At 70.4% G+C, this 57,671-nt stretch carries 46 protein-coding genes and 1 pseudogene (1 of these 47 only partly in view); 24 read left to right on the top strand and 23 right to left on the bottom strand.

Annotated features, from left to right (window positions below; translation table 11 throughout):
* Positions 1–108 precede the first annotated feature (108 nt).
* Positions 109–1,977 (bottom strand): chromosomal replication initiator protein DnaA, encoded by a 1,869-nt coding sequence (gene dnaA, locus WHN02_RS04755; protein WP_434742227.1) that lies wholly within the window; start codon positions 1,975–1,977, stop codon positions 109–111.
* Between the two features lie 750 nt (positions 1,978–2,727).
* On the opposite strand from dnaA, the gene rpmH reads away from it, so the two are divergent.
* The 9 genes and pseudogenes from rpmH to WHN02_RS04710 form a co-directional block, all read left to right on the top strand.
* Complete coding sequence (gene rpmH / locus WHN02_RS04750; RefSeq protein WP_350897744.1) at positions 2,728–2,865, top strand: 50S ribosomal protein L34; 138 nt, start codon at positions 2,728–2,730, stop codon at positions 2,863–2,865.
* A 29-nt stretch (positions 2,866–2,894) separates the two neighbouring features.
* The gene (gene rnpA / locus WHN02_RS04745) at positions 2,895–3,293 is read left to right on the top strand and encodes a ribonuclease P protein component (RefSeq protein WP_434742226.1); all 399 of its coding nucleotides are present in this window, start codon (positions 2,895–2,897) and stop codon (positions 3,291–3,293) included.
* A gap of 44 nt (positions 3,294–3,337) precedes the next feature.
* Complete coding sequence (yidD, locus tag WHN02_RS04740) at positions 3,338–3,577, top strand: membrane protein insertion efficiency factor YidD (protein WP_350897748.1); 240 nt, start codon at positions 3,338–3,340, stop codon at positions 3,575–3,577.
* Between the two features lie 3 nt (positions 3,578–3,580).
* The gene (yidC, locus tag WHN02_RS04735) at positions 3,581–4,567 is read left to right on the top strand and encodes a membrane protein insertase YidC (protein WP_434742225.1); all 987 of its coding nucleotides are present in this window, start codon (positions 3,581–3,583) and stop codon (positions 4,565–4,567) included.
* A 208-nt stretch (positions 4,568–4,775) separates the two neighbouring features.
* Positions 4,776–5,369 carry a protein jag gene (locus tag WHN02_RS04730; RefSeq protein WP_434742224.1) on the top strand — a complete coding sequence of 198 codons (594 nt, stop codon included), beginning with the start codon at positions 4,776–4,778 and terminating at the stop codon, positions 5,367–5,369.
* A gap of 115 nt (positions 5,370–5,484) precedes the next feature.
* The gene (gene rsmG / locus WHN02_RS04725) at positions 5,485–6,222 is read left to right on the top strand and encodes a 16S rRNA (guanine(527)-N(7))-methyltransferase RsmG (RefSeq protein WP_434743820.1); all 738 of its coding nucleotides are present in this window, start codon (positions 5,485–5,487) and stop codon (positions 6,220–6,222) included.
* A 560-nt stretch (positions 6,223–6,782) separates the two neighbouring features.
* Entirely contained in the window at positions 6,783–8,033 is a 1,251-nt protein-coding gene (locus tag WHN02_RS04720) for an AAA family ATPase (protein ID WP_434742223.1), read from the top strand.
* 40 nt (positions 8,034–8,073) lie between these two features.
* On the top strand, positions 8,074–9,162 hold the full coding sequence (locus tag WHN02_RS04715; protein WP_434742222.1) for a ParB/RepB/Spo0J family partition protein: 1,089 nt from the start codon (positions 8,074–8,076) through the stop codon (positions 9,160–9,162).
* A gap of 1,425 nt (positions 9,163–10,587) precedes the next feature.
* A pseudogene (locus WHN02_RS04710) lies at positions 10,588–11,292 on the top strand (hypothetical protein); the annotation flags it as partial.
* A 94-nt stretch (positions 11,293–11,386) separates the two neighbouring features.
* On the opposite strand, the gene WHN02_RS04705 reads toward WHN02_RS04710, so the two are convergent.
* Both WHN02_RS04705 and WHN02_RS04700 read right to left on the bottom strand, forming a co-directional pair.
* Positions 11,387–12,367: a D-alanine--D-alanine ligase family protein gene (locus WHN02_RS04705; RefSeq protein ID WP_434742221.1), complete on the bottom strand. Its 981-nt coding sequence runs from the start codon at positions 12,365–12,367 to the stop codon at positions 11,387–11,389.
* Between the two features lie 38 nt (positions 12,368–12,405).
* Positions 12,406–13,719 carry a PLP-dependent aminotransferase family protein gene (locus tag WHN02_RS04700; RefSeq protein ID WP_434742220.1) on the bottom strand — a complete coding sequence of 438 codons (1,314 nt, stop codon included), beginning with the start codon at positions 13,717–13,719 and terminating at the stop codon, positions 12,406–12,408.
* A gap of 395 nt (positions 13,720–14,114) precedes the next feature.
* Between WHN02_RS04700 and WHN02_RS04695 the strand changes: the two genes are divergently transcribed.
* Positions 14,115–14,780: a GNAT family N-acetyltransferase gene (locus tag WHN02_RS04695; RefSeq protein WP_434742219.1), complete on the top strand. Its 666-nt coding sequence runs from the start codon at positions 14,115–14,117 to the stop codon at positions 14,778–14,780.
* A gap of 23 nt (positions 14,781–14,803) precedes the next feature.
* Here WHN02_RS04695 and WHN02_RS04690 read toward each other — a convergent pair whose 3' ends face one another.
* From WHN02_RS04690 to murJ, 7 genes are all read right to left on the bottom strand, one after another.
* Positions 14,804–15,976, bottom strand: coding sequence for an N-acetylmuramoyl-L-alanine amidase (locus WHN02_RS04690; protein ID WP_434742218.1), 1,173 nt, complete (start codon positions 15,974–15,976; stop codon positions 14,804–14,806).
* A 278-nt stretch (positions 15,977–16,254) separates the two neighbouring features.
* Positions 16,255–16,578: a thioredoxin gene (gene trxA / locus WHN02_RS04685; protein ID WP_350899246.1), complete on the bottom strand. Its 324-nt coding sequence runs from the start codon at positions 16,576–16,578 to the stop codon at positions 16,255–16,257.
* 34 nt (positions 16,579–16,612) lie between these two features.
* Positions 16,613–17,563: a thioredoxin-disulfide reductase gene (gene trxB, locus WHN02_RS04680; RefSeq protein WP_434742217.1), complete on the bottom strand. Its 951-nt coding sequence runs from the start codon at positions 17,561–17,563 to the stop codon at positions 16,613–16,615.
* A gap of 194 nt (positions 17,564–17,757) precedes the next feature.
* Complete coding sequence (locus WHN02_RS04675; RefSeq protein WP_434742216.1) at positions 17,758–18,828, bottom strand: hypothetical protein; 1,071 nt, start codon at positions 18,826–18,828, stop codon at positions 17,758–17,760.
* On the bottom strand, positions 18,825–19,610 hold the full coding sequence (gene sigM, locus WHN02_RS04670; protein WP_434742215.1) for an RNA polymerase sigma factor SigM: 786 nt from the start codon (positions 19,608–19,610) through the stop codon (positions 18,825–18,827). Before sigM ends, WHN02_RS04675 begins: the two co-directional genes overlap by 4 nt.
* A 21-nt stretch (positions 19,611–19,631) precedes the next feature.
* Entirely contained in the window at positions 19,632–21,251 is a 1,620-nt protein-coding gene (locus WHN02_RS04665; RefSeq protein ID WP_434742214.1) for a protein kinase family protein, read from the bottom strand.
* 435 nt (positions 21,252–21,686) lie between these two features.
* Positions 21,687–23,423: a murein biosynthesis integral membrane protein MurJ gene (gene murJ / locus WHN02_RS04660; protein ID WP_434742213.1), complete on the bottom strand. Its 1,737-nt coding sequence runs from the start codon at positions 23,421–23,423 to the stop codon at positions 21,687–21,689.
* Between the two features lie 126 nt (positions 23,424–23,549).
* Between murJ and WHN02_RS04655 the strand changes: the two genes are divergently transcribed.
* Together WHN02_RS04655 and WHN02_RS04650 are read left to right on the top strand one after the other, a co-directional pair.
* Positions 23,550–25,010: a CCA tRNA nucleotidyltransferase gene (locus tag WHN02_RS04655; protein WP_434742212.1), complete on the top strand. Its 1,461-nt coding sequence runs from the start codon at positions 23,550–23,552 to the stop codon at positions 25,008–25,010.
* A gap of 286 nt (positions 25,011–25,296) precedes the next feature.
* Positions 25,297–27,351, top strand: a complete 2,055-nt coding sequence (locus tag WHN02_RS04650) for a S8 family serine peptidase (RefSeq protein ID WP_434742211.1) — start codon at positions 25,297–25,299, stop codon at positions 27,349–27,351.
* A gap of 222 nt (positions 27,352–27,573) precedes the next feature.
* On the opposite strand, the gene WHN02_RS04645 is transcribed toward WHN02_RS04650, so the two are convergent.
* Positions 27,574–29,106: a flotillin family protein gene (locus WHN02_RS04645; RefSeq protein ID WP_434742210.1), complete on the bottom strand. Its 1,533-nt coding sequence runs from the start codon at positions 29,104–29,106 to the stop codon at positions 27,574–27,576.
* Positions 29,107–29,121: 15 nt separating this feature from the next.
* Positions 29,122–29,643: a hypothetical protein gene (locus WHN02_RS04640; protein ID WP_434743819.1), complete on the bottom strand. Its 522-nt coding sequence runs from the start codon at positions 29,641–29,643 to the stop codon at positions 29,122–29,124.
* Between the two features lie 191 nt (positions 29,644–29,834).
* On the opposite strand from WHN02_RS04640, the gene WHN02_RS04635 reads away from it, so the two are divergent.
* Entirely contained in the window at positions 29,835–30,314 is a 480-nt protein-coding gene (locus WHN02_RS04635; RefSeq protein ID WP_434742209.1) for a methylated-DNA--[protein]-cysteine S-methyltransferase, read from the top strand.
* A gap of 199 nt (positions 30,315–30,513) precedes the next feature.
* On the opposite strand, the gene WHN02_RS04630 is transcribed toward WHN02_RS04635, so the two are convergent.
* Positions 30,514–30,750, bottom strand: coding sequence for a DUF397 domain-containing protein (locus tag WHN02_RS04630; RefSeq protein WP_434742208.1), 237 nt, complete (start codon positions 30,748–30,750; stop codon positions 30,514–30,516).
* Between the two features lie 4 nt (positions 30,751–30,754).
* Positions 30,755–31,609: a helix-turn-helix domain-containing protein gene (locus tag WHN02_RS04625; protein WP_434742207.1), complete on the bottom strand. Its 855-nt coding sequence runs from the start codon at positions 31,607–31,609 to the stop codon at positions 30,755–30,757.
* A gap of 855 nt (positions 31,610–32,464) precedes the next feature.
* Between WHN02_RS04625 and WHN02_RS04620 the strand changes: the two genes are divergently transcribed.
* The 3 genes from WHN02_RS04620 (at position 32,465) to WHN02_RS04610 (ending at position 33,530) form a co-directional block, all read left to right on the top strand.
* Positions 32,465–32,788, top strand: a complete 324-nt coding sequence (locus WHN02_RS04620) for a hypothetical protein (RefSeq protein WP_434742206.1) — start codon at positions 32,465–32,467, stop codon at positions 32,786–32,788.
* Positions 32,789–32,940: 152 nt separating this feature from the next.
* Positions 32,941–33,147 carry a ribbon-helix-helix protein, CopG family gene (locus WHN02_RS04615; RefSeq protein WP_350900050.1) on the top strand — a complete coding sequence of 69 codons (207 nt, stop codon included), beginning with the start codon at positions 32,941–32,943 and terminating at the stop codon, positions 33,145–33,147.
* Positions 33,144–33,530, top strand: coding sequence for a hypothetical protein (locus tag WHN02_RS04610; RefSeq protein WP_434742205.1), 387 nt, complete (start codon positions 33,144–33,146; stop codon positions 33,528–33,530). The genes WHN02_RS04615 and WHN02_RS04610 overlap by 4 nt, the downstream gene beginning before the upstream one ends.
* Before the next feature lie 73 nt (positions 33,531–33,603).
* Here WHN02_RS04610 and WHN02_RS04605 read toward each other — a convergent pair whose 3' ends face one another.
* Both WHN02_RS04605 and WHN02_RS04600 read right to left on the bottom strand, forming a co-directional pair.
* Positions 33,604–34,683 carry an inositol-3-phosphate synthase gene (locus WHN02_RS04605; RefSeq protein ID WP_350900046.1) on the bottom strand — a complete coding sequence of 360 codons (1,080 nt, stop codon included), beginning with the start codon at positions 34,681–34,683 and terminating at the stop codon, positions 33,604–33,606.
* A 23-nt stretch (positions 34,684–34,706) separates the two neighbouring features.
* A complete protein-coding gene (locus WHN02_RS04600; protein ID WP_434742204.1) occupies positions 34,707–35,345 on the bottom strand; it encodes a PadR family transcriptional regulator in 639 nt (212 codons plus the stop codon).
* Positions 35,346–35,520: 175 nt separating this feature from the next.
* Between WHN02_RS04600 and WHN02_RS04595 the strand changes: the two genes are divergently transcribed.
* From WHN02_RS04595 to WHN02_RS04585, 3 genes are all read left to right on the top strand, one after another.
* Complete coding sequence (locus WHN02_RS04595; RefSeq protein ID WP_434742203.1) at positions 35,521–35,931, top strand: DUF5318 domain-containing protein; 411 nt, start codon at positions 35,521–35,523, stop codon at positions 35,929–35,931.
* 115 nt (positions 35,932–36,046) lie between these two features.
* Positions 36,047–39,085: a transglycosylase domain-containing protein gene (locus WHN02_RS04590; RefSeq protein ID WP_434742202.1), complete on the top strand. Its 3,039-nt coding sequence runs from the start codon at positions 36,047–36,049 to the stop codon at positions 39,083–39,085.
* A 1,266-nt stretch (positions 39,086–40,351) separates the two neighbouring features.
* On the top strand, positions 40,352–41,884 hold the full coding sequence (locus WHN02_RS04585) for a glycosyltransferase family 87 protein (protein WP_434742201.1): 1,533 nt from the start codon (positions 40,352–40,354) through the stop codon (positions 41,882–41,884).
* Between the two features lie 114 nt (positions 41,885–41,998).
* On the opposite strand, the gene WHN02_RS04580 is transcribed toward WHN02_RS04585, so the two are convergent.
* On the bottom strand, positions 41,999–44,284 hold the full coding sequence (locus WHN02_RS04580) for a hypothetical protein (RefSeq protein WP_434742200.1): 2,286 nt from the start codon (positions 44,282–44,284) through the stop codon (positions 41,999–42,001).
* On the bottom strand, positions 44,281–45,072 hold the full coding sequence (locus WHN02_RS04575) for a deoxyribonuclease IV (RefSeq protein WP_434742199.1): 792 nt from the start codon (positions 45,070–45,072) through the stop codon (positions 44,281–44,283). Before WHN02_RS04575 ends, WHN02_RS04580 begins: the two co-directional genes overlap by 4 nt.
* Before the next feature lie 573 nt (positions 45,073–45,645).
* Between WHN02_RS04575 and rpsF the strand changes: the two genes are divergently transcribed.
* The 4 genes from rpsF to rplI all read left to right on the top strand — a co-directional run bounded on the left by rpsF (position 45,646) and on the right by rplI (position 47,291).
* Positions 45,646–45,936: a 30S ribosomal protein S6 gene (gene rpsF, locus WHN02_RS04570; protein ID WP_350895403.1), complete on the top strand. Its 291-nt coding sequence runs from the start codon at positions 45,646–45,648 to the stop codon at positions 45,934–45,936.
* A 79-nt stretch (positions 45,937–46,015) separates the two neighbouring features.
* Positions 46,016–46,549 (top strand): single-stranded DNA-binding protein, encoded by a 534-nt coding sequence (locus tag WHN02_RS04565; RefSeq protein WP_350895402.1) that lies wholly within the window; start codon positions 46,016–46,018, stop codon positions 46,547–46,549.
* A gap of 41 nt (positions 46,550–46,590) precedes the next feature.
* Complete coding sequence (gene rpsR / locus WHN02_RS04560) at positions 46,591–46,830, top strand: 30S ribosomal protein S18 (protein WP_013289355.1); 240 nt, start codon at positions 46,591–46,593, stop codon at positions 46,828–46,830.
* A 14-nt stretch (positions 46,831–46,844) separates the two neighbouring features.
* On the top strand, positions 46,845–47,291 hold the full coding sequence (gene rplI, locus WHN02_RS04555; protein WP_434742198.1) for a 50S ribosomal protein L9: 447 nt from the start codon (positions 46,845–46,847) through the stop codon (positions 47,289–47,291).
* A 104-nt stretch (positions 47,292–47,395) separates the two neighbouring features.
* Here rplI and WHN02_RS04550 read toward each other — a convergent pair whose 3' ends face one another.
* Entirely contained in the window at positions 47,396–49,444 is a 2,049-nt protein-coding gene (locus WHN02_RS04550; RefSeq protein WP_434742197.1) for a hypothetical protein, read from the bottom strand.
* A 203-nt stretch (positions 49,445–49,647) separates the two neighbouring features.
* Here WHN02_RS04550 and WHN02_RS04545 point away from each other — a divergent pair, with 203 nt between their 5' ends.
* The gene (locus tag WHN02_RS04545; RefSeq protein WP_434742196.1) at positions 49,648–53,325 is read left to right on the top strand and encodes a replicative DNA helicase; all 3,678 of its coding nucleotides are present in this window, start codon (positions 49,648–49,650) and stop codon (positions 53,323–53,325) included.
* 37 nt (positions 53,326–53,362) lie between these two features.
* Here WHN02_RS04545 and WHN02_RS04540 read toward each other — a convergent pair whose 3' ends face one another.
* The 4 genes in view from WHN02_RS04540 to WHN02_RS04525 are tightly spaced (at most 29 nt apart) and all read right to left on the bottom strand, a layout consistent with a single transcriptional unit that may run on beyond the window.
* Positions 53,363–53,755, bottom strand: a complete 393-nt coding sequence (locus tag WHN02_RS04540; RefSeq protein ID WP_350895398.1) for a zf-TFIIB domain-containing protein — start codon at positions 53,753–53,755, stop codon at positions 53,363–53,365.
* Positions 53,756–53,777: 22 nt separating this feature from the next.
* A complete protein-coding gene (locus tag WHN02_RS04535) occupies positions 53,778–54,410 on the bottom strand; it encodes a phosphoribosyltransferase (protein WP_434742195.1) in 633 nt (210 codons plus the stop codon).
* Complete coding sequence (locus WHN02_RS04530; protein WP_434743818.1) at positions 54,407–55,729, bottom strand: glycosyltransferase 87 family protein; 1,323 nt, start codon at positions 55,727–55,729, stop codon at positions 54,407–54,409. Before WHN02_RS04530 ends, WHN02_RS04535 begins: the two co-directional genes overlap by 4 nt.
* Before the next feature lie 29 nt (positions 55,730–55,758).
* Positions 55,759–57,671 carry the 3' portion of a putative bifunctional diguanylate cyclase/phosphodiesterase gene (locus tag WHN02_RS04525; protein WP_434742194.1) on the bottom strand. It continues 613 nt past the right edge of the window, so the window shows 1,913 of its 2,526 coding nt (coding positions 614–2,526); its start codon lies off the right edge, out of view; its stop codon occupies positions 55,759–55,761.

Raw genomic sequence — 57,671 nt, 5'->3', positions numbered from 1 at the left:
GGCCGGGGTGGGGCCGGGCGTCGATCGGGCGCGCGGGACGCGCAGGCGTACCCCTGACGGGGTTTCGAGGGGTGTCTGCGGGGACGTCCTGCCGGTCCCCTCAGGGGATCAGGTCATCTGCTTGATGCGGTTGGTCAGCTCTGCGATCTGGTTGTAGAGCGACCGGCGTTCGGCCATCTGCTGGCGGATCTTGCGGTCGGCGTGCATGACTGTGGTGTGGTCGCGTCCGCCGAAGGCCTGCCCGATCCGGGGCAGCGACAGGTCGGTCAGCTCCCGGCACAGGTACATGGCGACCTGACGGGCGTTCACCAGCACCCGGGACCGGGAGTGCCCGCGCAGGTCCTCCAGGCTCACCCCGAAGTAGTCGGCGGTGGCGACCATGATCTGGTCCGCGGTGATCTCCGGCCCGGCGCCGTCGGGGATGAAGTCCCGCAGCACCTCCTCGGCCAGCGACAACTCGACGGTCGAGCGGGTCAGGCTGGCGAACGCGGTGACCCGGATCAGCGCCCCCTCCAACTCCCGGATCGAGTTCGACACCCGGGAGGCGATGAACTCCAACACGTCCGGCGGGGCGTACAGACGCTCCTGGGCGGCCTTCTTCTGCAGGATCGCGATCCGGGTCTCCAGGTCCGGCGGCTGGATGTCGGCGAGCAGCCCCCACTCGAACCGGGTGCGGAGCCGGTCCTCCAGGGTCGCCAGCTGCTTCGGGGACCGGTCGGAGGTGATCACGATCTGCTTGTTGGCGTTGTGCAGGGTGTTGAAGGTGTGGAAGAACTCCTCCTGGGTCCGCTCGCGGTTCTCCAGGAACTGGATGTCGTCGATGAGCAGGATGTCGACGTCGCGGTAGCGGCGCTGGAAGGCGCTGGTCTTGTCGTCACGCAACGAGTTGATGAAGTCGTTGGTGAACTCCTCGGTCGAGACGTACCGGACCGAGCGGGCGTTGCCGAGCGTCGTGGCGTAGTGCCCGATGGCGTGCAGCAGGTGGGTCTTGCCCAGCCCGGAGCTGCCGTAGATGAACAGCGGGTTGTACGCCTTCGCCGGTGACTCGGCGACCGCCACGGAGGCGGCGTGCGCGAACCGGTTCGACGACCCGATCACGAACGTCTCGAACATGTACTTCGGGTTCAGGCGGTTTCCGCCGCCCTCCGCGCCGCCGGGACGCCGGTCGTCCCGCATCCCCGGCCGGTGGTCCGGGGCACCCCGGCCGGGACCGTTGTCGGTGTTGCGGCCCGGTCCGTTGTCGGTGGCCCGCCCCGGCCCGTTGTCCGGTCCCCCGTCGAGCCCGCGCAGGTGGCCGGGGCCGGGACCGGGGTCCTGCCGGTACCGGGGCTCGAACGGGCGGTCGCCGCGGTCGGTGAAGCCGTTCGGATCCGGGCCGCCCCGGTCGTGCCGGAGTCCACCACCGAAGCCGGACCCGAAGAGGGTCTCCTGACCGTCCCGGCTGTTGGGGATCGCGCCGGGTCGGTGACCGTCCGGGTACGCGCGCCCGTCGGCGTCGGAATCCGGGGCGTCGGTCCGGTCGGGCTGGTCTCCGGTGCCCTGACCCGGCTCGGGGCGCTCGGCCCCCGGCTCGCCTCGTGACCCGGGACTCGGGAAGAGCCCGCCGTCCGGGGCGGGTCCCCTGTCGTCGGTGCCGTACCGATCCTGGGGTGGGGTCTCGAACTCGCCGGTGTCGGCGCTGCGGTAGACGGTGCCGGCCGGTCGCCCGGAGTTGTCCTCGGGAAGCCGTACGGTGACCGCCACCTGGATGGACCGGCCGAGCCGACGCGACAGGGCCTCGGTGATGGCCGGTCGGAGGCGGGACTCGATCACGTCCCGGGTGAAGGCGTCCGGGACGGAGAGCAGGACGGTGTCCTCGACGATCGCACGGAGCCGGGTGAGTCGCAGGTACGCCCGCTGCTGGGCAGAGATGATCTCGTCAGCGAGATCGTCCGTGGTCGCCGTCCACACCGCGGCAAGGTCGGTCGTACCGGCCACCGTTGTGCCACCCCCTCGCCTTGACCTGACGACCGCCGATGCTGTCCTGCCACCTCCGGCCTTGCACCGCCGTGAGCAGGCGGAACGTCAACCGACGGGAGCGTCGTCCACAGGTTATCCACACCCTGTGTACCGACTGATTGTGGCTGTCCGTCGGATACGGCTCGGACCTGCCCCCCGGTGCGGACGGGTGCTGAAACGGATCCACCGTGCCGAACGATCCACTGCCTTGTCCGGTCTTGCCCTTCGGCTTGTCCGGTGTTGCCGCCGGCGAGGAGCCGGCCTCTTCCGTCCCCGGCTCCTCGTGCCCCGGCTCGCCGCGCCCCCGGCGGCGGTGAGTCGGGCCTGAGCACAGTGACCGCAAACGGGCACGCTAACAGCGTTGTCCACAGGCCTTCAACATCGGGGGCGGGGGCATCGTTGTCGGTATCAGCGAAAACCGCCGCATCGGTCCCCCCTGCCGGGCCTGTCCGACCTGCTCACGGAAGTGCCGGCGGGGCGGGTCGGCGGGTTCGGCCGGGCGAAGTGGATCTTCTTTGACCGGCGTTGCCTGGCTGCGTAGGCTTGAGCGGCTGCTCTGTTGCCCTCTGCTAGGGTGATGGGTGTTTGCTGTCCGCAGTCGTCACCTCGCACTGCCGGGGATCGCGCCGCCGGGCAGCACCGAATCAGGGGTCACCGCCGAGGTGGCCTGGACCACCCCACGTCCCCGTGGCGACCACGCACGGGGCGTACGAAAACGGAGAGCCTGACGTGAGCAAGCGCACCTACCAGCCGAACAACCGTCGGCGCGCGAAGACCCACGGCTTCCGGCTGCGGATGCGCACCCGGGCCGGCCGTTCCATCATCTCGACCCGTCGCACCAAGGGCCGCGCCCGCCTGTCGGCCTGAGGCCGACGGTTGGCAGGACGTGGGCAGTCGTGCTGGCAGCCGCGCAACGACTGCGGCGCAGCACTGACTTCGCCGTGGCGGTTCGTGCTGGCCGCAGAGTCGGCCGTGGCTCCCTCGTCGTCCACCTGACCCTGCCGACGAGCACCTCGCCGAAGCCGGCGCGGGAGAGCGGTACCGAGGAACTCTCGGCACCGACCCGCGCCGGCTTCGTGGTGTCCAAGGCCGTCGGGCCGGCGGTGGTCCGCAACCGGGTCCGCCGTCGGCTGCGCCACCTGGTCCGCGACCGGCTCGGCGAACTGCCGACCGGCAGCAACCTCGTGGTACGAGCGTTGCCGTCGGCCGCCGAGGCCTCGTACTCCCGGCTCGGTGCTGATCTGGACGCCGCGCTGGAGGCGGCGCGTACGGCTCGGGCCCGGCGATCCCGGTGACCTGTCGACAGGCCGTCGGACGGCCCCCCACGCTGGGTGCCCGGGTGCTCAGTGGCCCGATCGTCGCGTACCGTCGTTGGATAAGTCCGGCACTGCCGGCCCGTTGTCGGTTCTACCCGTCGTGCAGCGCGTACGGCTTGGAGGCGCTCGCCCGGCACGGCGCGCTGCGGGGAGTCTGGCTCACGGCCCGGCGACTGCTGCGCTGCCACCCATTTCACCCTGGTGGGCACGACCCGGTTCCGGAACCGGGCGACCGCCGCCGCGCCGACGTGACTGGAGCCTGAGAATTGAGTCTCGACTGGATCTACTACGCGATCTCGTGGATCCTGCTCGCCTGGCACTCGGCCTGGGACGCCATCGGGGTGCCGGTCGGCGAGGTCCTCGGCACGAACTGGGCCTGGATCCTGGCGATCGTGTTCCTGGTGGTCACCGTACGGGTGATCCTCTTCCCGGTCTTCGTCAAGCAGATCAAGTCGCAGCGCGCCATGCAGGCGTTGCAGCCGCAGGTCAAGGCCCTCCAGGAGAAGCACAAGGGTGACCGGGAGACGCTCCAGAAAGAGATGATGGAGCTCTATCGGAAGGAAAAGGCCAACCCGCTGATGGGTTGCCTTCCGATGTTCCTCCAGATCCCGGTCTTCCTGGGGCTGTTCCACGTGCTGCGCCGCCTCAACCCGGACCGGGACGAGCGGTGGAAGGTCCTGTACGGCTGGACCGCCGACCAGTTCGACAGCGCCTCGCAAGCGACCATCTTCACCGCCCCGATCGCCGGGAAGTTCGGCTCGACCGCCGAGGAACTGGCGAAGCTGAACGCGAACGGGACCACGGTCAAGGTGATCGCCGGTCTCCTGGTCCTGATCATGATGCTGACGACGTACCTGACCAGCCGTCAGATGATCCTCAAGACCGGTTGGGCGGAGGACCCGCAGCAGCGGATGATCCAGCGACTGATGCTCTACGGCATCCCGGCCTCGCTGCTCATCTCCGGCGCGATCTTCCCGATCGGTGTGATCATCTACTGGGTCACCAACAACCTGGTGACCCTCGGTCAGCAGCAGTGGGTGCTTCGGAAGTTCCCGCCGCCCCCCACCCCGGGTGGCAAGCCGGGAAGCACCGCCACCAAGGCGCAGCCGGCCGCGACCCGTGGACTGCTGGGGCGCAAGAAGGCGGTCGCCCCGGCGCCGGTCAAGCCGGCCGCCCCGAAGGTCGCCGGTCCGAAGCCGGGCGCCAAGCCGACCAACCCGAAGAAGGCCCGACCCGTCAAGAAGCAGGGCTGATCCCCGCCGGCCGCCGCACCTGCGGCGGCCGGCTCCGACCCGTGCAGCCGCCGTACGGCCGGCGCCGGAAGGAACCCCCGCCGCGCCCCGCGCGGCCCCGGGCGGGACGCCCGGGAACAGACCTGCCCGTGGCAGCGGCATCCTCCTGCCGGCCCCGGGAGACCAACGGACCCGATGGTCCGCACCGAGTGAGTACGGAGATGACACCGTGACCGACACCAGCATCCCCCGCACCGAGGAGTCCCCGGAGACCGAGGACGCGCCGATCGACGGCAACGGTGCCGAGGGAACCGACGAGACTGAGGTCGAGGCGGGGCCACGGGAGAAGAAGGCCCCGGCCGAGAGTGAGCTGTTCCGGCAGAGCGAGATCGCTGCCGACTACATCGAGGGTCTGCTCGACATCCTCGACTACGACGGCGACATCGACGAGCTTGTCTCGGGTGACCGGCCGATGGTCGAGGTGGTCGGGGGCCAGCTGCAGAGCCTGGTCGGTCAGCGTGGGGCCACCCTGGAGGCGCTTCAGGAGCTGGCTCGGCTGGCGGTCTTCCGGCAGACCGGCACCCCGAGCCGCCTCCTGCTCGACGTCGGGGGCTACCGGGCGAACCGGCGCAAGGAACTCGCCGCCGTCGCCCGCAACGCCGTGGAGAAGGTGAAGGAGCACGGCGAGGCGGTACGCCTGGAGCCGATGTCCGCCTTCGAGCGCAAGTGCGTCCACGACGTGGTCAACGCGGCGACCGGGGTGGAGAGCGAGTCCGAGGGCGTCGAGCCGAACCGGCGCATCGTCGTCCGGCCGGCGGACTGACCTGGTGGCGTACGACGACAGTGCGGCGGCAGCCGCGTCCGGCCCGGGTGACGTTCCACCCGGGCCGCGCCGTGTCGACGTCGACGAGCCGACCGGCCCGGCCGACGGCTCCCCGGTGACGCACCCCTCGGCGGCTGACGCGGCGCTGCCGACGGCACTCACCGACGCGGCCGTCACCCTCTTCGGCGATCGGTTGGACCTGGCCGTCAGGTACGCGGAACTACTCGTCACCGACGGCGTGGTACGCGGGCTGATCGGCCCTCGGGAGGCCCCCCGGATCTGGGACCGGCACCTGCTCAACTGTGCAGTGGTCGCGGAGCGGATCCCCGTGGACTCGATAGTTGTCGACGTCGGCTCCGGGGCCGGACTCCCCGGTCTGGTCCTGGCGATCGCCCGGCCCGATCTCGCGGTGACACTCGTCGAGCCGCTGGCCCGGCGTACCGCCTTCCTCGACGAGGCGGTGACCCGCCTCGGTCTGGACCGGCAGGTCCGGGTGCTCCGCGGACGGGCGGAGGAGGTCACGGCCGGCGGCGAGGACGCAGCCCCGGCGGGTGACGTGGTGACCGCCCGGGCCGTCGCCCCGCTGGACCGGCTCGCCGGGTGGTGCCTCCCCCTGGCCCGTCCCGGCGGTCGGTTGATGGCGATGAAGGGCAGCTCCGCAGCCGAGGAGATCGCCGAGCACGCCACGGTGGTCGCGCGACTCGGTGGGGGCGAGCCGGAGCTGCACCGGTGCGGGGTCGGGTTGATCGACCAACCGACCACAGTGGTGGAGATCGCGCGGGAGCGGGTGGTGGCCTCGCCCGGTAAACGAGCCCGGTCCTCGCGGCGCGGCGGCCGCAACCGGAGTCGTTGACACTGAGCGGAGGTGACCCTCGTGGTCCCTCCGCTCACCCCCGCCTCCCCACCTCGCCGTCCGGACGCGCTACCGTCCGCTTCGGCCGCCGTCCGCCGCGTCGCCGCGGTGGCGGACGCCCCCACGTCGCTTCCTGAAGAACCCACCGGACCCCGAGGAAGCCGACTGCTTCCTGTGGAGCCCGTCGGCTCCCTGAAGGCCTCAGATCGAGCCGCCCAATTCGTGGGGCTGGTGGCCTTTCTGCCGGGCGGGGCCGTCGTTAACCCATTTGTGGGTGGCACCGGACCGCACTGGAGGCGTGCGCCTGCACGCTGCGGGGGTGATGGTGCATCGGACGGGCTCACCGGCGGATGGCCGCTGGATGCCGAGGGGTGCTCAACTCGACATGGACCCGTTGCGCCCGTGCGCCGTAGGCTGACCGGACGTCGTTAGTGTGGAGCGGTCGGGTGCCGGTTGCCGGGATTCCGACGGCTACGCCCAGCTGCGGGCTGGGAAGACGCGGACGCGTGAACCAGTTGACGGGGTGCCGACCGACCATCCGAAGCGGGCAGGGATGACAGGTGCATGACGACGGCAGGTACGACGGCCCGGCGATCGGCTCGCCGGAGGAGCGCCGCCTGACAGGGTGCTCCGTTTCACGTGAAACGGAGCACCGTGTTTCACGTGAAACGCCCGGGGATCCGTGGGCCGGGAGCGCGGACCGGGAGTCCGCTCCGACCACCGCCCACGACCGTCCACCGAACCCCGACCATCAGTCACCGGCCCCTGCCGGGCTGGGCGACGAAGGGGTCGGGCAGGATTCCATTCCGGGGGCGACGCCGGCTCCGCCCGATTCGGCGACGCCGACCTCGGAAACAGACCCGAGAATCACACCCACCGGAGAGTACGGGGCGACGGAAGCCGTCGAGACCGCGTACGTTTCACGTGAAACCCCGACGCGCGAAGAGGATGATCCACCGTTGGCTATGGAGGCGATGCGCGCCGTGCAGATCCTTAATCCGAGTGGCGAGGTGACGATGCCTCGGCCCGAACGGACCCGGGTCATGTGCGTCGCGAACCAGAAGGGCGGCGTGGGTAAGACCACGACCACGGTGAACCTGGCGGTGGCGCTTGCCCTGCACGGGAACCGGGTCCTGGTCATTGACCTGGACCCGCAGGGCAATGCCTCGACCGGGCTCAACGTCCCGCACCACACCGGTGTTCCGGACGTGTACGACTGCCTGATCGACAGCGTCCCCCTCGCAGAGGTGGCCCAGGGGGTGGAGGGCATCCCGAACCTGTGGTGCGTGCCGGCGACCATAGATCTGGCCGGTGCCGAGATCGAGCTGGTCTCGGTGGTCGCCCGGGAGTCCCGGTTGGTCCGGGCCATCGCCGCCTACCCCGGACACTTCGACTACGTCTTCATCGACTGCCCGCCCTCGCTCGGACTGCTCACAGTCAACGCCCTCGTGGCCGCGCAGGAGGTGCTGATCCCGATCCAGTGTGAGTACTACGCACTGGAGGGGCTCAACCAGCTGATCAACAACATCAACCTGGTACGCCAGCATCTCAACCCGACGCTCGACGTCTCCACCATCCTGCTCACCATGTACGACCGGCGTACGCGTCTGGCCGACGCGGTCGAGCAGGACGTCCGCAACCACTTCGGCGAGAAGGTGCTCCAGGCGGTCATCCCCCGGAACGTGCGTGTCTCCGAGGCACCGAGCTACGGCCAGTCCGTGATGACCTACGATCCCGGATCACGAGGGGCGACGAGTTACTTCGAAGCCGCTCAGGAGATCGCCGAGCGTGGGGTCAAGGAGAACCGGTGAGCCGCAAGCTTGGTACGGACAGGTCGCTGGGAGACATCGCATGAAGAACCGTCCTCGTGGTGGGCTGGGCCGTGGACTCGGTGCCCTCATCCCCACCGGTCCGGCGCAACCACCGGCCACCGTACTGCCGACCCAGGACGACGGCACCGCCTCACCTGACAGGCTCAACGGAACGGCCGACCAGAACGGCACCGGCATCCCGAGCGGCGAGCCCGCCTCCCCGGTGATTCCGGCCGGAGAACCGTCGGCGTCGACGGTGTCCTCCGCCCTGCCGGTCGAGCCCGAGCCCGAGGTGGTGCTGAGCCCGGTCCCCGGGGCGCGCTTCGCCGAGATCCCGGTCGACTCGATCGTCCCGAACCCCAAACAGCCGCGCCAGGTCTTCGACGAGGACGCCCTGGATGAGCTGAAGACCTCGATCGAGGAGGTCGGTTTCCTCCAGCCGATCGTCGTCCGACAGCTCGACGAGGAGAAGTACGAACTCGTCATGGGTGAGCGGCGGTGGCGGGCCGCCCAGGCGGTGGGGCGGGAGAACATCCCGGCCATCGTCCGAGACACCCGCGACGACGACATGCTCCGCGACGCCCTGTTGGAGAACATCCACCGGGCGAACCTCAACCCGCTGGAGGAGGCCGCCGCCTACCAGCAACTGCTGGAAGAGTTCGGCGCCACCCACGAGGAACTCGCCCGGCGGATCGGCCGGAGCCGGCCGCAGATCTCCAACACCATTCGGCTGCTCAACCTCCCGGCCCCCGTCCAACGGCGGGTCGCTGCCGGGGTCCTGTCGGCCGGACACGCCCGGGCTCTCCTCAGCCTCGACGAGGCCGAGGAACAGGAGAAGCTGGCGCTGCGGATCGTCCAGGAGGGCATCTCGGTCCGAGCGACCGAGGAGATCGTCGCACTCGCCCTCACCGACGCCGAGAGCAAGAAGTCCTCGCCGAACCGGCGTCCCAAGCCGCACGCCCCCGCACTGACTGATCTCGCCGATCGGCTTTCGGGCCGATTCGACACCCGGGTGAAGGTGGACATCGGTCGGAGCAAAGGGAAGATCACTATCGAGTTCGCGACGGTGGACGACCTGGAACGCATCGTCGGCATCATCGGGGTGGAGCCGGCGGAGCACGACGAATAGCCCTGTCTGAATGGTCACCGGGTCCTCGCGGGCCCGGCTGGCACCAGGACCCCGTTCGGCTTCTCCCCCGTTACCCCCCCCAGAAGCCCGCTGGCCCTGCCAAGGCGCGAGCCCCGCCGAGCAACCCCAACCAGCCGAACAACCCCAGCCGAGCCGAACAACCCCAGCCCGTTTCACGTGAAACGGACCCGAAGTCGTTCTCCCCACGGGGAGGACATGGTGGCTAGTGATCGTTAGTGGTTAACCGACACCTTCTCCGGCGTGTCGGCTAGGTCAACAGCTAACGATCATGGCTCCGGCAGAACCAGGTTTCGTCACTGTCCCTCCTCAGTCGCGGCGGGCCGACCCTGTTCGCCCGACCCGGCTCAACGAGGCATGGAGGAGTGCCCCCCAGCATTCCCCTGGACCCGAGATCCCTCGGCCTCCCCGCACCCGAGGTTCCCGGCCCTCGGCCCGTGGGACCGTCCGGCCCCCCGGCCCGTGGGACCGTCCGACCCCAGGCCGTTCATCGAGAATCCGTGCGCCGGAGATCCAGTCACCCGAGGCTGTTCTCCGGAGGTCCGGGCACCCGAAGTCATCCACCGTGCACCCGAGACCGTGCACCCGGGTCTCCACCCACCCGAGGTCGTTCATCCAGGTCCGGGCGCGCTGGGTCTAACCCCCGAGGTAGCTCCGTGCAATCCCAGTCGGTGTACCCCGAGGGCTGTCTGACGTCCGGCTGGACCGTCGGGCGGACGGGCGGGGCGAATGGACGGGCGGGCCGGCAGGCGGGGCGAATGGGCGGACGGACGGGCCGGCGGGGCGAACCGGTTCGACGGGCCAGCGGGCTGCTGTGCCGATGGGGCGACGGGCCGACAGGCGGGTCAGAAGGGCCGACGGGCGGACAGACGACGTCCAGGTAAGCCCGACCGGACTACACCGATCGCCCTCAGCCGACCGGACTACACCGATCGGTGCCACCCGACCGGGCGGCACCGATCGCCGCCGTGAAGGAGGAGGGACGGGCGAACCAGAGGCGTCGGACGGGGTGCTCGGGCGGGGAGGAGAGGTCCTCGTTTCACGTGAAACGAGGCGGCCAACCCTCAAGGCCACGCGCTTCCGGGTGAGCGGAGGCCCTTCGTCGTCAGCCTGAGGGGCAGAGGGTGGGCGGCGCTCGGGGCCGAGAGTTCGGGGCGTACCGAGGTCGGGTCGTGGTGGGGGTGGAGACCTCGGGTCGGGCCGTGAAGTTATCCACAGGAGTTTTCCACAGGCTGACTCGTTTCACGTGAAACCGCGCGTCAATTGCGGTGCGTGCCTGTGGACGACGCTGTGTATTGGTGGATCAGCAACCTGTGGACAACCGGGTCTCCGGGTCGCTCGGGCTGGTCGAAGGTCGAGGAATCCGGGTAGGGACAGCGCCCCCCGGACTCGGTTAGGGTCAGCGTCGTGCCCGACACTCCCCCCGCAGTTCCAGATTTCACCCAGTGGCCCTCGTTTCCCTTCGATGGCGAGTTGAGGGTCAAGCACCTCGACGAGCCGGTGTCGGAGGAACCTCCCCGTAAGGGGGAGGGCAGTGGCGAGTGCACCGCCTGCGAGGCGCCCGACGACGCGTACATCTGGGTCGGTGAACGGTGGCGGGTCCGGGCGATGGACCGGCCGACGGGCCTGCCCATGGTCCTCATCCTGGAGTCGCGGTCCCACCTGGACCTCGGTGACCTGCCGAACCTGCTCGCGGCCGAGCTGGGCGTGATGACGGTACGCCTGGAGCGTGCCATCCGGTCGCTCGACGGGGTCGCTCGCGTGCACGTGAACCGATGGGGAGACGGGTCCGCCCACTTTCACATGTGGTTCCTGGCCCGGCCGTACGGGCGGCTCCAGCTTCGGGGGACCTTTCTCTCCCTCTGGGACTCGATCCTGCCGCCCATCTCGGAGGGGCAGTGGCGAGAGAATCTCGCCCTGGTGGCGGCCTGGCTGGCCGACTTCGAGGGGCGGCCCCTGGCCGAGCCGCCCCGGATCCAGTGGCAGGCGCCGTCGAGCCTGACCGCCGCTCCGTCCTCCCCCGACGGTGCGGAGGAGGACGAGGACCCGGCGTCGGTGATCGAGGCGGCAGACGAGCTGCCCGAGCAGGACCCACGGACAGGATCCCGGGACTGACACCCGGGAAACGGACCGAGGGGCGACAGGGACGGCGACACGAACAAGCCCGAACCAGGGCGGAGGTAGGGGCGGTGGGAGCGGGTGGGGCTCAGGGATGGCGGGCGGCAGCCTGCGTCACGAGTGCCTTGAGCACCCGACCGAAGTCGAGGCCGGCGGCCTGGACGGCCAGCGGGAACAGGGACGTCTCCGTCATGCCGGGGGAGACCGTCACCTCCAGCACGTGCGGGTGCCCGTCGCCGTCGACGATCAGGTCGACCCGGGAGAGGTCACGCAGGCCGAGCGCGGCGTGGGCGGCCAGGGCCACGTCGGAGACCTCCCGGGTCACCTTCGGGTCGAGTCGGGCCGGGGTGTGCCAGGTGGTACGGCCTGCGGTGTACCGGGCGGCGTAGTCGTACACCCCGTTGCGGGGCACGATCTCCACCGGTGGCAGGGCCTGGGGGCCGTCACCCAGGTCGACGACGGAGACTGCCACGTCCATGCCGGCGACGTACCGCTCGACGAGGGCTGTGGTGTCGTACGCGAAGCATCCGACCATCGCGGCCGGGAGGGCGGCGGAGTCCTTGACCACGGCGGCACCCAGACCGGATCCACCCTGCGCGGGCTTGACCATTAGCGGCAGCCCCAACCGGTCCACGATCCGGTCCAGCACCGCCACCGCGCCCAGCTCGGAGAAACGGTCGTGGGGCAGGGCGACCCAGTCCGGGGTGGGGATTCCTGCCTCGCGCAGCACCGCCTTGGCCGAGGGCTTGTCCCAGGCGAGCCGGGCGGAACGGGCGTCGCAGCCGACGTAGGGGACCTCGCAGAGGTCGAGGACCCCGCGCAGCGATCCGTCCTCTCCGGTGGCCCCGTGCAGGGCGATGACCACGGCGTCGGGCGGGTCGGCGGTCAACGCCGGCAGCAGGGCGACGTCGGCGTCCCGCAGCTCGGCCTGGACGTCGGTGGAGCGCATCGCGGCCAGGACCCGACGTCCGGACCGCAACGACACGTCACGCTCGTGCGACAGGCCGCCGGCCAGGATCAACACGTGCAGGTCGGTGGCGTCGGCGGTACCGGCGGGGGGCTCGGTCACGACGGACCCTTCGGCAGAGTTGGCACCCATGCCGGGCATCATGCCAAGTCTGGACCGGGGGTGTCGGCACCGGCCCGCCCACGACGCGGACCCTGGTCGCCGACGGGTCCGAACACCCGGCGCATGGCGATGTCCTGTTCCATCACGGAGGCGAGTCGGCGTACGCCCTCCCGGATCCGCTCCGGCGGCGGGAAGGAGAAGTTCAGCCGCATGTTCCCCGCTCCGGAGCCGTCGGCGTAGAAGCCGGTGCCCGGCACGTAGGCGACCCGGGCGGTGATGGCCCGGGGCATCATCGCCTTGGCGTCGAGCCCGTCGGGCAGGGAGGCCCAGACGAAGAGCCCTCCGGCCGGCGTGGTCCAGGTGGTGCCGGCGGGCATCAGATCGGTCAGGGAGGCAAGTAGGGTGTCCCGGCGTTCCCGGTAGACCTCGCGGTAGACCTTGAGCTGCTCCCGCCAGGGCATGGTGCCGAGGTAGGCGGAGACCGCCGCCTGGGCGTAGGCGCTGGGGCAGAGGATCTGGGCCTCGCTGGCGATGACCAGCTTGTCGCGCACGGCGTGCGGAGCGAGGATCCACCCGACCCGCAGGCCGGGGGCGAAGGTCTTGGAGAAGGTGCTCAGGTAGAAGACACCGTCGCGGCGGCGGGCCCGCAGCGGGCGCGGTGCCTCACCCTCGAAACCCAGCTGACCGTACGGGTCGTCCTCGACCACCAGCAGTCCGGCCTGCTCGCAGATCTCCAACACCCGTTCCCGGCGCTCCTCGCTCAGGGTCACGCCGGCCGGGTTCTGGTAGGTGGGGATGGTGTAGAGGAACTTGGCCCGGCGGCCGGAGCGGGCCACGTCGGCGATGGCCACTTCGAGGGCCTCGGGGATCAGCCCGTCGGAGTCCATCGGCACGTGCACGACCTGGGCCTGGGCGGCCTGGAACACGCCGAGTGCGCCGACGTAGGTCGGGCCCTCGGCGAGCACCACGTCACCCGGGTCCAGGAAGAGTCGGGCCACCAGGTCGAGGGCCTGCTGACCGCCGACGGTCACCACCACGTCCTCGGGTGAGGCGCCGCAGGCGGCGTCGATACCGGAGAGCGCCATCACCTCGCAGATCCGCTCCCGTAGCTCCAGGGTGCCCTGGCCGATGCCGTACTGGAGGGTGGTGGTGCCGTGCTCCGCGCCGAGCTTGCCCAGCATCTCGCCCACCGCGTCCAGGGGCAGCGCGGCGATGTAGGGGGCTCCGCCGGCGAGGGAGACGACCTCGGGGCGGCTCGCCACGGCGAAGAGTGCCCGGATCTCCGAGGCCGTCATGCCCTGGACCCGCCGGGCGTACCGGTCGGTGTAGTCGTCGAGCGTCGTTCCGGTCATGACATCACCTCGATTGCTTCTCGGGTGGCTCCCCGCGCCCCGGATACCCGGGGGGTCGGTGACCATGGCGCAGGGCGCCGGTTGGTTGATGGTAGTCCGGTCGAGGCGTATCGCACGCCCCACCCACCCGACCGTCCACATCCCGGACCCCGGTTCCGTACGTCGGGAGGCGGTGACGGCGAAGGCTGTGACCTGGGCAGCGGTCCTCCCGGACGGGACCGGCACCCTCGTCACGGTGTCCACGGGTTCGCGCGTTCACTCCCACGTCGGCGGTCGACGGCGTACCATCGCCTGTCGGGGGCGGGGAAAAGCGGCGCATACCGTCGGCCGCCGTACGGTCGACGGGGCATCGGACCGTGCCGGTCACACCTCCCAGCCCGAGGTGAGGATGTGCAATGTCGCGACGCCTGGTCAGTTTGACCCTCGACACGCTGGAAGACCTGCCCCGCCCGTGCCGGCAGTGCGTGCACTGGGAACTCGATCCGGTCTCCGCCGACCGGGCCTGCGCGGCGGGTGACCCGGGGTTGGAGAAGGAGGCCTGGGTCTCCCAGACCCTGCTGGAGTGGGGTTCCTGCGGGAAGCTCGTCTACGTCGACGGGATGCCGGCCGGCTTCGTGATGTACGCGCCACCGGCGTACGTGCCCCGGTCCATGGCCTTCCCCACCTCCCCCGTCTCCGCCGACGCCGCGTTGTTGACCACGGCGCACGTGGTGCCCGCCTTCGCCGGTGGTGGCCTGGGGCGGATGCTGGTGCAGGGTGTCGCACGGGACCTGACCAAGCGGGGGATCAAGGCGATCGAAGCGTTCGGGGACGCCAAGTTCGGTGACGACGGCGACCGGGCAGACGGGTGTGTCGCACCGGCGGACTTCTTCCTCTCGGTGGGCTTCAAGACGGTCCGCCCGCATCCCCGGTACCCCCGCCTGCGGCTGGAGCTGCGGACCGCGCTCAGTTGGAAGTCCGACGTCGAGTACGCGTTGGAGAAGCTCCTCGGGTCGATGAGCCCGGAGACCCTGCTGCGTCCGGTCCGCCCCGCCCCGGCCACCAGCTCCACCGTCAGCTGAAGCCGACCGGCGCGGGTCCCCTTTCAGGCGCGGTTGAGCAGCGTACGCGCCGCCACCGCAGCCCGTAGTTCGCTGACGTCGATCGAGCCGGTCGGGACGTCCAACTCGATCGGCAGGTACATCCGCTGCACCCCGGCCACGATCGACTCGGCCACCCGGTCGCGGAACCGGGGATCGACCAGGCGCGACCGGTCCGTGGGCGAGGTCAGGTACCCGACCTCGACCCGTACCGCCGGCATCCGGGTCAACCGCAGCAGGGTCCAACCCTTGGCGTGGGTACGGCAGTCCCGCAGCCCGGTCCGGGCCACGATCTCCCGCTGCACCAGGCCGGCGAGGCGTTCCCCGGTCGCGGAGGTCACCCCGTTGTCGGTGCCGTAGTGGTAGGTGGCCACCCCTTCCGCCTCCGGGTTGGCGTGCCGGTCGGTGTGCAGGGAGATGAACACGTCCGCGCCGAGGGAGTTGGCGAGTTCGGCCCGGTCGGTGTCGGGCAGGCAGGCCCGGGGGGCCGGACCTCGGGTGAGGTGCACCCGTACCCCGGAGGCGGCCAGCCGCCCCTCCAGCCGGCTGGCCAGGTCGTGGACCAACTCGGCCTCGGTCCAGTGCAGGGGACCGTCCGGCACCACCACCCCGTTGTCGGTGCCGCCGTGCCCGGGGTCGACGACGACGGTCCGGCCGACCAGGGTGGGACCGGACTGGCGGATGGCGTCGGACTCGCGTAGCCACTGGGGGCGTCCGCCGATCACCTTGCGGCCGAGTCGGCGCAGTGCACCCATGGTGTGCGGTCCACACGACCCGTCCGGTTTCAGCCCCACCTCACGTTGGAACTGGGCCAGTGCCCGGGAGGTCCGCAGCCCGTAGACGGCGTCGGCGCGGCCCACGTCGTAGCCCATCTCCAGCAGGCGTTCCTGGAGCGAGCGGACGTCCTCGCCGGTCAGCGGCTCGGGCACGGCGTGGTACAGGGTGCGGGCCCCCAACCGCCAGCGGGCCGCGTCCAGCGCCCGCCAGGTCTCCTCACCGACCCATCCGTCGGCGCTGAGCCCTCGGGACTGCTGGAAGGCGCGTACCGCCCGTTCGGTTGCCGCGTCGAACTCGTCGCAGTTGCGTCCGTCGGCCGGGGCGAGCAGGTCGAGGCCGGTCAGGACCGCGCGGATCTCCCGTACTGCGGATCCCCGGTCACCGGGTCGGATCGGACGCACGCACGACCCCCTCTGCGCGGACGCCGACCGGGCGGGCGGCGGTGGTCGACGGACCGGGACGCCGCCGAGGGCCTGCCTCGTTGCGGCTGCCTAGGGAGCGTATCCCGGTGCCGGGCCGGGCGAGGTGGGTTGCCGTGATGCGTCGACACCCGCCGGGCGGGCAGCGGCGCGGCCGGTCCCGACCTGCGAGGCGCGGGTCCGCGACCGGCTGCCGACGCAGAACCCCCGCCACCCCTCAGGGGCGACGGGGGTTCTGCGTTCGTTCGGGTACGCCCTGGTCAGAGCGCCGACTGGATCAGTCGGACCAGTTCGCCCTTCGGCTTGGCCCCGGCGATGGACTGCACCGGCTCGCCGCCCTTGAACACGGTCAGGGTCGGCACCGACATGATCCGGTACGCGCGGGCCGTCTCCGGGTTCTCGTCGATGTTGAGCTTGACGATGGTGACCTGGTCACCCATCTCGCCCGCGATCTCTTCGAGCAGCGGCGACACCTTGCGGCACGGACCGCACCACTCGGCCCAGAAGTCCACAAGTACTGGCTTGTCGGACTTCAACACGTCACTGACGAAACTGGCGTCGGTGACCGCCTTCGTTGCTCCCACTGTGCCCCTCCTCCGGGATCAGGTTTCGGTTTTCTCAACCCAGGGTGGCGATGAACCGCTCGGCGTCGAGCGCGGCGGCGCAGCCGGTCCCGGCAGCGGTGATCGCCTGTCGATAGGTGTGGTCGACCAGGTCACCGGCGGCGAAGACACCGGGCACACTGGTCCGGGTGCTGGGCGCGTCGACCTTGACGTACCCCTCGTCGTCGAGGTCGACCTGGCCGTGGAACAGCTCGCTGCGCGGGTCGTGGCCGATCGCCACGAAGACACCGGTCACGTCGAGGACCTTGCTCTCACCGGTGTGCACGTTGCGGACCCGGGCCCCGCTGACCTTGCCGTCGGCGCCGAGGACCTCCTCGACCACGGTGTTCCACTCGACCTTGATCTTCTCGTTGTTCAGTGCCCGGTCGGCCATGATCTTGCTGGCCCGGAACGAGTCGCGCCGGTGCACGATGGTCACCGACTCGGCGAACCGGGTCAGGAAGCTCGCCTCCTCCATCGCCGAGTCACCGCCGCCGACCACGATGATGTGCTGGTTGCGGAAGAAGAACCCGTCACAGGTGGCGCAGGACGACACGCCGTGGCCGAGGTACTCCTGCTCGCCGGGGACGCCCAGCGGACGCCACGCGGAGCCGGTGGTCAGGATGACCGCCCGGGACCGGTACGCCCGCTCGCCCACCCAGACGGTGCTGGTCGCGTCGGACCCGGCGGCTCCGGTGTCCACCAACTCGACCCGGGTCACGTCGTCGGTGAGGAACTCGGCACCGAACCGCTCGGCCTGCTTGCGCATGTTGTCCATCAGCTCGGGGCCGAGGATGCCGTCGGCGAAGCCGGGGAAGTTCTCCACCTCGGTGGTGGTCATCAGCGCGCCGCCGGACTGCACGCCCTCGATGACCAGGGGCTTCAGGTTGGCGCGGGCGGCGTACACCGCCGCGGTGTAACCGGCCGGCCCGGAGCCGATGATGATGAGGTTACGGACCTCTTCCACTGCCGTCTCCCGATGTGTCTCGTCGCCACCGCCGGCGAGCGACCCAACGCCGCAGGGGGTGCCGATCCGTGTGCCGACGGTTCAACGACGCCGGCGGCTGACTTGCAGAACGCCATCGTACGAATCGGGGATTCCCCGACCGGACAGCCGGTGGGTCACGTCACGTGAAGGTCACCGCCGGAATGACGGCGACCTCACCCTACCCGGGTCCGGTAGCGGGTGTCTGTGCCGGAGCCGGTCAGACCGCATCCGGGGCCGCTGGCCCACGCCCAGCGCTCACCGGTGGCGTCGACGAACTCGACGATCAGGGCCGGTCGGCCCTCGAAGGCCGCGTAGTCGAGGCGTTCCACGGTGACCGGGGCGAAGGCGTGTTCGGTGACGATCACGGCGAGGCAGGCCTCCAGGGCGGGCCGACCGGCGAGCCGGGCCAACTCGTCGGGGACCGTCGGTTCCCGCTGGTCGGTGGCGTTGAGCCCCGAGTCGGCCAGGCCGGCCGGGCCGACCCCCCGATCCGCCAGCCCCTGCCGGGTGTGGTCGGTGCCGCTGTTGAATCCGGGCTCGGCGACCAGGAGGAACGGGGCGGTGGACATCGGTCCCACCATCGGTCCGGCGGCCTCCGGCGCGGGTCGGTCCCCGGCCGAGGTGGCTGCCCCGTCCTGACTGCCCGCGCTCGTACCCCACTGGTTGACGCCGAGGCCGAAGGCGGCCAGGGAGACCACTGCCACCGCGACGGGACCGGCCAGGCGGGCCCACCGCCGCCGTCGGGAACGCCCCGGCCCGGTGCCGGCCCCCGCGCCACGGGGGGCTGCCCGGCCCGACGGCTGCGACGACCTGGGTACGCCCCGGTGCGGCGACCCACCCGCGCCCACCTGCTCGTCGCCGGTCTGCGTAACGCCGGTCTGGGTAACGCCGGCCTGCTCGTCGCCGGTCTGCGTAACGCCGGTCTGCGTAACGCCGGTCTGCGCGACGCCGAGGGGGTCCGCGACGCCGAGGGGGTCCGGGGCGGTGGGGGTCTGGGCGGCGAGGGCGGCGGTGATCCGGTCGGCGACGTCCGACGGCATCTCGGGGGCGTCGGCACCCCACTCGGCCAGGTCGGCACCGACCGCCGAGAGCGCCGGAGCGAGCCGGGCCCGAGCCTGTGCCCAGGCGGCGTCCTCGGCGACCAGTCGGGCGACCACCGCCTCCTCGGGGGTGCCGTCGAGCACCCCACAGAGGTAGTCGGCGAGCAGGTCGAGGTCGACCTCCTCGAACCGGCCGGTGGTCACGATTCCTCCCCGAGGGCGTCCGGTCGGGAACGCCCCGACGCTGATCCGACGCCCTGGGCTGCGCGGTGGTTCCCGTCGGTGGCCCTCGACACGTCACCCGCACCGGTCGGTTTTGTCCCGGTGCGGAGGTGACCGAGCATCACTGCCAGCCGGGCGCGGCCCCGGGCGCACCGGCTCTTGACCGTACCCTCGGCGACTCCGAGGATCCGGGCCACCTCGGCGACCGGGTAGCCCTGCACGTCGACCAGGACCAGGGCGGCGCGCTGCTCCACCGGGAGCCCGGCCAACGCCTCCCGGACCACCAGCGCGGTGTCGTGGTCCTGGGCCGGTGCGGCGGGCTCGACGCCGCCGGTCGTCCGGTCGGCGTCCTCGCCCCGCGTCGAGCCCGGCAGCGGCACCGTGGGGTGGGCCTGCCGACGTCGGATCCGGTCCAGGCAGGCGTTCACCACGATCCGGTGCAGCCAGGTCGACACCGCCGACTCACCCCGGAACCGGGCGGCGGCCCGATGAGCCGAGAGCAGGGCGTCCTGGAGCGCGTCCGCGGCCTCCTCCCGGTCGCCCACGGTCCGCAGCGCCACGGCCCAGAGCCGGTTGCGGTTACGGCGGAACAACTCGGTGAAGGCGTACGGGTCTCCGGCGGCGTGAGCCCGGAGCAGATCGAGATCCGTCGCCTGTGGTGCCGGCCCGGTCTGGGTCGGCACCGACGGGTCGGTGTACGGCGGCGGGCCCGGTGCCCCTTCGGTCACCGGGCCGGTCGTACGATCACCGCCGGCCATCACCATCCCCGCCGGTGTGAGCCTCGGTCACGACCCCTGAACCGTGATCTCCTGGACCCCGATCTTGAACCCGCCGTCGTTGGGCGGCAGCTCGGTGAGCCAGAACAGCAGGTAACGGTACTTCTGGTCGGCGTCGAACCCGTTGAAGGTCATCGTGGTGCCGTCGTGGTCCTCGAACGGCTGCCCGATCGCGGACCGCTCGTACGCCTTGAGCAGCGCGTCGTCCGCCGCGTTGGACGACCCGCTGGGGGCGGTGGTGCCGCTGTAGAGGGTGGCGGAGGCCCCGACGGCGGAGAGGTTGACCTGGACCGACTTGACGGTCCGTTCGGTGCCGAGGTCGATCCACACCCCCATGCCCCGCTTGTAGTTGCCGAAGTTGGGCGAACCCTTGTACGTCTGGGTCGCCCACCCCTTGTCCTGGTCGCCGTCGAACACCCGCTCGGCGCCGTCGAGGCCGACCCGGTCCCGGCTGTCGGGGTCGATGATCTGGGCGCCGACGATGTCGAGCTTGCCCACCCGGGGGGCCGGTGCGGTGGTGCTGCCCTCGGTGACCGGCGCGTTCGGCGACGGCACGGCGGCGGGGGCGACCTGCGGCGCGACGTCCTCGTCACCGCCGAGCACCGTGATCCCGGCCAGGATGGCGACCAGGGCGAAGGCGAGAAGCCCGGCGACGCCGAAGACGACCTTCCGGTTCTTCACGGCGGCCAGGGCAGAGGGCTCGTCACCGGTCTCGGCGGCGAACCGCAGCGGCCCGGTGGGCTCCAGGAACTGCTCCTCGCCGGGGACGTCCAGCCGGGCCAGTTCGGCGGCGAGCACGTCCGAGTCGGGCGGGGTGATCCCCAGGTCGAGCAGGTCCATGGTCAGGTCGTCGAGGTACGCCGGCACTCCGGCCCGGATCTGCCGGGGGGAGGCCAGGGTGCCGCCCGCGTCCCGGAGGGCGTCCGGGATGGCGGCCCGGCCGTGTCCGGCGGTGGCCCCGTGCAGCGGCGCCTCGGCGTGCGGCCAGTGACCGGTCAGGGCGAAGTAGAGGACCCCGCCGATGGCCCGGATGTCGCTCTCGGCGCTGTCGGCACCGTCGGTGCGGGCGTCGGCCAGGACCACCCGGCCGTCGTCGCTGATCATGACGGTGCCCGGGTGCATGTTGCCGTGCACCATGCCGGTGGCGTGCACGGCGGCCAGGGCGCTGGCCACGGCGCTGCCGACGGCGGTGGCCCGCGCCGGGTCCAGTGGACCGGCGGCGACCATCTCGCGCAGCGACTGCCCGTCCACCCACTCGCGGACGACGTACGCCCGGTCCGCCTCGTCGATGGCGTCGTAGACGCCGACCAGGTTCGGGTGGATCACCCGGCTGGCGGCGACGGCGGCCTGGAGCATCTCGGTGGCGGAGTCGCCACCCGGGTACCGCAGGACGACCGCGACGGGACGACGGAGGATGACGTCGACGCCGCGCCAGACCAGTCGGCCGGCGCTGTCGTTGTTGATGTGCTCGACCAGCTCGTACCGCTCGGCGAGAATCTCACCGGCCGTGGGAGCACCGAAGGTGGCGACCGGCGGCGTGTTCCCCGCCGTCTCTCGACCCTCGCCGACCTGGGTCACCCGTCCTCCCTCGGTGATCGTGTCGATCGATGGACCCGCGCTGCTGGGCATGTGGCCTGTCCGCTCTGCCTTCGACGGAGACCGTCTCCCGGGTCGACGCGGGGCGTCGACGGTGCGGTATCCGTCGAGAGTGACCTTACCCGGGATCGTCCGGGCACCGACATGTCATCTTTCGGCCGCGTCCGGCAGGGTGTCGGAACTGAGAACCCTTGTCCGGTTGTGACCTCGGTCAGCCGTGTTGCTGCCACCTGTACTCGCCAATCTAGAGGTTGACCCCGATCCGGTGACACCGGGGCGACCCTCGTCGCCCTCGGTTCAATTCCCGCCGTACGGCCCCACGAACTCGGCCGTACGGCTGGTTATCCACAGGCCGAAACGGTTGCCCACCCGCGACTCACTGAGTTATCCACAGGCTCGTCCCCAGCCGGGTGACGACCGCTCACGTTCCGTGGGGGCGGAAAGAGGAGCAGGTGCGACGGGCGGGTCTCACCTTCCGAGCTTGCGCCGGACCATCCCGACCACCTCGGTGATCTCGCGGATCCGCAGCAGCATCGCCAACCCGAGGTACGTCAGCGCGATCGCCGCCCCACCGACTGCCAACCGCACTGCCGCCGCCAACCAGCTCAGATCCCCCGGGTCACCGGGCAGCAGGTTCACCACCAGCAGACCCACGAGTGCCGCACCGATCGCCGCGACGAGAACCTTACCCAGCGTACGCATGATCTCACCCAGGCCGATCCGCCCGACCCGGGGTCGGAGCAGCATCGCCGAGACGATCGCCGCGACCACGTACGAGACGGCGTTGCCGATCATCATCCCGGCCGCCGCGAAGGTGGCCGAGAAGGCGAGGAAGAGCCCGACCTGGACCAACACCCGCAGGGCCACCACCGGGATGTTCACCAGGGCCGGGGTGCGGGTGTCCGGCAGGGCGTAGAACGCGAAGGTGAAGAGCTGGCTGATGGCGAACGGCACCAGGGCCACTGCGGCGGCCAGCAGCACCACCGAGGTGGCCACCGCGTTCTCGCCGGTGAAGGCGCCGTACCGGAAGACCACCACGGAGATCGGTCCGGCCAGGACCGCGTAGCAGACCGCGATGGGGGCCAACACCGCGCTGATCATCCGGGCGCCCCGGGACAGGTCGGCGACCAGGTCCCGTAGCCGCCCGTCGGCGGCGGCGGCGCTCATCCGGGGCATCAGGGCGGTGATGATCGATACGGCGATGATCCCGTGCGCCATCATCAGCAGCAGGAAGACGTTGTTGTAGATCAGCAGGCCGGCCGCGTTCTCCCCGGCGGCCCGGGAGAGCAGGTTGACCACCACGAAGAGGCCGAGCTGGTTGACAGCGACGTAGCAGAACATCCAGCCGCCGAGCTTGGCCACTTCGGCCAGGCCCAGCTTGCCGAAGTCGAACCGCAGCTTCCACCGGAAGCCCACCTTGCGCAGCGCCGGCAGCAGCCCCATGGCCTGCACCGCCACCCCGAGCAGGGTGCCCCCACCGACCAGCAGGATCTGACCGATCCCCATGTCGGCCGGGTCGAGCGCCCGCGCGCCGTAGACCAGGATGTAGAGACCGAGGGTGGCGATGACGACCAGGTTGTTCAGGATCGGCGCCCACATCGGGGCGGCGAAGTGCCCGCGGGTGTTCAACACCGCGGCGATCAGCGCGCTGAGCCCGGTGAAGAACAGCATCGGGAGCATCAGCAGGGAGAGCTTGGTGACCAGGCCGTTGTAGTCGTCGTCGCCACCGCCGCCCGCGTACAGGCGGGTCAGGACCGGGGCGGAGAGCAGCGCCAGCCCGACGGCGACGGCGAGCGCGATCACCGCCAGGGTGAGCAGTCGCTGGGCGTACGCCTGGCCCCGGTCCGGGTCGGACTTGCTGCGCCGGACCAGCACCGGGATCAGGACGCTGGTCAGCACCCCGCCGAGGAGGAACTCGTACACCTGGTTGGGCAGGAACTGGGCGGTGGTGTAGACGTTGCCGACCACGTTGCCCAGGGCGGCGCCGATCATGAGGTTCCGGACGAAGCCGGTCCCTCGGCTGACCAGACTGCCGAGCGCCATGATCGCGCTGTTGGCGGCGGCGCTCGACTCCGCGACCTGCTCCTGCGGGGCGGCTGTCGCCTCCACGGCCGGGGGTTCGGCGGAGATGAAGGTGGCCCCGTCGTTCGGCGGCACCCCGCCCCCCTGTGTGGCGTTCGCGCTGCGGTAGAGCCCGCCGCTCATCTGTCGCCTCCAGGGGTAGATCGCCGACGGGCCACCGCCCGTACGCCACAGACCTTAGTCAACCGGTACGGGACACCCACGCCCGGCGGACAGGACCGACAGGCCGCCCGATAGTCTGACGATCCGATGTCCGAAGCCTCCGTACCCCCCGTCGCCGACCGCCGCGAACTCACCGCCGCGCAGCGCAACGCCGTCGCCGAACTGCTGCGGGTCTCCCCGGTCGCCGACGAGCTGGGTCGCCGGTTCGCGCGGGCCGGCCACGAACTGCACCTGGTCGGCGGATCGGTCCGCGACGCCCTGCTCGGGCGGCTCGGCGACGACCTCGACTTCTGCACCGACGCCCACCCGGACCAGACCCTGAAGATCGTCCGGGGGTGGGCCGAGTCGGTCTGGGAGACCGGCCGGGAGTTCGGCACCATCGGCTGCCAGCGCGACGGCCTGCGGTTGGAGGTCACCACCTTCCGCGCCGAGGCGTACGACCAGGTCAGCCGCAACCCGATCGTCGAGTACGGTTCCAGCCTCACCGAGGACCTGAAGCGGCGGGACTTCACCGTCAACGCGATGGCGGTGAGCCTGCCCGACCACCGGTTCACCGACCCGCACGGCGGGCTCGACGACCTGGCCGCGAAGGTCGTCCGTACCCCGGGGACCCCGCAGGAGTCCTTCGGCGACGATCCGTTGCGGATGCTGCGCGCGGCCCGGTTCGCCGCACAGCTGCGCTTCGCCGTGCACCCCGACGTCCGGGCGGCGATGAACCGGATGGCCGCCGACCTGGACCGGATCACCGCCGAGCGGATCCGGGACGAGTTCACCAAGCTGCTCTGCGGCGCCGACCCGGTGACCGGGCTCCGGCTGCTCGTCGACACCGGCCTGGCCGAGCGGTTCCTGCCCGAGCTGACCGGCCTCAAGCTGGAGATCGACGAGCACGCCCAGCACAAGGACGTCTACGAGCACACCCTCACGGTGGTCGGCAACGCGATCTCCCTGGAGTCCGACGGCCCCGACTTCGTCCTCCGGATGGCCGCCCTCATGCACGACGTGGGCAAGCCGGACACCAAGGCGGTCGGGTCGGACGGTCGGGTCAGCTTCCACCACCACGAGGTGGTCGGCGCCCGCCTGACCAAGGCCCGGATGAAGGCGCTGCGCTACCCCAAGGACGTCACCAGCCAGGTGGTCAAGCTGGTCGGCCTGCACCTGCGCTTCTACGGGTACGGCCGGGGCGAGTGGACCGACTCGGCGGTCCGTCGGTACGTCACCGACGCCGGTGACCTCCTGTCCCGCCTGCACAAGCTCACCCGGTCGGACTGCACCACCCGCAACCGTCGTAAGGCCGCCCAGCTCGCCGGTGACTACGACGCGCTGGAGGAGCGGATCGCCCGGATCGCCGCCGACGAGGACCTCGCCCGGGTCCGCCCCGACCTCGACGGCAACGCCATCATGGAGCTGCTCGGCGTGCCCCCCGGCCCGATCGTGGGCCGGGCCTGGAAGCACCTCAAGGAGCTTCGCCTGGAGCACGGCCCCCTGGACCGGGACGCCGCCGAGGCCGAACTCCTGCGCTGGGCCCGCGCCGAGGGCGTCTCCGACTGACCCGGTCCGGCCTCCGCAGTGACCGGGCCGCGCAGGTCCGGTCCGTCGTTCCTCCCGGGTCTGTCCTCTCTGTGGTGTCCTCTCCGTCGTGGATGTCCGATGGTCGTCGCACCGACGACGAGACGCTGGCGTATCGACCGATCGGCTGAGCTGAAATCCGTCGACAATCGTCCATGATGGTGCAGGATCAACCCCAGGCCCTCTCACGCACTTCGATGCGAGGCCGGGTTCTGTCGTTCCTCGGCGTCCGGGATGGACGCCGATCACCACACGGGGAGTTCGCATAGTGATACGTCGTGGCGTCATACGCCGCTCTGCGGCCGCCGGGCTCGCCCTCGTCTGCGCATCCTCCGTCGCCTGTGTGGTCACCGGCAGCGCCGCGGTGGCGGCCCCCGGTGACCGGGAGCGGGCTTTCGTGCGGGGCACCGAGAACCCGGGTGCCGTGCCGGACCGGTACATCGTCGTCCTCAAGGACAGGGCGACCGACAAGGCCGTACGCTCCGCCGCCTCGACCCTGACCAAGGCCAACGGTGGGAAGATCCGCAAGATCTACACCGAGGCCGTCGACGGCTACTCCGCCACCATGACGAGCCGTCAGGCGCAGCGGGTGGCGGACGACCCGGCAGTGGCGTACGTGGAGCAGGTCCAGCGGGTCACCGCCTCGGCCACCCAGCCGAACCCCCCGTGGGGGTTGGACCGGGTCGACCAGGTCACCCCGAAGCTGACCGGCTCCTACACGTACTCGAACACCGGCAAGGGTGTCACCGCGTATGTCGTGGACAGCGGCATCGACATCGACCACACCGACTTCGACGGGCGGGCCGCCAACGGCTACGACTTCGTCGACGACGACGCCGTCGCCCAGGACTGCGACGGCCACGGCACCCACGTCGCCGGCACCATCGGCGGCACCACGTACGGGGTGGCCAAGCAGGTCAAGCTGGTCGGGGTCCGGGTGCTGAACTGCGTCGGCGCCGGTGACAGCGAGCAACTCCTCGCCGCCATCGACTGGGTGACCCAGAACGCGGTCAAGCCGGCGGTGGTGAACCTGAGCCTCGGGTTCGGCGGGATCAACCACGCGGTCGACGACGCCGTCAACCGATCCATCAGCTCCGGTCTGACGTACGTCGTCGCCGCCGGCAACGAGCAGCAGGACGCCTGCCAGGTCTCCCCGGCGAGCGTCCCGGCGGCCATCACCGTCGGTGCCACCGACCGGATCGACTACCGGGCCTGGTTCTCCAACCACGGCCGGTGCCTGGACCTGTTCGCCCCCGGGGTGAGCGTCGTCTCGGCGAAGGCGGCCCCCAAGGTCGGCCAGGTGACCAGCGGCAGCGTGGCCTTCAACGGCACCTCGATGGCGGCGCCCCACGTGGCCGGTGCCGCAGCTGTGCTGCTCCAGACCGAGCCGGGGCTGACCCCGAAGCAGGTCCGCGACCGGATCGTCACCAACGGGACGGCCGGTGTCGTCCACGACCCCAGGGGCTCGACGGACCGGATGCTCCGGGTCACCAAGAACATCCTGACCCGCAACTCCGTCGCCCTCAAGGCCCGGTCCAACGGCAAGTACGTCACCGCCCAGGACAAGGGCAAGAAGCCGCTGCTGGCCAAGGCGAGCGCGATCGGCGGCTCCGAGCGGTACGACATCGTCGACGCCGGAAGCAACCTGGTCGCCCTGCGGTCCAAGGCCAACAACAAGTTCGTGACCGCGCAGAGCAAGGGCACCCAGCCGTTGCTGGCCAAGGCGAGTGCGATCGGCGGCTGGGAGAAGTTCCAGCTCGTGCACAACACCGACGGTACGGTCAGCCTCAAGGCGACTGTCAACGGCAAGTACGTGACGACGCCCAGCACCGGCAAGTCCCCGCTGATCGCGAGCAAGACCACCATCAGCACCTGGGAGAAGTTCGACATCGACGCCCCCGCGCCGGTGGTCAGCATCAGGTCCCGGGCGAACAACAAGTTCGTCACCACCCCCAGCGCGGGCAAGTCCTCGCTGGTGGCGACCAAGACGACGGTCAGCACCTGGGAGAAGTTCGAGGTGGTGAACCGGGGCGACGGTTACTTCGCCCTGAAGGCGCTCTCCAACGGCAAGTACGTCACCGCAGAGAGCGCCGGGACCAAGCCCCTGATCGCCCGGGGCACCTCGATCGGGAGCTGGCAGGAGTTCGACTTCCTGTCCTACAACCCGGACGGCTCGGTGCACGTACGGGCCTTCATCGACGACCAGGCGGTCACCGCCGGCAGCTCCGGCACCAGCAAGCTGATCTCCAGCCGGAACATCAACTGGGACAGCACCACCCTCGGCCTCGGCAACGGGGAGAAGTTCTTCTTCTCCGCCGTCTGATCCTGCACCGACGATCCTGCGGCGTGTGATCCTGCGTCGTCTGATCCTGCGGTGACGCCGAAGCGGCCCGGACCCCTTGCGCGGGGGTCCGGGCCGCTTCCGTCGTCCTGCGAGCCGATGCGCCGGCGGTTCCCGTGGTCCTCCGGCCGTCCAACGGTGCTCGGGCGTTCCCGTGGTGCTCCGGCGGTCCCGTTGCGCTTCGGCGGTTCGTGGTGCCCCGGGTCAGCGGTCGACGGCGCTGCCGTCCACCGTGCCCTTGTCGGCGTTGCCGTTCGACGTCGTCGGAACGACGTTCTGCGCAGCGCCGAGCTTGGCGAGAAGGTTGGTCAGGTCGATCCCGGTCAGGTCGCTGCCGAGCTGGAGCCCCTGGGCCACGTTGCCGGCCACCGACTTGGTCAGCGAGGACGCCCCGTCGGTGGAGATGACGGTCATCTTGTCGATAGCACCGATCGGGGCGCTGGCCGCCTCGACCACCTGCGGCAGGACCTTGACCAGCAGGTCCAGGACGGCCGCCTCACCGTACGCACCGAACGCCTCGGCCTTGCGGGCCATCGCGTCGGCCTCGGCCTGACCCCTGGCGAGGATCGCGGCAGCCTCGGCCTGACCCTCCCGCTCGACCGCCTCGGCGATCGCGCTACGGCGGCGCTGCTCCGCCTCACCCTCCTTGGCACCCTCGATGGCATGCGCCTCGGCGAGCGCGGCCCGGCGGGCACGCTCACCCTCACCGGTGAGCCGGGAATGCTCGGCGGAAGCCTGGGCGGCGGCGATGGTGGACTGCCGCTGGGCGTCGGCGTTGAGGACCGCCGCGTTGCGGGCCGCCTCGGCCTCCTGCTCGACCTTGTACCGGGCCGCGTCGGCAGGCTTGCGGACCTCGGTGTCGAGCTGACGCTCCTTCAGCTCGGCGTTGCGCTCGGCGACCTTCTGCTGCTCGGTGAGGATCGCCTGGTCCCGCTCGGCCTGGGCCAGGGGACCGGCGGCAGCCGACTTGGCCTTGGCCGCGTCGATCTCGGACTGGATCCCGGCCTGCTTGAGGGCGAGGTTCCGGTTCGCCTCGGCGATGACCTCCTCGGCGAGCAGCCGCTCCTGCTCGGCCTGCTGCCGGGCGCGGGCCTCGGCGATGGACGCGTCCTTGAGGACGCGGGCGGCCTCGGGCCGTCCGAGGTCCTGCAGGTACGTCCCCTCGGCCAGGATGTCCTGGAGCTGGAAGGTGTCGAGCACCAGGCCCTGGTTGGTCATCGAGTGCTCGGCCTCCTCGGCGACCGCGCTGGCGAACGCCGCCCGGTCCCGGATGACCTCCTCGACGGTGAGTCGACCGACGATCGAGCGGAGAGCACCGGCCAACACCTCACGGGTGAAGTCCTCGATCTCGTCCTGCTGGTGCAGGAACCGCTGGGCGGCGGCCCGGATGGCACCCTCGGTGCCGCCGACCTTGACGATGGCGACGCCCTGGAGGTCGGCGCGGATGCCCTGCTTGCTGACCGCGCCCTTGATGCTGACGTCGATCCGGCGGCTCGACAGATCCAGGGACTGTATCTTCTGCACCACCGGGAGGACGAAGACCGAGGCCCCGAGGACGACCTTCTGCCCGGAGTTGTCGGTGGAGCGGCTACCGTCCGCGCCCTGGGTGGTCCGCCCCCTGCGACCGGTGACGATGAACGCCTCGTTCGGGCCGGCGACCTTGATCCGGGACAGGATGAACAGGACCAGGATGAGGACGAGGAGGACCGCGCCCCCGATGGCGATGAGGATTGGCATGCTGCTCCGTGTCTTTCAGTAGGTCTCGACGTGCACGCTGGTCTCACTGAGGGTCTGCACGACGAAGATCTGGGTGCCGACCGGGATGGGCCGGTCGGCGCGGGCGTTGAGTTTGACTGGCTGACCGGCGACGCGTACCCGGACTTCGCCGTAGCCCTCGGCCGAGACCGGGGTGACCACCAGCCCGATCGCGCCGACCAGGTGGTCACGGGTGGGTGTGGGGTCGGTGGGCATGTTCTTGGCCGCCCGGCTGAGCCGGGACGCGAGCCACGCGGTGGGCACCGCCGCGAGGGCACCGCCACCGGCCGCCGCCGCGACCAGTCCGGGGCTGCCCGCCCCGAGGAGTTCGTTGACGATCGCCCCGCCGAAGCCGAACGCGCCGGTGAACCCGGCGACCACCTCGACCGACACGGGTCCGTCGACGTCCCCGCCGATCGCGTGGAACAGTTCGGTGCCGAGCAGCGACAGCGCCAACACGCCGACACCGACCGCACCGATGATGAGGAAGATCAGAGTCCCGGTGGCCACGCCCCGCAGGCTACCGAACCTGCGCAAACGCAGGGTGGTGTGAGATCGGTCTCAGCGGCGGCCCGCAGACGGTGGTCGATCGACCACGGTCTCGGCGGCGGGTCCGCCGTCGCCCCCCGGTGGCGAACCCTGCCCGTCGACCGTCGCCGATGAGTGGGCATCGACCGAGGAGGGTCTCCGAGGTCGGGGACAATGGGGTGATGCGCTGGACCGTGCTCGACTCACCGATCGGCGAGTTCTCGGTGGCCACGGACGCCGGGTCGGTCTGCGGGGCACACTTCGGACGGGAGCCCTCCGCAGTCGAGGAGCCGGAGCACGAGTTGGACCGGCAGGTGGTCGGGGAGCTGCGGGCCTACTTCGCAGGCGAGTCGACCGAGTTCACAGTCCCGGTGGTCGCGCCGAGGGGTTCGGACTTCGAGCGGGCGGTGTGGCGGGAGATGACCCGGATCCCGTACGGGGAGACGTCGACCTACGGCGAGGTGGCGCGGGCGGTCGGCGAACCGGGTGCGGCCCGGGCGGTCGGGGTGGCCTGCAACCGCAATCCGATCCCGGTCATCGTCCCCTGCCACCGGATCGTCGGGGCGGGCGGGAAGCTGGTCGGGTTCGGTGGCGGGCTGACCCGCAAGGTGACCCTGCTGGAGTTGGAGGCCGGTGTGGCCCTCCGGCGCGCATGGACCTGAAGTCCCGGCACGCCTGGACCTGAGCCTCACCCTCCGACCGACCATCTCGACGCCCACGATCGTTTGCAGTTAATCGACACCTTCTTCGGCGTGTCGGGTAGGTCAACAACCAACGATCATCGTGCGCCAAGCGCCAAGCGCCAGCGGTCATGGTTTCCGGGCGATGTCTGTTCACCGAGGCGCGGGCGGGGTCGCCAGGTCAGGCGGAGAGGTCGAAGCGGCCGGTGTGGAGGTCGGTGAGGAAGGCGGCCCAGGCGGTGGCGGGGTAGACGAGGGTGGGTCCGGTGCGGTCCTTGCTGTCGCGGACGGCGTACCGCGCACTTCCGTCGAGCACCGGCCCCGCCTCGACACAGTTGGCACTGCCGTTGCCGCTGCGGGTGCTGACGTGCCAGGCCACGGGGAGCCCGGTGCTGGTGGGGCGGTCGACGGTCGCCATGCGCTCACTCCAGACGTGCTTGCAGATCGAAAAGAATCCGCTGTACGGCACCGTTGCGCAGCGCCGCCCGGCGTAGCCGATCGTAACGCTGGTGCAGCGAGTCGGCCTTCTCTCCTTCGGCCACGATCGTCCCGACGACCGTTGAGATGCAGCCAGCGGACGGATACGGCCGACGCATCTGGAAGACGTCGAAGCTGCCGTCTGGACTGGCATGGGCACCGGCTGCAAGGGGTAGGACCATGATTTCGACGTTCGGCCAGCCCGCCATCGAACGGAGATGAGCGAGCTGAGCGCGCATCACCTCGGGTCCGCCGACCGCCCGACGCAGCGCTCCTTCAGTGATGATCGCGGAGAGCCGGACGGGCTCGGGCAGGCTCAGGAGCTGCTGCCGGTTCATCCGTAGATCAACAAAGCGTCGGAACTGGTCGTCGGTGAGATCTTCGTCGGCGGCCTGGATGACGGCCTCGGCATACTCCCTGGTCTGGAGCAGACCAGGCACCACCGATTCCTGGAACGATCTGATTACCGTGGCGCGGCTCTCCAGCCAGATCCAGTCGATCAACGAGGCGGCAGCGTTGGCGGGGAGGCCGTCCCACCAGCCCTTTTGCCAGACATCCTGCGCCATGGTCTTGAGATCGTCGCGTCTTTTCGGGTCGTCGATCCCGCAGACGTCGAGGTACGTCAGCACCTCGGGCACTCTGGCAGGCAGCATGCCTGACTCGATCCGACTGACCGTGCTGGCGTTGCGGTTCAGACACTCACCCACGTCGCGCAATGTGAGCCGGGACTTCTCCCGCATCTCGCGGAGCTGCTGACCGAGCCACTGAGCGCGAAGCGTAAACGCGTGTTCGTTCGGCATCACCACTCCCTTCCACCATGGACAGAATGCCTGAGTGGATTCCACTGTTGCAAGCTTGCATCGACGCTGAGTGTCGTGCATTCTGCGTGTGGCTGTGGTTACCGAAGGTGATCAGTGGTCGAGATGGGACGGACCGGGGTGGGTCGGCTTGGCGGCATGCCCACCCCGGTCCGGAAACGAGCCGAACGGGAGACCCCTCACGGTGGACGGCGTCCCGGGGATCGGACTCCCCGACTGTCTACCACGCCGTACCCGCTGTGGGCGGGCACCGGCGCGTGCTGGGTGCGTACCGCTTCGGTTGTGGGCCGGGGTGCGTCCAGCTGACAGCGCATCCCCGGCGTCGAGCCGGGCAGGCGTGCGAGCCCCGCCGCGAGTTCCCCTCACGGCGGTGACGGACCGCGCGTCCGCCCCTTTCCCCGAGGGGTACGCCGTCGATGGGACTGCACGAGAGTCGGGCGCGGGTGGAGAGCCGTGCCGCACACGAGATCATCGCCGCTCACGTACCCGATCCGGGCGGGTTGTGTCGGATCTGCCGGTCTCCGGGGCCGTGCCGACCGGCGAACGTGGCGGCGAACCGGCTTGTCGAGTTGGGGTTGCCGGTGCTGCCCGAAGCGGTGTCGGAGTCTCGCCTGGCCGCTCTGCTTCGATGGCGGCCTGCGCGCCGACCGGGGCGGACGAGCGGCTGCGTTCCCGTCGGCCTCGAACACGGGGCGCAGTCGTGACCGGTCGGCGGCTTCCCGTCCTGGTCCGCGCCGCCTGGCGGGTGGTGGAGCACCACCGTCATCATCGCTGTCCGGCCTGTGGTGTCGGGGGTCGGTGTCCGGCCGTCGAGGTGGCACGCGCCCGGATCAGGGCGTGGCGGCGGTACGGATCGTGACCGCCGACCTCAGGGCCGGGGACGTGGTCGCTGTGACCCGGGCGGCGAGTGTGCAGTTTCTTCGGCGGCCGTTCGTCGCTCGGGTGATCCGGGTCCGCACGGAACTGCTCACCTACCACGGGTGGTGCTGGCTGGACGTCTACCAGCTCGACGAGCGGGGCGACGCCGTCGCGCGTCGGACGATCTTCGTCCAGCCGGCCGGGCTCCGCGTCGTCGACACCAGCGCCGAACGGGTTACCAGCCGGGTGCCGGCAGCCCGCCGTGCCAGTACCGCACCGAGCGCGCGGCGGATGGGAAAGTGACAGGCGTTACACATATCCGTCTCATGTTGCCGCACCCGACTCACCGGTCCGGCCGTTGGTCGGTGGACGTCGGACCCACACGACCATCTTGCGGAGGAGAAGCAGTGCCGACTGTGGTTGACGCACCCCCAGAAGGGCTATACAAAAGTGGTATGGCCTTCACCCTGACGCTCAAGCCCGAAGTTGAACAGCGGCTCCGTGAGCTTGCGGAGGCCGAGCACCGTTCCATGCACAAAACGGTCGAGCTGGCGATCCAGGAGTACCTCGACCGCCAGGAGCGCAACGAGTGGACCCGCCAGGCTGCCCGGCGGGTTCGTGAGCGGAACGCAGAGTTCTACGAGATGTTGGGGGACCGGTGACGCGATCCTGGCCCGACGCCGAAGACCTGCTTCTTCTGCTTGCCAGTTGCACGGCCTCACAGACGGTGGTGCGGGACGGGGGCATCCTCTACGCCGCCGCCGCCCGCCCTCACGCACGCCTGTTGGACGCCCAGGTCTATCCAGCACCGCTGAACCAGGCGGCCGCCCTTCTGCACGGGATCACGGTGTGGCGTCCGCTCGACATGTGGAACGCCAGCCTTGCCTGGACGGCAATGGATGTCTGCCTGGAGCGCGTCGACATGTTGCTGAACATGCCCGCCAAGGAACGGATGGCGCTCACCGAGGCGTTGACCAGTGGCGAGGTCGACTCGGTGGAGGAGCTGGCCATGCGGCTGTCGCCGTACCTGGAGATGTCGGGCTGAAGGTGGAGACGGCGAGGGCCGGGTCCAGACGGACCCGGCCCTCGCCGTCTGCTGCTGATGCGTCAGTAGCGGGTCAGCGCTCGACCTCGCCGGTGATGAAGCCCTCGACGGCCGCGTGCGCCTCGTGGTCGGCGTACTGGACCGGGGGGGACTTCATGAAGTACGACGAGGCAGACAGGATCGGTCCGCCGATCTTGCGGTCCAGGGCGATCTTGGCGGCCCGGACCGCGTCGATGATGACGCCGGCCGAGTTCGGCGAGTCCCAGACCTCGAGCTTCAGCTCCGCGTTGAGCGGGGTGTCGCCGAAGGAGCGACCCTCCAGGCGGATGTAGGCCCACTTGCGGTCGTCCAGCCACGGGACGTGGTCGGACGGGCCGATGTGCACGTCGCTCTTGGCCATCTCGTGCGGCACCTGGGAGGTCACCGACTGGGTCTTCGAGATCTTCTTCGAGACCAGGCGGTTGCGCTCCAGCATGTTCATGAAGTCCATGTTGCCGCCGAAGTTGAGCTGGTACGTGCGCAGCAGCTCGACGCCCCGGTCCTCGAAGAGCTTCGCGAGGGCGCGGTGCACGATGGTGGCCCCGACCTGGCTCTTGATGTCGTCGCCGACGATCGGCAGCCCGGCGTCGGTGAACTTCTGCGCCCACTCCGGGTCGGAGGCGATGAAGACCGGCAGGGCGTTGACGAAGGCGCACCCGGCGTCGATCGCCGCCTGGGCGTAGAACTTGTCGGCCTGCTCGGAGCCGACCGGAAGGTACGACACGACCACGTCGACCTGGGCGTCACGCAGCGCCTTGGCCACGTCGACCGGCTCGGCGTCGGACTCCTCGATGATCTCGCGGTAGTACTGCCCCAGACCGTCGAAGGTCGGGCCGCGCTGGACGCTGACGCCGGTCGGCGGCACGTCGCAGAGCTTGATGGTGTTGTTCTCGCTGGCGACGATCGCCTCGGCGAGGTCCATGCCCACCTTCTTGGCGTCCACGTCGAACGCCGCGACGAACTGCACGTCAGAGACGTGGTAGTCGCCGAAGGTGACGTGCATGAGACCCGGGACGCGGTCGTTCGGGTCGGCGTTGCGGTAGTACTCGACGCCCTGGATCAGGGACGAGGCGCAGTTACCCACACCGACGATGGCGACGCGGACGGAGCCCATAGCGTCTGCCTCCTTCTTCATCATCACGGCCGCTCTGTCCTGGAGTCACCAGGCGGGGGCGGGCTGCTGTCATCTCGTGCTCCGTCGACCGACCCGGTGTGCGGGGCGGTCGGCGGTCGGCCGGAGCGCTCGTTCGCGATGAGCTCCTCCAGCCAGCGGACCTCACGTTCACAGGCGTCGAGCCCGTGACGCTGGAGTTCCAGGGTGTACGCGTCGAGGCGCTCGGCCGCCCGGCCCAGCACGTCGCGAAGCCCTTCACGACGTTCCTCGATCTTTCGGCGACGACCTTCCAGGATCCGGAGCCGGGTGGCCTGGTCGGTGCGGGCGAAGAAGGCGAAGTGCACTCCGAAACCCGTGTCGTCGTACGTCTCCGGACCGGTCTGGGCGATCAGCTCGGCGAACCGCTCCTTGCCCTCGGCTGTGATTTTGTAGACCACCCGACCGCGTCGACTGGTCAACGCGGGCACCTCCTGGGCGGTCGCGGGCGTCTCGTCGGCTTCGGTGATCCACCCGGCCGCCTGCAACCGCCGCAGGGTGGGGTAGAGCGAGCCGTAACTGATCGCCGCCCGGATCGCGCCGAGCTTGGCGGAGAGCTCTTTGCGCAGCTCGTACCCGTGCATCGGGGCTTCCTGGAGGATGCCCAGGACGGCGAGCTCAAGCACCGGCCACCCCTCTCACCCCGAGACCTGATCAGCTCTTTTCGTGCGATGTATCGGTCCGATACATCGCACGTTAGCGGCTCGTCGGAACGAGGGCAAACACGAGTCCACGGCGTGCCGCCGTGACGGATCGTGACGGCGGTCGCCTCGCCGGGACGAACCGCGTACCCTTTGCCGCATGCGTGGCTCTCGCCAGGTGGTCGACTACTCGCTCCAGAAGCGGGCAGTTCTGCGTGAGCTCGTCGCGGGCCGGGTCGGGACGTACGACGTCTGCGACGCCTCGCCCTATCTGAAGAACGCCGCCCGGTTCCACGGGGAGGCCACCGAGGAACGCTGCCCGATCTGCCGCAGTGAGAACCTCACGCACGTCCATTACATTTATGGAGACGAGCTCAGGCAGTCCGCCGGCCAGGCGCGGACCCGGGCCGAGCTACCGGCTCTGGCGATGACGCTGCGTGAGTTCCAGGTCTTCGTGGTGGAGGTGTGCCTCGGCTGTGGCTGGAACCACCTCGTCGAGCAGTACCTGCTCGGCCGGGACGGGCTCGCCGACGGCGTCGAGGTCGAGAGGCGCAACGGTGGAGTCGGCTGACAGGAAAACACTCCGGGGGCCGCAGCGACTGCCGGCTGCGGTGACGGGTGTTTCAACTCACGGCAAACCGGTGGCGGCGCATCCGCGTCCCACCGCGACCGGCAGGGTGTGAGGAATGAACTCGTACGGCGATCCCAGTTCCCCCTACGGGCGGGCGCACATCCCAGATGCGGACGACGCGTACCGCTCGCCGGGGACCGGTAGGTCACCTGTGCAGGATGGTCCGGCCCCGACCGGCCGGGCGTCGGCTTCGGTCACGCCCCGCGCCGCGTCCAGCGGCCGGGCCTCGGTCGGCGGCTCCGCCCCGGTGCCCCGTGGTGCGGCGACACCGCCCCCGGCGGCACCGGTGGGCCGGGCCGGGCCGGGCCGCGCCTCGGTGCCGGTCTCCCCGGCCTCGGGTGGTGCCCCCACTCCGCCCGGTCGTTCCGGTCGGGCCTCGGTGCCGGTCTCCCCGGCACCCGGTGCCGGTTCGGCGGGCCGGGCGGGCGTCGGAGGTCCGGCGGGACGTGCCTCGGTCGGTGGACCCGCCGGGCGGGCCGGCGTCGCCGGCACCCCGGGTCGGGCCCGCGTCGGCTCGGCCGCGGTCGGCGGAGCCGCCGTCGGCGGGGCGAGTGTCGGTGCGGGTGGACGGGCCTCGGTGGCCCGCGCCGCCGTCTCCCCGGCCTCCCGGGAGTCCGACCTGTTCGGCGGGGCGGACGGCTTCGGGGGCTCCGGCGGATCGGGCGGTGGCCCGAACGGTCCCGGCGGGGGCGGCCGACGGGGTCGCGGCGACGGGGACCCGGACGCGGTCCGCCGCGCCAAGAAGCGCAAGCGGGTCAACATGATGATCGCGAGTTTCGCGGTCTTCATCATGCTCGCCGGTCTCGGCGTGGTCGGGTTCACCTACTACTCGACCACCGTCGTCCTCCCGGACAAGCTGCCGCTGCCGCTCTCCACCACCGTCTACGCCAGCGACAACAAGACGGTGGTGGCGAAGCTCGGCAACGAGAACCGCACCATCGTCGGCATCAACGACATCCCCGAGCACGTGCAGCACGCGGTTGCCGCCGCCGAGGACCGGAACTTCTACCGGCACTCCGGTGTGGACTACAAGGGCATCGCCCGGGCCGCGTGGAACAACCTCTCCAACGGCGACCGGCAGGGTGCCTCCACGATCACCCAGCAGTACGCCCGTAACGCGTACGCGAGCCTGAAGGACGACACGTACGCCCGGAAGGTGAAGGAGGCGATCCTCGCCTCCAAGCTGAACGACAACATGAAAAAGCCCGAGATCATGCAGCACTATCTGAACACGATCTACTTCGGGCGGGGCGCGTACGGCATCGAGGCGGCGGCCGGCACGTACTTCAAGAAGCGGGCCAAGGACCTCACCGTCGCCGAGGGCGCGGTGCTCGCCGCGGTCATCAAGCAGCCGGTGGCCAGCAACACCCACCAGGGCTTCGACCCGTCGGTCAACCCCAAGGACGCGCAGGACCGGTGGCGGTACGTCCTCGACGGCATGCAGACCGAGGGGTGGATCGGTTCGCCCGGCAAGCCGGAGCGTCCCACCGACTACCCGAAGGTGGTCAAGCCGAGCAAGGACGGCAACGGGTTCGGCGTCAACACCCCCCGGGGCAACGTGATCAACTACGTCCGGGCCGAGCTTGAGCAGTGGGGCGTGTGCACCAACTCCGGCGCGGACGGCAAGCCCAGCTGCGTCGACGAGCTGCGCGAGGGTGGTTACCGGATCAAGACCACCATCAACCCGAAGATGCAGACCGCCCTGGAGAAGGCCGCCCAGCCGGGTCGGAAGGGCTCGGTCCTGAACGGTCAGCCGAAGAACCTGATGGCCGCCGTGGTCTCCGTCGACCCGCGCAACGGCCGGGTCCTCGCCTACTACGGCGGTGACAGCGGCGCCGACTTCGACTACGCCGGCAAGAACACCAACTCCAACGGCGACATCGTCGGCGGGCACCCGCCGGGCTCGTCGTTCAAGGTCTATACCCTGGCCGCCGCGCTGGAGGCGGGGATGTCGGTCAAGTCCCGCTGGGACGCCACCCCGTTCAAGCCCGAGGGGTACGACGCCGAGATCCAGAACGCCGGCCGGGGTGCCGGTATCTGTGGCAAGAACTGCACGCTGGAGGTCTCCACCGTCCAGTCGTACAACGTGCCGTTCTTCCACCTGACCGAGAAGATCGGTGCGGACAAGGTCGTCAACATGGCCCGCCAGGCGGGCGTCGGGACGATGTGGACCGTCGACCCGCCGAAGCCGTACGACCTGATGAAGAACAAGCCGGAGGACCTCGCGCCGAGCAAGTTCGACCGGGTCGTCGGGTACGGGCAGTACCCGGTCACCGTCCTCGACCACGCCAACGGCCTGGCCACCCTCGCCAACGGCGGGGTCTACAACAAGGCGCACTTCGTCCTCTCCGTCGAGCGGCAGAACAAGGACACCGGCAAGATGGAGAAGGTCGCCGGGACCGGGGAGAAGCTCGACCCGGAGCGGCGGGTCCGCAAGGACGTCGCCGACGAGGTCGGCGCGGTCCTCAAGGAGATCACCGCCAGCAGCCAGAACGGCAGGCTGGACGGCAACCGCCCGGCGGCCGGCAAGACCGGTACCTGGGAGCACAACAGCACCGACAAGAACGCCCATGCCTGGATGGTCGGCTACACCCCGCAGCTCGCCACGGCGGTCTGGATCGGCAGCCGGGACCCGAAGAAGCCGGCGATCCTCGACAAGGACGGCAACAACATCGGCGGCGGCAACATCCCGTCCATGGTGTGGAAGAAGTACATGGACGAGGCGCTCAAGGGTGCCAAGGTCGAGCAGTTGCCGAGCATCACCGGCATGGGCGACACCGAGGCCGGTAACGGCGAGGCCCCGCCGCCTCCGCCGCCGGACCCGCAGCCGGAGAACCCCGGCAACCCGGGCAACGGCAACCCCGGCTGCAACCGGTTCGTCGACATCTTCTGCCCCGGCGGTGGCAACAACGGGGGCGGCAACAACGGTGGTGGCAACAACGGTGGTGGAAACGACGGGGGCGGTAACGACGGCGGCGGCAACGACGGCGGCGGCAACGACAACCCCGGTGGTCCGGGCGGCGGTGAGACCCCGCCCGAGCAGGGTGGCGGGGGGATGTTCCCGGTCCGACCGCCACGCGGCGGCGACAACTAGGGATTGACGCGACGACGGCGGCCGGGATCCTCCCGGCCGCCGTCTCCTGTTCTGGGGTACGCCGTTTCAGGACAGGCCGTCGTAGCAGTTCCCGCGACGGTTCTCGTTCATCGGCTGGGTGGGCGTGGCGTGGGCGGGTTCTGGTGGAAGCTGTGGACGGGGTAGGAGTGAGCGGGGTAGCTGGGCGGCATACCTGATTGCCCCGTCATGGAGGGGTGGGACAGGGCGGCAGTTCGGGCGACAGTCGACGGGGATGGTCCAGAACTGGTAGCCGGTTTCCGGTCCTGTATCTTGGCTGCCCAATCTGGGACTTCCCTGTTGTGTTTTGCTGCTTGCCTCCGCGCATGCGCTCGTGCGTTCAACTTCTGTTGTTGGCTGAGGTCGTCCCAGTTGGCCGGGCGGCCGTCGGCGTCCAGCCGGCGGCGTACGATCCTTGCCCACTCCGGGGGTTCTTCCCCCTCCTCCGCCGCTCGCTTTCGCGCTCTCTGCCGCGCCTGTTCCTGCTGTTTACTGGTGAGTTCGTCGTAGTTGGCCGGGCGATCGGCGAAGCTTCTGTGATCTTTGCCTGGGTCCGCCCTCGCCCACGCCGGGACCTCGTCTCCCCTTGCCGCTGCTCGATTCCGTGCCTGCTGACGTGCAGCATTCTTGGATTTCAAGGTGAGTTGGTCATAGTTCACCGGGCGGTCGTCGGCGTCGCGCTCGCGATTACTGCTTCGCTGCATCCACGCCCACTCTGGGATTTCTTGGCAATTCTTTATTGCTCGATTTCGTGTCTTCTGGCGTTCGTAGGCCCTCTGCTGCGGGGTGAGTCGGTCCCAGTCGATCGGCCGTCCTTCCCGAAGAAAAGCCGGAAGGTTCTCCGGCTCGGGTGTTCTCATGTCCAGGGCAGCCAGCCGGCCGTCGTCGTGTTCCGGTGTCCACCAGAGTTCGTCTGCCGCAGGTCCGCCGCGAAAGTAGTCGTGGTTCGGATCCGCCGGCGGGTAGGTGTCGTTACTTTCGGTAGTGTCGGGGCGGGGGTCGAAGTCCGAGAAGCGCTCTTGTGGTCCGTCGGGTGATTCATCCACAGTTTTGACTCGCTTTGCGGTCGGCTGGTCGTCTGTGAATGCTATTACCAGAGCATCTCGGGCGAACGAGGGCCGAATCGACAGCATCCCTGTATCCGCACCTCGATATGACTGACATCGCCGGGGTGCTCGTGGTCCATGTCGTCCGGTGCCAGGCCCGATGAGCTTCTGTAGTGGTTGTCGATACGGCAGGATGCTGGGCATGAGCACCCAGCCCACGCCAGGGGTCGACGACGAGTCCGCGCCCCGCGACCACCCGTCCCGGTCGGACGGGTTCGTACGCGGTGTCTCCCAGATGATCGGCGGCCCGCTCGGCGACCACGCGTCCTCGCTGGACCGTTCGGGCCGAGCCCGGCAGCGGTTCTGGACCGCCGCCCGGATCGTCCTCGCCCTGGTCTGTCTGACCCTCGTCCTGCACTGGGTGCAGAAGTCCCCCTGCCACAGCGGGGCCTGGCAGAACAATATCCAGTACACCCGGTTCTGCTACTCCGACGTCCTGGCGCTCTACTACGCCGAGGGGCTCAACGAGGGCAAGGTCCCCTACCGGGACCACCCCGTCGAGTACCCGGTGCTGACCGGTGCCTTCATGGGCGTGCTCGGCCTCCCGGTGTACTACCTCGGCCGGGACAACCCGGAGATCAACCAGGGGCAGTGGGCGTACAACGCGAACGCCCTGGTCCTCAGTGCGCTCGCGGTGGCGACGGTCGCGGTGATCCTCGCCCTGCGCCGCCGACGACCCTGGGACGCGGCGCTCTTCGCGCTCTCCCCGGCCCTGCTGGTCACCGCCACCGTCAACTGGGACCTGCTCGCCATCGGGTTGGCCGCATTCGGGCTGCTCGCCTGGGCGCGGAAGAAACCGGTGGTGGCCGGGGTGGTGATCGGGCTGGCCGGGGCGGCCAAGATGTTCCCGATCTTCATACTCGGGCCGATCCTGGTGCTGGGGCTGCGCTCCGGGCGGGTCCGGGCCGCGCTGACAGCCCTCGGTACGGGACTGGCCACCCTGGTCGCGGTGAACGTGCCCGTGGCGTTGCTCTACCCCGAGGGGTGGGGCCGGTTCTTCGAGCTGAACAGCACCCGTCCCATCGACTGGGGGACGTTCTGGTACATCGGGCGCTACCTCGACGGCCGGGTGAACTTCAGCGGCCCCGGCTCCCAGGGGCCGTTCGAGTGGCTCAGCGCCAACGTCCACACCCTCAACTACATCTCGTACGCCCTCTTCGGGCTGGCCTGCATCGGGGTGGCCGTACTGGCGGTCAGGGCACCCGTCCGACCCCGGCTGGCCCCCCTGGCCTTCCTGGTCGTCGCCGCCTTCCTGCTCACCAGCAAGGTCTGGTCCCAGCAGTTCGTCCTCTGGCTCCTGCCCCTGCTGGTGCTGGCCCGCCCCAAGTGGGGGGCCTTCCTCGCCTGGCAGTTGGCCGAGGTCGGCTACTTCGTCGCCTTCTACGGTGAACTCCTCGGCACCGCCGTCGGCACCCCGGTCTTCCCCGAGGGGGTGTTCGTGCTGGCGGCGGCGCTGCGCTGGGGAACCGTCGCGGTGCTCTGCGTCCTGATCATCCGAGAGGTGCTCCACCCGGAGCGGGACGCGGTCCGCAGGACCTACCCGGACGACCCGGACGGCGGGGTGCTCGACGGGGCACCGGACGCACCATGGGTCGACCGATGGCGGCGTCGCCGCCCCGCCGAACCGGCCACCATCGCGGCCGGCGACCCGACACCGACACCGGCCTCCGCCTGACCCGACCCCGGGCCTCCGCCTGATCCGGACCGGGCCTCCGCCTCGGTCTGACAGGAACCGGCACCGGCCCCGAGGGTGAGTTCCCTCGGGGCCGGTGCCGTGTCACGCCACAGGTCAGAGCCGGTAGACGACGGTGTCGCCGAGCTCCTCGCGGGTGATCCCGAACTGGTCGACGGCCTTGTCGATGTTCGCCTCCCAGGGCGTACCGGCGACCTGGTCCCGGACCACCAGGACGTTGTGCACCCCGAGGGTGCGCAGGTAGTCGATGCTCGTCTGGTCCGGGAAGTTGACCGAGACTTCGCGGACCTGCTCCAACTGGAGCGGGGTGAAGCCACTCCCGCCGTTGACCAGGTCCTGGAACTTCGAGGTGCTCCAGAGCATCACCGGCTGGTCGTGGTTCTGGCTGCTCGGCAACACCAGCAGCGGCCCGTTGACGGTCCGCATGGCGGCGGGCTGCTGCGGAACCACCGGGTGCGGAGTGGCGTTGAGCCCCTCCGCCAGCACCAACAGCAGCGGCAGCAGGGTCGCCAACCGTAGCCACGGACCCGGCCAGGACGGGATCCGCTGGGCGGCGAGTTCGCGTACCCGGATGCAGACGGCGGTGACAGCACCGGCGGCGAGCAGCCCGAGCAGCAGGGTCGTCCAGAGCATCAACCGGCCCGGCGTACGGATCCCGTTCCACCCGGGCAGGTACTCGAAGAGCGGGGCGTACGTCCAGGTGCCGCCGAAGAACTCGGTCCCCATCGCCAGGATCATGGTGACCACCACCCCGGCGAACATCAGCAGCCGGTGTCGCAGCCGCCACACCGAGAAGAACAGCCCCCCGAGAGCGAGGGCGTACAGCACGAACCCGGGCAGCAGGGTCATCTCCGGCGACCAGGGCAGCAGCTCACGGGCCCCGGCGTGCAGCCCACCCCAGATCCGGGACTCCTCGGGCGCGGTGAAGAAACCAAACCACGGTGGTGAGTAGATCGCCACGTCCCCGAGGGTGCGCTCGGCCTGCGGATGCAGGTCGGCCACCTTGAAGTACGGGACGGCCAGCAGCAGACCGACGGCGGCGAAGAGCGCTCCACCGACCAGGTCGGCGACGAGGAGCCGGACACCGAACGGGTGCTTCACCGGCCGGATCAGGTACCTCCGCAGGAACCAGACGACAGCGGCGACGAGCACCGTGCCCGCGAGGAAGTACGCGAACAGCAGCCCGATGCCGAAGCCGAGGCTGAGCTGCCAGGCGGCGACGAGCCAACCCGAATACGCCCACCCCTCGTGTCGCCGGGCGGGTCGGTAGCCGTACCGCAGGGACCAGCCGTGTCCCCGGGCCAGCATGGCCAGGGCGAGGGGGATCCCGCCGTTGGAGATCACGTGCAGGTGACCGGCCTGGGCGAGCAGCCAGGGCGCGTACGCGAAGCCCACCCCGGCCACCGCGCCGCCGATCCGGCCCGCCCCCAACTGCCGGGCCAGCGCGTACGCCCCGAACGTCGCCAGCGCATGAGCCAGCACGAACAGGATGTTGTACCGGAGGAGGGCGGCTTCGGGACCGGTACCGATCATGCCGGCCGGGGCGTACCCGAGCAGCGTGTCGGAGAAGGCGAAGCTCCACGACTCGGGGAAGAACGTGTTGGCGTGCCAGAGCTGGCCCGGGTTGGTCAGGAGGATGTGCCCCGACCAGGCCATCTGCCAGGCCTGGAGGCTCGGGTCCCAGTAGTCCTGGGGCAGCGTCTGCAACGGGTGACGCAGCGCCGGCCAGGTCATCGCCACGGCGAGGAGGACAGATCCGACGACTGCCAACGTCCACTCGTGGACCGCCGTCCGTCCGACCGCCCGGACGACCCGACCGGCCCCCGTCGGAACCCGCTCCGGCTCGGGACCGAAGGCCCCCCACCGGTCCTCGGTAGACCGGTCACCGGCTGCCTTCCCGTCGGTGGCTTTCCTGCGCCAGAACATCCACTTCGGCGACGCGGGTGCCGCCACCGCCGCCTTGGGGTCGGCCTCGGCGGCGGCGGTCTTGGCCTCGGCGGCGGTCTTGGCCTCGGGTGTCGTCTTCGCCTCGGCGGCGGCCTTGGCCTCGGCTGCCGTACCGTCGGGTACCTTGCCCGGCGCTGCCTTCCCACCGGATCCGGCCGTCGTAGCGGTGGCTGCTGCGGCCTCCGTCGTTGCCTTCCCGGCCCCCCGATCGTCCGCTGTCGACTCGGCTGCCGTGGAACCGGCCGCCTTCGACTCGGCCGCCGTGGACCCGCCCGTGGTGGACTCGGCGGGCGGTCTCGCGGGTGGGTCGCCGTCGGTCGCCGTGCTCTCGGTGGTGGTCTCTGCGGTGGCGTCCGTCGAGGGGGCGGGGGGTTCGCCCGACGGGCCGTCGGTGGGGCGGGGGTCGGCGGCGGCGTCGGACTGGTCGGTGGTCATGCCGACGCGACCTCTCCGCCGAGCTGCTCGCGGAGGAAGGTGATGTCGGCGCCCTGGCCGGCGAGGCCGCCGGGGGTCTCCACGATGACCGGGGCGTCGGCCGCCCGGATCACCGCGACCAGCAGGTCGGATTCGATGGTGCCGCCGTTCAGGTTGTCGTGTCGGTCCCGGCCCGACCCGAACCCGTCCTTGGAGTTGTTCGCGTGGACCAGGTCGATCCGACCGGTGATCGCCTTGACCCGGTCCACCAGGCCCAGCAGTTCCTCACCGCCCGCGTGGGCGTGGCAGGTGTCCAGGCAGAACCCGACGCCGTAGTCGCCGATCACGTCCCAGAGCCGGGCCAGCGAGTCGAGTCGCCGGGCGCAGGCGTTGTCCCCACCGGCGGTGTTCTCGATCAGCACGGGGAGGGGGAATCCCCCGGACTCCGCCGCGTACGCGAAGGTCTTCCGCCAGTTGTCGAAGCCGACCGAGAGGTCGTCTCCGGCGTTGACGTGTCCACCGTGTACGACAAGTCCCCGGGCGCCGATCGCCGCTGCCGCGGCGGCGTGGGACACCAGCAGTTTCCGGCTGGGGATCCGGATCCGGTTGTTGAGGGTGGCGACGTTGATGACGTACGGCGCGTGGACGTAGAGGTCGATGTCGGCGGCGCGCAACCGGTCCGCGTCGGTCCGTGGAGTCGGTGCCTTCCAGCCCTGCGGGTCGGCGAGGAAGAACTGCGCGGCCTCGGCGGCGCGGCTGGTCGCCTCCGCCAGTGGGTCGGCCGCATCGACGTGAGCTCCGATACGCATGCAGGCGAGCCTACGTCGCGTCGCCGAACCGGTGGACGACGAACCCTCGGGTGTCGCCGCCGTCGCCCGCCGACCGGGTGGGACGGGTCGACGCGGCGCGTCACCGACCGGGGACCTCGTCGTTGAGCAGGTACGGCATCGACGTCTGACGACGCCGGAAGGTGTACGGAGTGTGAGCGTGCGGCCCGGATCAGATCAACCGGAAAATACCGCATTTGCTCATACAAGCGACGAGACCCGTTGTATCGTTGGATAACAACGCAATAAAGCTCCGCGGGGCGTCTTCGGTCCAACCTCATCGGTGTGGTCGTTCCTCCCCAGGTCCCACCCAAGGAATGCGGACGGGACGTCCCGCGGTCTCGTGGACAGGGGTCCGCCCGCACTCGTGTGTCGGAGCGGACCCCTGTCGCACGTCCCGGCCAGGCTGCCCGGGGGAAGATCGTCCCGACCGGCTATCCTGGTCCGGTTGTCCGCAACCGACCGGGATCCCCCGGGGATCGGGGCGGGCAGCGACGCACGACCTCCTGCCACGGAAGGACCGTGGCCGCATAGCCCACAGGAGGTGAGCACGTCTTGCGTCATTACGAAGTCATGGTGATCCTCGACTCCAGCCTCGAGGAACGCACCGTCGCACCGTCGCTCGACACGTACCTGAACGTGATCCGGACGTCGGGTGGCTCGGTGGAGAAGACCGACGTCTGGGGTCGCCGGCGCCTCGCGTACGAGATCGACAAGAAGACCGAGGGCATCTACGCCGTCATCGACCTGCAGGCCACCCCTGCGGCCGTGGCCGAGCTGGACCGTCAGCTGCGACTCAACGAGTCCGTGCTGCGCACCAAGGTCATCCGGCCGGAAGTGCGCTGAGCAGTCAACCCCAGTAATCGCCCGGATCAGCCTCGTCAGGCTGTCGTACACCTCTGAGAGCCTGTACGCGAACTGACGAGTGCGCGAGGAGATGGTCATGGCAGGAGACACCACCATCACGGTCATCGGGAACCTGACCGATGACCCCGAGTTGCGGTTCACCCCATCCGGGGCCGCGGTAGCCAAGTTCCGGGTCGCCTCGACGCCCCGGTTCATGGACAAGGCGTCGGGTGAGTGGAAGGACGGCGAGCCGCTGTTCCTTCCGTGCACCGTCTGGCGGCAGGCCGCCGAGCACGTCGCCGAGTCGCTGCAGCGTGGCGCTCGGGTGATCGTGTCCGGCCGGCTCAAGCAGCGGTCGTACGAGACCCGCGAGGGAGAGAAGCGCACAGTCATCGAGCTGGAGGTCGACGAGATCGGCCCGTCCCTGCGCTACGCCACGGCGAAGGTGCAGAAGATGTCCCGCTCCGGCGGCAGCAGTGGTGGCGGCTTCGGTGGTGGCGGTGGTCAGGGTGGCGGCGGAGGCAACTTCGACGACCCCTGGGCTTCGGCTGCGCCAGCACCCTCGCGCGGTGGTTCGGGTGGCGGAAACTTTGATGAGGAGCCCCCGTTCTAATGGCGCAGAGCGCCCGCGATCGCAAACCAGGAGCCCGAGCTATGGCTAAGGCTGCGGCCCTTCGCAAGCCCAAGAAGAAGGTGAACCCGCTCGACAAGGACGGGATCACCTACATCGACTACAAGGACACCGCTCTGCTGCGGAAGTTCATCTCCGACCGCGGCAAGATCCGCGCTCGGCGGGTGACCGGCGTCACCTCGCAGCAGCAGCGGCAGATCGCCCGTGCGGTCAAGAACGCCCGTGAGATGGCGCTCCTGCCGTACACGGCCACCACCCGCTGAGAGGAGGCACCGATATGAAGATCATCCTTACCCAGGAGGTTTCCGGCCTCGGTGCCCCCGGCGACATCGTCGAGGTCAAGAACGGCTACGGCCGTAACTACCTGCTTCCGCAGGGCTTCGCGATCGTCTGGAGCAAGGGTGCTGAGAAGCAGGTCACGGTCATCAAGCGGGCCCGCTCGGCCCGTGAGATCCGCGACCTGGGCCACGCCAACGAGGTGAAGGGCCAGCTCGAAGGCCTCAAGGTCAACCTGAAGGCCCGCGCCGGTGACGGCGGACGGCTCTTCGGCTCGGTCACGTCGGCCGAGATCGTCGACGCCGTCAAGGCCGCCGGTGGACCGACCCTCGACCGGCGTCGTCTCGAACTGCCCGGTGCCATCAAGTCGACCGGTTCCTACCCGGTGCAGATCAAGCTGCACCCCGAGGTGACCGCCAAGTTCGACCTGAACGTCCAGCAGGGCTGACACCGGCCGTACGACGATCCGGGCCCGTACCCCCACCCGGGGTGCGGGCCCGGACCGCGTCCGGGGACCACCGTCGTCAGGGGCGGGTGGCCCTTCCTCGGTGGTCAGCCGATCGGCTGACCGGTCACCACACTGATCATCACGGTGGAGAGACCACCGCCGACCACGGCGGCGGCCAGGGCTATCGTCGCCGCACGCCAGGTCGTACCCACCCGGCGCAGGAACTCCGCCACCAGCAGGCTGCTGGCGAGCGCCAACCCGAACCGGGGCGTACCCGCCCCCAGCGAGCCGAACGCCTGCGAGCGCGGCGAGGCGCAGCCGCCCCCGGTGATGTCGGTGACGCAGTCCGGCGGCGGCGCACCGTCGAGGGTGAGCAGCCACAGGACGACCAGGAACGCCGGCACCAGGTAACAGGCGACCGTGTAGACCAGCGGACGGAACGGCCCGGACGGGTCCGGGTCGAGCAGGTCGTCCTCAAGTCGTCGGGACCACGAACCGGGCGCCGCGATGGTCCGCCGCTTCGCCGCCGCGCCGGACGACCGGGTCACGCTGCTGACCGGCGCCAACGACGTGTCGTCGAGGGCGGACCGGCGTCCCACCGAGGTACGGCCGGTCGTCGGCCGCAATCCCGGCGACGTGTGGTCGCTCGCGACCCGACCGCCGGTGGTGCCCCGACCACCGGTCAGGGCGGGGTCCTCGCCCGTCACCTGCCAGCGGGACGAGGAGTAGCCGAGCGCCGGTGACTGCGGGGCCGCCGTCGACGGCTGCGTCCACCTGGGGTCGTCCCGGCCGTCGTCGGCGCCCAGGCCCCGGCTCCACCGGTCGCCGTCCGACCAACCACCGGAGAGACCGGTCTCCTCCGGCCGTCCGTCCCGGTCCCACACCCCGCTGACCGGTACCTCGCTACCGCTGACCGGTGCGCCGCCGGCGCTGGTGGGTGCGCCGGTGTCGCTGATCGGAGCCAGGCCGACCCCGGTGTCCTCCCACGGGTCGGGGCCGGGCAGCCGGGACCAGCGGTCGGCGTCCGCCCGCCCCCACTGACCGGTGTCGGTACGGTCCCACTGACCGGTGTCGGTACGGTCCCACTGGTCGGTGTCGTCAGTGCGCCGCCCACCGACACCGCCGGTGTCCCACGGGTCGACGGCGGGGATCCGATCCCACTGGCCCGTGCTGTCGACCTGACCGCCGAAGGTGCTCTCCGGCTCCTCACCGGCCCGTTGCCGGCGCCGTCCGGCCTCCCGCCCCCGGCGTCCGGCTTGACGGCCCGCCCCGCCCCACGGGTCGACAGGTGGCTGGTCCACGCCGGACTGGTCGGGGGAGCGTTCCCATCCCTGACCTGCCGAATCCGACCAGGTCGGGGTCGAGGCGCGCCGCCCACGCCGACCCCGTCCCGGCGACGGGGGCGTGGACGGGGTCGGCTCGGCGGCTGGCCGGTCCTCGGCTCCGGCTCCGGCCCCGGAGGCGGGGCCGGTGCCCGAGGTGGTGTCCTCCAGGGTGCTCCAGACCACCTCCGGTCGACGTGACGCCGAGCGACGGGGTCGGCTGCGGGAAGGAGCACCGGACACCGGCTTCTGCTCGTCAGCCTCGGCCCGGCGACTCCCGACGTACCCGTCCTGCTGCGGACGGTCGAAGGTCCACTCCTGCGTGTGTTCCAGCCCGGCGGAACCCGAACCAGGAGACCAGGTGGTTCCGGCGGGCTCGGTCGACCCCGAGGACCAGACAGTCCCGGCGGCCTCGGCCGACCCCGAAGGGCCGACGCTTCCGCCGGCCTCGGCCGGCTCCGTGCTCTCCCGTGCCCGGCGTCGCCCTCCGGGGCTCTCGGCGGCCCGTCGCCCTCCGAGGGTCTCTGCGGCCCGTCGCCCCTCGGGGCTCTCGGCGGCCCGTCGTCGCCCGGGGCGGGGGGCCGGCTCCTCGTCGGGGGCCGCGTGGCGTCCGCCGCCGTCGGCCCGTTCGACGCCGGACTCCACCGCCCAGCGGGGCAGGTACGCGTCGACCGGCTCCTGCTGTCCCCGCTCGATGGCCCGACGCCGACTCGGGGTGCGGTACCTGCCGGCGTCGTCGCCGGAGTCCGGGACCGATTCGCCGGAATCGCCCCACGATGAGATCGGCTCGCGCGGGCTGCCCTCCCCGCGTGCCCAGTCCCGGTAGCTCACGGCCGGAGCGTGACCCTTCTCAACCGAATGTGCAACCTGCTGACCTGGTGTAGCCGTCAGCAGGGAATAGTACGGGACGATCGGGCACCTGACCTGAACGGAAATTCTTTGTCCACAGGGTGGGTACGGCATAACCCCAGGTCACAGGCTTGTGGCACAGAATTCCCCAGCGGTTGTCCACAGGCTGTGCACACGCTGCGCACATGTTGGTCCACGCTGTCCACAGGTTGTCCCGAGACTCGTCCACCGGTGCTGTTGAAGCGCTGACCTCGATTTCCGTATGGTTACCCCCCGACCGGCCGTGCGATGGCCCCCGATCGAGCGGGCCGGTCGGTCGGAAGTTGCCGCGCCCTGGCTGGTCACGCCGGGGATTGATCCGACGCAGTGGAGGGGGACCCGTGTCGGTCACGGACGAACGGGCGGAGCCGCGGGTCGGCGGTCCGCCGTCCGCACCACAGCAACGCGAAGGTCAGTACGAGAAGACCCCGCCGCAGGACATCGCCGCCGAGCAGTGCGTCCTCGGGGGCATGCTGCTGTCCAAGGACGCCATCGCCGACGTCGTCGAGATCCTCAAGAGCAACGACTTCTACCGGCCGGTCCACGCCACCGTCTACGACGCCGTCCTGGAGATCTACGGTCGGGGCGAACCGGCCGACGCGATCACCGTCGCCGCCGCCCTCGCCGACTCCGGTGACCTCGGGCGGATCGGCGGAGCGCCGTACCTGCACACCCTGATCGCCAGCGTCCCGACCGCCGCCAACGCCGGCTACTACGCCAGGATCGTCAGCGAACGCGCGGTGCTGCGGCGTCTCGTCGAGGCCGGCACCCGGATCGTGCAACTCGGGTACGGCACTGCCGGTGGCGGCAGCCGGGACGTCGACGACATCGTGGATCTCGCCCAGCAGGCCGTGTACGACATCACCGAGAAGCGGGTCAGCGAGGACTTCGCGGTCCTGGCCGACATGCTCCAGCCCACCCTCGACGAGATCGAGGCGGTCGGCGCCCAGGGTGGCGTGATGACCGGCGTACCCACCGGCTTCACCGACCTGGACCGGCTCCTCAACGGCCTGCACCCCGGGCAGTTGATCATCGTCGCCGGGCGACCCGGTCTCGGTAAGGCCCTCGCCCTGGACACCCCGCTCCCCACCCCGGACGGGTGGACCACGATGGGCGAGGTCGCCGTCGGCGACCGGCTGATCTCCGCCGACGGGACCCCCACCACCGTCACGCACGCCTTCGAGGTCCGCCACGACCGCCCCTGCTTCGCTGTCGAGTTCAGCGACGGCGCGGTCGTCGTCGCCGACGCCGAACACCTCTGGCGGACCACCACCGTCGTGGCGGGCGGGGACCTCGACAAGGTCCTGACCACCGCCGAGGTCGCCGCGAGCCTGTGGAACGACGACGGGCGGCCCCACCACGCGGTGGGCAACTGCGCTCCCCTCCAGCTTCCGCACCGGGATCTGGCGGTCGCGCCGTACCAGGTGGGGACCCGTCTCGGCGCGGCGGCGGACGCGGGCCGGATTCCCCGGGGCTACCTGCGGGCCGCCGAGGGACAGCGGCGGGACCTGCTCGCCGGGATCCTGGACGCCGCCGGCACCGTCACGCCGACCGGCGAGATCCGCTGCGCCGTCGCCACCGTCGAGCTGGCCGAGGACCTCCGCGAGCTGGTGGTCGGTCTGGGTCACCACGGCACCGTCGACGAGCACGGCACCGTCACTGTCACCGCCGACGAGCCGGTGTTCCGGGTGGCGGAGAAGCTGGCGGCGCACGCCGCCCACCGGCCCCCTGCCGGTCCGAGGTCACGCGCCCGGTACGTCGTCGCCGTCCGACCGGTGCCGAGCGTGCCGGTCCGCTGCGTGACCGTCGACCACCCGGAGCACCTCTACCTGGCCGGGCGGGACATGGTGCCCACCCACAACAGCACCGCCTCGATGGACTTCGCCCGCAACGCGGCGATCCGGGCCAACCAGGCCGCCGCCATCTTCTCCCTCGAAATGAGCAAGGTCGAGATCGTCATGCGGTTGCTCTCGGCCGAGGCGCGGGTGCCGCTGCACGTGCTGCGCAGCGGGCAGCTCTCCGACGACGACTGGACCAAGCTGGCCCGGTGCATGGGGGAGATCAGCGAGGCCCCGCTCTTCGTCGACGACACCCCGAGCATGAACCTGATGGAGATCCGGTCCAAGGCCCGGCGGCTCAAACAGAAGCACGACCTGAAGATGATCGTGGTCGACTATCTCCAGCTGATGACCTCGCCGAAGCGGACCGAGAGCCGCCAGCAGGAGGTCGCGGACCTCTCCCGGGGCTTGAAGCTGCTGGCCAAGGAGGTCGAGTGCCCGGTCATCGCGGTGAGTCAGCTCAACCGTGGCCCGGAGCAACGTACTGACAAGCGCCCTCAATTGTCCGATTTGCGGGAATCTGGATGTCTGGTGGCTGCCACCAGACTCATCCGCGCGGACGACAACTCCGAGATCACGCTCGGGGAACTGCTGGAAGCGCAGACGAAAGACATTCCGGTGTGGGCACTGGACGAGTCGCTCCGCTACACGCCTCGAACCATGACCCACGTTTTTCCCAGCGGTCACCGTGAGACGTTTCGAATGACACTCGCCTCCGGCAAGCAGATCGAGGCGACCGCGAACCACCCCTTCCTCACGTTCGGCGGTTGGCAGCCGCTCGGCGACCTGGAAGTAGGTGCTCGGGTGGCAGCACCTCGCCACATTCCCCCTGCCCTCGCCCTCAGGCCGCTACCCGAGGCGGAAGTCGTGCTCTTGGCCCACATGCTCGGTGACGGGTCCTTCGTGCGTCGGCAGCCGATCAGGTACGCCAGTTGCGACGAAGAAAATCTCACTGCGGTGGCCGAGGCGGCTAAGCACTTCGGCATATCCGCCATCAGGGACGAATACGCTGCTGCCCGAGTGACGACGCTGCGACTTCCCGCGCCGTTCCGGCTTGCCCGAGGACGTCGCAATCCCATTGCAGAGTGGCTCGACGGCATGGGTCTCTTTGGTTTGCGTTCACACGAGAAGTTCGTGCCCGCCAGGTTCTTCGCACTTCCCAAGGAGCAGGTGACCCTCTTCCTTCGGCACATCTGGGCCACCGATGGTTCGGTGTTCGTCAACAAGTCCGGTCGCGGTGGGCGGGTCTACTACAGCTCCACCAGTCGACGTCTGCTGGAGGATCTCTCCCGGCTGCTGCTCCGTTACGGCATCACCGGCAGGCTCAAAGCGGTGCCGGTGGCTCGCCACCGCCCGCAGTACACCCTCGACATCTCCGGGCGGGACGACCAGCTTCGCTTTCTGCGGGAGATCGGTGTCCACGGAGCGCGATCGGAGAACTGCGTCAGACTGACTGAGGTGCTCGAACAGTCCACCAGTAACCCGAACGTCGACACGGTGCCGAAGGAGGTATGGACCCGGATCCGGGAGATCCTGGTGGAGCAGGGTGTCACCCATCGACAGTTCGCTGCCGCCATGGGCACTCAATTCTGCGGAAGCACAATGTGGAAACACTCGCCAAGCCGATCCAGACTTACGCAGATCGCCAAGGTGCTCGACGCTGTCGACCTTGAACTGCATGCAACCAACGACATCTTTTGGGACGAGATCGTCTCGATCGAGTCGTTGGGAGTTCAGGAAGTCTATGACGCCACTGTCCTCGGCACACACAACTTCATCGCCAACGGAATCGCAACCCACAACTCTATTGAGCAGGATGCCGACGTTGTCATACTCCTGCATCGAGACGACTACTACGACAAGGAGTCGCCTCGGGCCGGCGAGGCTGACTTCATCGTCGCCAAGCACCGGAACGGGCCGACGGACTCCATCACGGTGGCGGCCCAGCTCCACCTGTCCCGCTTCGTCGACATGGCGATCGTCTGATCGGGCCGGGATGCACCCGGCCCGATCGGAGAAATGATCAGCCGAACATCTCGTCGAGGAAGCCCTTGTTCTTCTTCCGACGGTAGTGGCCGTGGTAGCCGTGGTGCTGCTGCCCGTGGCCGCCGTACGCCGGGGCCGGAGCCGGGTAACCGGGAGCGTGGGACGGGTAGCCCTGGACCGGCGGGGCCGGAGGGTAACCGGGCTGGTGCTGCGGCGGCGGGGGCGGCGGGTACCCGCCCGGAGCGGGGGCGGCCGGCTGTCCCGGGACGGCCCCGGAGTTACGGCTGTTCCAGTTCGCCTCCGCCTCGAAGAGTTTCTCGAGTTCACCACGGTCGAGGAAGATCCCCCGACATTCACCACACTGGTCGATGACGACGCCGCTGCGCTCGTACTGGCGCATCTCGCCGCGACACTTAGGACAGGTCAGCATGGTCTGACGGTACCTGCCGATGTCACGACCGTGTCGTCAGCGCGGCGGTCACCTCGTCGTCGTCGACCTCGTGGAAGTCGTCGTAGTACGCGCCGACCGCGCCGAAACCGGTCGGGACCAGGGGACACACCACCTCGTCGGCGGCAGCGGCGAGGAGGTCGTACGCCTCGGTGGAGCCGACCGGCACGGCGAGCACCACCCGGTTCGCGCCCAACCGGCGGGACACCTCCACGGCGGCGCGGGCGGTGGCCCCGGTGGCCAGTCCGTCGTCGACGACGACAGCGGTACACCCGGTCAGGTCCAGCGGTGCCCGACCGGCCCGGTACCGGCGTTCCCGGCGGTCGAGTTCGGTCTGTTCGCGGCGGCGTACCTCGGCGATCTCGGTGGGGTCGATCCGCTCCGCGACCGCCTCGTTGAGCACCTCGACCCCGCCGGGGCCGAGCGCGCCGAAGGCCACCTCAGGGGCGCTCGGGTGGCCGAGTTTGCGGACCACGAGGACGTCCAGTGGGGCACCGAGGGAGTCGGCGACCACCCGGGCCACCGGCACGCCGCCCCGGACCAGCCCGAGCACGACGACGTCCGGCCGCCCGGCCAGCCGGGAGAGGTCCTCGGCGAGGGTGGCGCCGGCCTCGGCCCGGTCACTGTAGTTCTTCACGTTCTCAGGTCTACGCTCTCGCGCCGGTCCGCGCCGACGTCTCGGGAAACTGGGGTCGTCGACACCGCCGCCGCCCAGGCCAGCAGGGCGAGCGGGTAGAGCAGGTATCCGAACCGGGTCGAGGGCATCAGTGCGATCGCGGCGAGCAGCCCGTACCCGCAGAAGAGGGCGCTGGCGGCGGCGGTGCGGGGCGGGCGGCACACGAGTCGGACGGCGATTGCCAGCCCGGCAGCGACCAGTAGCGTCGCGGCGACCGCCCGACCGGCGGGCAGGGCGTCGGCGATGAGGAAGCCGGGGAACGGGGACTGGGCGGGGCTGGTGACCAGACCCTGCCCGAGGGGGAACCGGAGCACGTTCTCGGTCAGGGCGGCGCGGTCGACGAGCAGGACGGGCAGCAGGGCGAGCACCGGGAGCCCGAGCGCCCCGACGGCGACCCGGAGTCCGACCCGTCGGGTGGCCCCCCAGAAGATCAGGACGAGGGCGATCGGCAGGGCGAGGAGTTTCAGCGCCCCGGCCACGCCCACCGCGACACCCGCCAGGCCGGGGCGGTCGGTGGCGGCGAGGGCGAGGGCGAGCAGGCAGAGCGCGAGTACGGGCAGGTCGTCGCCGCCGGTGGCGAGGGTGAGCGCGCAGACCGGCAGGACGGTCGCCATCTGGACGGCGCGCAGCAGTAGGCGGTTGCGGTGCGGGGTGATCCCGTGCGGCGGGTCGATGCGGCGCAGCGTCCGGACGGCGAGGGCGAGCAGGAGGAGCGTGGCCACCGCGAACCAGACCCGGGCGTCGGTCCACCAGGCGTCGTGGGCGGCCCGGGGCAGACCGAACAGGGCCATCCCCGGTTGGTACGGGGTGTAGCCGAGGAGCCGTTCGTCGGCGGGGAGGGCGGCGATGGCGTCCCGGGCCAGGTAGGGGGTGCCGTCCTCGACGAGCCGTCGGCCGGACTCCTCGATGACCAGGACCTCCTCCTGTGCCCGGTCGGTGCGTCCGGCGGCCCGTTGGGCGCTCTGCAGTCCCACCGGCACCAGGGCGACCACGGTGAAGGTCCCGGCGGTCACCGCCCACCGGGCGGCGGTGCCGGTCACTGGCGAGTCCGGGTGGCGACGGCGCACGAGGAGTTGGCCGATGACGACGAGCGCGGCGACGAGGTAGCCGACGGCGGCCACGGTGCCCCAGCCACGGTGTGGCGGCAGGGTGGAGACGAGCGCGGTGACCGCTGCGAACACCGTCGATCCGGCGTAGAGGGCGAGGTCGAGGGGGAGACCGCCGGCGGCCCGGTCCAGGATCTGCCAACGGCTGCCCGACTCCCGGTCGGCGGCGACGATCACGCCGCCAGTCTGGCAGTGCGGTGCCCTCAGGCGGGCAGGTGGGGGTGACGGTCGGGGCGGGCCCGGCCGGGCTGGCGGCGACCGCCGGGCAGCCGGATGACCGCCCCGGAGTCGTGCAGTGGGGGCGCGAGGCTGCCGGGTCGTCCACCGGAGCCCCGGCGGAACGTGGCCAGGAGGGCGCTGGAGGACATCGGCCGGGCGAAGAGGTGGCCCTGGCCGGCGGTGCAGCCCAGCTCCCAGAGGGCACGTCGTTGCGGCTCGTTCTCGACCCCCTCGGCGACGACCGTGAGGTCGAGGCTGCGGCCCAGGTCCAGTGTGGAGCGGATGACGGCGGCGGCCTCGGCGGAGGTGTCCATCGCGGTGACGAAGCTGCGGTCGATCTTCAGTTCGTGTACGGGGACGCGGGACAGCAGGGACAGCGACGAGTAGCCGGTGCCGAAGTCGTCGAGGGCGAGTTGGATGCCGGCGTCGCGCAGTCGACCGAGCACCTGGTCGACGACGTCGAGTTGGCTGAGGGTGAGGGTCTCGGTCAGTTCCAGGATCAGCCGGTCGGGGGGCAGGTCGTGGGCGCGGAGTCGGGTCAGCACCGATCGGGGGAACTGCGGGTCGAGCAGGCTGCGGGGGGAGACGTTGACGGCGACCGGCAGGTCGAATCCGGCCTCGCGCCAGGCGGTGACGGCCAGCAGAGCCTGGTCGAGGATGGCGTCGGCGAAGGCGGGGAGCAGACCGGAGCGTTCCACCGCCTCCAGGAACCGCATCGGGTCGATCATCCCGTGGGTGGGGTGGTGCCACCGGGCCAGTGCCTCGGCGCCGATCGCCTCTCCGGTGGCCAGGTCGACGATCGGCTGGAAGTTGACTGTGAACTCCTGGTCGGCGACCGCGCGGGGCAGTTCGCCGCCGAGGGTGAGCCGGGCGAGGTCGGCGGTGTCGCTGGTCGTGGCGTACGTGCAGAGCCGCTGGCCGGAGCGTTTGGCCTGGTACATGGCGACGTCGGCGCGGCGCAGGAGTTCGGGCATCCCGCCGTCGGGACCGGGTACCGCGATGCCCCCGCTGGCCTCGACGCTGATCCGCATCCCGTCCACGTCGACGGGTTCGTCGAGTGCGCCGAGCAGCCGTTCGGCGCGGTGGGCGGCGACGGCCGGGGCGGGCAGGCCGCGCAGGAGGACGGCGAATTCGTCGCCGCCGAGCCGGGCCACCAGGTCGTCGGGGCGGGCGGCGTGGCGCAACCGGTCGGCGACCTGGGCGAGGACCCGGTCTCCGGCGGTGTGCCCGAGGGTGTCGTTGACCTCCTTGAAGTGGTTGAGGTCGATCAGCACCAGGGCGGTGACCCCGTCGGCGTGTCGGGTGCTGAGTTGTCGGGTGCCCTGTTCCAGGAGGTGCCGTCGGTTGGCCAGGCCGGTCAGCGCGTCGTGGCTGGCGGCGTGGGCGTGCTCCTCGGAGACCCGGGCCAGTTCGGCGTACGCCTGGGCGTTGCGGACCGCGGTGCAGAGCGCCGAGGCGAAGGTACGCAGGGTGTACTGCTCGCGTTCGGAGAGGCGTACCGGCCCGTGGAACCCGAGTCGCAGGGCGCCCACGTCGTCGGTGCCGTCGTGTCCTTCGAGGGCGATCGGGACGACGGTGCCGGTGGTGGCGGCGGTGTCGTCGTGGGGGCCGTCGTAGGTGATGCTGGCGTTGGTGCCGCGTACGGTCCGGTCGACGGTGGGGAGTGCGATCTCGACCTCGTCGGCGGAGAAGAGTTCGGCGGCCTGGACGACGGCTGTGGTCAGGACCCGGTCGAGGTCGACGACGTTGAGTGCGTCGGTGGTACGGGCGAGGCGCTGCCAGGTCTGCTGCTCGGTCCGGGCCCGGACCCGGGCGGAGTAGGCCAGGTGCAGGCTGAGCACCAGGGGCGGTACGGCGAGCAGCAGCCGTGGGTCGGCCCGCAGGATCAGCAGTGTGC

Origin of the sequence: Micromonospora sp. SH-82 (genome assembly GCF_051132485.1) — a bacterium.
Taxonomy (GTDB): Bacteria; Actinomycetota; Actinomycetes; order Mycobacteriales; family Micromonosporaceae; genus Micromonospora.
This window is presented reverse-complemented; position numbering and strand designations above follow the sequence as displayed.

Excerpts from the sequence above, each read along its gene's own strand:
- WHN02_RS04540 (WP_350895398.1), bottom strand. The coding sequence starts at position 53,755 with ATGCTGACCTGTCCTAAGTGTCGCGGCGAGATGCGCCAGTACGAGCGC.
- WHN02_RS04630 (WP_434742208.1), bottom strand. The coding sequence starts at position 30,750 with ATGGCGACCGTCGACCGCCCCACCAGCACCGGGCTCCCCGTGGCCTGG.
- WHN02_RS04590 (WP_434742202.1), top strand. The coding sequence starts at position 36,047 with ATGAACTCGTACGGCGATCCCAGTTCCCCCTACGGGCGGGCGCACATC.
- WHN02_RS04700 (WP_434742220.1), bottom strand. The coding sequence starts at position 13,719 with ATGACCGGAACGACGCTCGACGACTACACCGACCGGTACGCCCGGCGG.
- WHN02_RS04585 (WP_434742201.1), top strand. The coding sequence starts at position 40,352 with ATGAGCACCCAGCCCACGCCAGGGGTCGACGACGAGTCCGCGCCCCGC.
- rpsR (WP_013289355.1), top strand. The coding sequence starts at position 46,591 with ATGGCTAAGGCTGCGGCCCTTCGCAAGCCCAAGAAGAAGGTGAACCCG.
- rplI (WP_434742198.1), top strand. The coding sequence starts at position 46,845 with ATGAAGATCATCCTTACCCAGGAGGTTTCCGGCCTCGGTGCCCCCGGC.
- sigM (WP_434742215.1), bottom strand. The coding sequence starts at position 19,610 with ATGGTGATGGCCGGCGGTGATCGTACGACCGGCCCGGTGACCGAAGGG.
- WHN02_RS04635 (WP_434742209.1), top strand. The coding sequence starts at position 29,835 with ATGCGCTGGACCGTGCTCGACTCACCGATCGGCGAGTTCTCGGTGGCC.
- WHN02_RS04665 (WP_434742214.1), bottom strand. The coding sequence starts at position 21,251 with ATGCCCAGCAGCGCGGGTCCATCGATCGACACGATCACCGAGGGAGGA.
- WHN02_RS04545 (WP_434742196.1), top strand. The coding sequence starts at position 49,648 with ATGTTGGTCCACGCTGTCCACAGGTTGTCCCGAGACTCGTCCACCGGT.
- WHN02_RS04580 (WP_434742200.1), bottom strand. The coding sequence starts at position 44,284 with ATGACCACCGACCAGTCCGACGCCGCCGCCGACCCCCGCCCCACCGAC.
- WHN02_RS04595 (WP_434742203.1), top strand. The coding sequence starts at position 35,521 with ATGCGTGGCTCTCGCCAGGTGGTCGACTACTCGCTCCAGAAGCGGGCA.
- murJ (WP_434742213.1), bottom strand. The coding sequence starts at position 23,423 with ATGAGCGGCGGGCTCTACCGCAGCGCGAACGCCACACAGGGGGGCGGG.
- WHN02_RS04645 (WP_434742210.1), bottom strand. The coding sequence starts at position 29,106 with ATGCCAATCCTCATCGCCATCGGGGGCGCGGTCCTCCTCGTCCTCATC.
- WHN02_RS04605 (WP_350900046.1), bottom strand. The coding sequence starts at position 34,683 with ATGGGCTCCGTCCGCGTCGCCATCGTCGGTGTGGGTAACTGCGCCTCG.
- WHN02_RS04715 (WP_434742222.1), top strand. The coding sequence starts at position 8,074 with ATGAAGAACCGTCCTCGTGGTGGGCTGGGCCGTGGACTCGGTGCCCTC.
- WHN02_RS04615 (WP_350900050.1), top strand. The coding sequence starts at position 32,941 with ATGGCCTTCACCCTGACGCTCAAGCCCGAAGTTGAACAGCGGCTCCGT.
- WHN02_RS04695 (WP_434742219.1), top strand. The coding sequence starts at position 14,115 with ATGTCGCGACGCCTGGTCAGTTTGACCCTCGACACGCTGGAAGACCTG.
- WHN02_RS04655 (WP_434742212.1), top strand. The coding sequence starts at position 23,550 with ATGTCCGAAGCCTCCGTACCCCCCGTCGCCGACCGCCGCGAACTCACC.
- WHN02_RS04625 (WP_434742207.1), bottom strand. The coding sequence starts at position 31,609 with ATGCCGAACGAACACGCGTTTACGCTTCGCGCTCAGTGGCTCGGTCAG.
- WHN02_RS04575 (WP_434742199.1), bottom strand. The coding sequence starts at position 45,072 with ATGCGTATCGGAGCTCACGTCGATGCGGCCGACCCACTGGCGGAGGCG.